Here is a 55,255-nt window from a genome sequence, read left to right as displayed (position 1 = left end):
CGACGGCACCCTGATCAAGGGCCGCACGTCGGAGGGCCTCGCCGCCGAGCTGGCCGACTTCGCGGTCTGACCCGACCCGTCGCCGACTTGAGGGTTCGGGGCGTCGACTTGAGGCTTGTTGGTGCAGCAACCCTCAACTCGGCTGCAGCAACCCTCAAGTCGGCGGAGGGGAGAACGCTCAGGTCCCGGCGGCGAGCCGCTTGAGCGCTTGGCGTACGACGGCGGGGTCGGTGGTGGACCACATCGGCGGCAGTGAGGCGCGCAGGAACGAGCCGTAGCGGGCGGTCGCGATCCGGGGGTCGAGCAGGGCCACGACGCCGCGGTCGGTGGTGGTCCGGATCAGGCGCCCGGCGCCCTGGGCCAGCAGCAGCGCGGCGTGGGTGGCGGCGACCTGCATGAAACCGTTGCCGCCGGCCTGGTCGGCGGCCCGTTGGCGCGCCGACATCAGCGGGTCGTCGGGGCGGGGGAACGGGATCCGGTCGATCAGCACCAGCTGGCATGTCTCACCCGGCACGTCGAGGCCCTGCCACAGCGTCAGCGTGCCGAACAGCACCGTGTGCGGGTCGGCGACGAACTGGGCGGCCAGCTCGGGCAGCTGCGCCTCACCCTGAGCCAGCGTGGTCAGGTGGGGGAGCCGGGAGCGGACGTGCTCGGCGGCCTGCTCGGCGGCGCGCCGGGACGAGAACAGCCCGAGCGTGCGGCCGTCGGCGGCGTCGATCAGCTCGGTGATCTCGTCCAGTTGCTGAGCCGCCAGACCGTCACGGCCGGGCGGAGGCAGGTGCTTGGCGACGTACAGGATGCCCTGACGGCCGTAGTCGAACGGTGAGCCGACGTCGAGGGCCCGCCACGGCATGATGTCCTCGGTCCGCTCCGGGCCGTCCAGCTCGGCCGGCTTCAGTCCGAGGGTCGAGGCGATCCCGGTGAAGTCGCCGCCGAGCTTGAGTGTCGCCGAGGTGAAGACGACCGTTTTCTCGGCGAGCAGCTTGTCGCGCAGCTGCCCCCAGACCTGCAGCGGTGCGACGTGCAGCCTCAAGCCGCCGCGGTCGCCGCCGTCGCTGAGCCACAGCACGTCTGACTGGGCCCCCGACGCCATCCGCTCGGCCACGCCGTAGACGTCGGAGACCATCGCCTTGGCCTGCTGGACGCCCGCATCGGCGGAGTCGTCGTTCTGCTTCGGGAAGGCCGAGATCGCTGCGCGCGCGGCATCGCGGACCTGCGCGAGCGCGTCGAGCAGGTCCGGGCCGAGCGAGTCGATCCGGCCGACCGTCGTCTCCAGCATCGCCAGCTGCAGCGCATCGGCGGCATCACCGAGCGCGTCGACGGCGCGGTCCTCGGTGACGTGGCGACGGGCGCGGCGCGAGGCCCGGTCGACGTCACCGAAGGTGAGCTCGTCGGTCGCGGCCTGGGTGACCCGGGCGACCAGCTCGTGCGCCTCGTCGATCACCACGGCGTCGTACTCGGGGATCATCGGGATGCCCTCGATCGCGTCGATCGAGAGCAGGCTGTGGTTGGTCACCACCAGGTGCGACTTGGCGGCCTTCTCCTTGGCCCGCTCGGCGAAGCACTCCATCCCGAACGGGCACTTGGCCGCACTCAGGCACTCGCGCGCCGAGACCGAGATCTGGCGCCACTCCCGATCGGTGTGCCGGGGCGCGGAGTCGCGCTCACCCGTCGCGCCCTCGCTGACGGCCGCGGCCTGGGACTCGGCCCACTCGCGCAGCTCGAGCACCTTCGCGGCCATCCCGGTGACGGCGATGTCCATGGTCAGGGTGCCGGTGTCGTCCGGCACGCCCTCCCGGATCCGGTGCAGGCACGCGTAGTTCGAGCGGCCCTTCAGGACGGCGTACGACGTGTCGAGCTGCGGCTGGTCGGCGAGCGCCTCCACCAGGCGGGGCAGGTCGCGCTCGATCAGCTGGTGCTGCAGGGCGAGGGTCGCGGTGGCGATCACGACGCGCTGGTCGTGCAGCAGGCTGGGGACGAGGTAGGCCAGTGACTTACCCGTGCCGGTGCCGGCCTGGACCAGCAGGTGGCGTTCATCGACCAGAGCCGTGCCGATCGCCTCGGCCATCTGGATCTGTCCCTCGCGGGTGGCGCCACCGAGGCCCTCGACCGCCTCGGCCAGCAGTGCGCTGACGGGGGACTCACTCACCGCGCCACCCTAGCGGCCGAGGGGTGCCTCGGCCCGATCGGCGGGGCCGTTCCTGTGGAGGACCGGGGTTCAGGAGCGCAGCGTCCAGCGCGACAGCAGGTTGTCGTGCCGCGGGGTGCCACCGCAGGAGTACCCCCAGCGGTCGTTCGAGCACGAGCTGAAGCTCTGGTTGGCGTTGACCAGGGTGAGGTCGACCCAGGCGACCCGGCCCGACGAGAACGGCACCCGGACCTTGCCGTTGCCCTTGCGGGAGAGCTTGATCCAGCGCACCGACGAGTGCCCGTCGCGGAAGCGGACGGTGGCGATCGCCGCGGTTCCCAGGGACCGCTTGGCGAGGTCGACGGTGATGGTTGCCTTGTGGCTGCGCTTCCGGATCGCCTTCGGCCGGAACCGGACGGTGGAGGAGGCGAGGTGGTCGATCCGGGCCGCGCCGGACTTCTTCCGCCCGGCCTTGGCGAAGACGTTGCGGCGTGGGCTGCTCGCCGGGTAGGCGGCGCCACCGCGATAGGTGGCCGCCGGTCGCAGGTTCGCCGCGGAGAAGCTGGCGAAGACCCGCGGCAGCGTCGCTCCTCGGGTCGCCAGCGCCGAGGAGACCGCCTGGATGGAGTACTGGTCGGCGCGGAGCGAGTCGGCGTACTCCCACATCACGCGCACCAGGTTGGGGATCGCGCCGGTGCGGGTCGGGAAGCGTTGGGTGAGGTACTCGAAGAAGATCCAGTCGCCGTACTGCAGGAACCCGCCGTTGCCGTCCCAGGTGTCGATCGACGTGGTCGGGAAGCGCAGCGGGGAGTAGGGCAGGTACTGCCGGTTGTCCGGGATGGCGGGGAAGAGCTGGCGCTCGGCCCAGGTTGCGGTCGCCTCCATGAACCAGGAGTCCTCGAGCGCGTCGTAGGCGAACTGCACGGCGTGGAAGTACTCGTGCGCCGCGGTCACCTTGAGGATGTCCGTCGGGGTCTCGCCGGGGTATCCGCGGAACTGCTTCAGGGAGTAGTCGTTGTCCAGGACGCAGAACGCCGGCACGTCGCCGTGAGCGGTCGGGTAGACCAGCCGACCGCTGTCGTTGAGGTCGTAGGCGCAGTACCCGTAGGCGCCGGTGCCGCCGAGGTCGGCCAGGTAGACGTCGACGTTGCTGTTCGCGCCCCACACCGGGCGGGTGGCGGTCTGGTAACCGCTCGCGGCCCACTCCGGGTTGAGCTTCGGGGTGCCGTTGGGGTTGGTGACGGGGTTGCCCTGGTCGTCGTAGAGGTACCGCTCCACCTGGGCGCCGTCGGTGCCGACCGGGAACAGGTCGGTGCGGGCGGCGTCGGCCTTGGGCCGGCGGTAGCCCGCCTTCGAGTACGCGCTGCTGATCCCGGCCAGGACGGGAAGGACGGTCGAGGTGGCCCAGGTGTCGTCGGTGGCGTCGGTCTTGAGCGAGGTCCGCGACTGGGTCACCGAGGAGCTCGCGGAGCGCCAGTGCAGGCAGACGATGCCGGAGCAGGCATCCTTCACGCCCGGCTCGCCGTCGAAGTAGGGGCGCTGGAACTGGGCGTACGCGGAGTGTCGGTCCAGCCGCGGCAGCGCTGCCAGCTGCAGGGACAGGTCGCGCAGCGGGATCGTCGCGTCGCCGGCCGACTTCGTGCCGCTCGACGCGGGTGCGTCGCCCTGGAGCAGCGCTTCGACGTCATCGAGGGTCTCGGTGGCCGTGTCGCGCTCGGCGGGGGTGATCCCGTCGGTCGCGACGTTCTGGTCGCCCCCGAGGAGGGTGGACGGTGCTGCCGTCGACCCGCTCACGGACGGGTCGACCGGGGTGTCGTCGCCGACGGCCCACGCCGTCTGCGTTCCTGCGACGAGGGCCGTCGCAGTCACGAGGGTGAGGACGAGCCGGCGCATGCCCTCGACTATAGGCAGCGGCCCCAGCAGCGACCCAACCACCGCTGTGCCATCTACCCGATTCCTAGGAACTTCACAGTCGGGCCGATCCGACCCATCCGCCCGCCGGGGCGCGCAGGCCGAAGAAGGCGCCCACGGTCGGTGCCACGTCCAGCGTCGAGGCCAGGTTGCTACGCACCGCGGACTCCTTGACCGCGCCGCCGGCGAGGAAGAACGGGATCGGGCGGGTGGCGGGGTGCCCGTGGTTGCCCGGGATCGGGTTGGAGACCGGGTCCGGGTCGCTGAACCGCCACCCGGATCGGGCGTAGACGACCAGGTCGCCGCACAGCCCGCCGAGCTTGAGCTCGGCCGGGGTCCGCACTTCCAGGACGCCCGGGGTGGCGGTCGCCAGCGCCCGGATCCTGGCCAGGCCCGCTGCCTTCGCCGAGGCGGGACCGGTCCAGTAGACCAGGTCGGCGCCACCGTTGTCGGCGATCTGGAAGTGGCCCTTCACCGCGCTGTCAGCGTTGAGGACCGAGGTCAGCGTGATTGCCTTGTCCGGGGCGGACCAGTCCATCGAGTGGTCGGCGAGCACGATCACCAGGGTGTCGTCCCACGTCCCCCGCGCTTTCAACGTGTCGACGAAGCTCTTCACGACGGCGTCGGTGTTCGCGAGCACGAGCCGCCGAAGAACCGGGAGCGAGCTGCCGCCGGTGAGGAACTCGGTGAGGCCGGCGGTGAGGTCGGCGTGCCCGAACCGGTCGATGTCGCCGAGGTTGATGAACATGAAGTGCGGGTCCTGCTCGGTCACCATGCTGATCGCGGCCGGCATCGTCATCGCATCGACCTCGTGACCGGTGATCGGCAGAGCCAGCGTGGGCTCCCACTGGTACGTCGCCTGCCCGATGAACGTGTCGTAGAGGTAGGTCTTCGACAGCACCGTGCCGGTCGTGTACCCGGCCTGGTTGAGCTGCCGGATCACGGTGCTGCACCGACTCCGCGCCAGCCCGGCGATCAGGTCGCGGTCGTCAGTGTCACGGACCTCCCCGAGGGCCGCGTCGTAGACGCTGTTGGCCGGCACCCCGTTCTGGTCAGGGTGCACTCCCGTCATCATCATGACGTGGTTGGGGATCGTCTCCATGATCGGTTCCGACAGCGCCCGCGGGTAGCGGATCCCTGCGTCGCGGAGACCGGTGATCGTCGGCGTGAGCCCGAGGTCGAGCTCCTCGGGCCGGGTGCCGTCTAGGACGAGGACGTAGCAGCGCTTCGGGCTCCGGACCGCGGCGTCGGCCCGGGAGGACCCGGTGGCTCCGGCGACGGCCGAGACGCCGATCCCGGCCGCACCGACCTTGAGCAGGGTCCGGCGGCCCGTCTCGATCTCGACCAACCCGCGGGCGAAGCCCTCGGCGGGGTCGGTCGCGGACGACGTACCGGTGTGGTGGTGGCTCATGGGGTCGGCCCTCCGGCGAGTGGTGCGTTGACCTGGTGCACCTGACCGGTGCCGGTGCGGGTGGCCCAGGACTGGGCCCAGGAGAGCTCGGCGTTCCTGTCCGCGCGATCGGAGATGAACCACCAATCGGTCTGGACCCGGGCCGGGGTGATGTCGACGACCATGAAGCCGTGGTTGTTCAGGTCGAGGTACTTGATGTGCGGATTGGCTGCCCGCACGGCCGCGGCCGCCACCTGGCCGGCGGCGATCCCCGTCGGGGCACCCGCCTGGGACGGTACGACGTCCTTGATGTTGTTAGACGTGATCGACGGACCCACGAACTCGACGCCGGCGCTACCGCCCAGGAGCGGGTAGAGGTCGGTGTTGGTCGGGGGATAGGGCAGCTCGTTGCACCACGAGGTGTGGATGTCCCCGGTCAGGAAGACCACGTCGCGCACCCCCTGGTCGACGATGTGGTCGAACAGCTCGGTCCGGTCGTGGGTGTAGCCGTCCCACTGGTCGGTGTTGAGCGCCTGGGGGTTGGGCAGCTGGGCACCGGCGCCGAGCCCGTTGAGCAGGTCCTGCACGTTCGCGGGCAGGCTGGCGAGCTGCAGCGGAGCGATCGTGACCGGGTTGCCGACCACGCGCCACTGGGGAGCGGTGGGCGACAGGCCCGCCTTGAGGTACCCCATCTGGGCGGCACCGGTGAGGGTGCGGTCGGGGTCGTTGCTGGCCGCCCCGAGGATCGACGGCTGCTGGTCCCGGTAGCTGCGCAGGTCCAGCATGGTGAGCTCGGCGAGCTGGCCGAACCGGAACCGTCGGTAGACCGTCGGGCCGTCCCCGAGCGTCGCGGTGCCCTGCATCCGGATCGGCATCCACTCGTCGTAGGAGCGCACCGCCGCCGCGGTCCGCGCCGACCAGCTGCCCTCGGTGGCCGGGTCGTGGTTGACCGCGCCGGTGCGCCACGAGTTGTCGGCGCTCTCGTGGTCGTCCCACGTGGTGATGAACGGGTACTTCCGGTGGAGCAGGGCGAGGTCCGGGTCCTGCTTGTACTGGGCGTGCCGCTGCCGGTAGTCGGCCAGGCTCAGCATCTCGTGCGCCGGGTGGTGGGTGCGGACGTCGGTCTGGTCGGGTCCGTAGCCGTACTCGCCGGGACCGTACTCGTAGACGTAGTCACCCAGGTGCACGACGACGTCGAGGTCGTCCCGGTCGGCCAGGTGCCGGTAGGCGCTGAACCAGCCCGCCTGCAGGTTGGCGCAGCTGACCACCCCGAACCGCAGGTTCGCCGGGGTCGCTCCGACGGCGGGGGCGGTCCGGGTGCGGGCCACGGGGGAGGCCTGCGCCGTCCGCCACGGTCCCTGGAAGACGAACCGGTAGTAGTACGTCGTGTCCGGGCGCAGCCCGGTGACGTCGAGCTTGACGGTGTGGTCGCGGCCGGCCCCGGTGGTGAAGGTGCCGGCGTGGACGATCTGCCGGAACGCCGGGTCGGTGGCCACGTGCCACCGCACCCCGGACTCGGGGCCCCGCCCGGAGCCGGGGGCGGCGTCGGCGGTCGGGGTCAGGCGGGTCCACAGCACCACCCGGTCGGGAAGCGGATCTCCGGAGGCGACGCCGTGCTGGAAGAACCGGTGGGTGGCGGCGGGGGCGTTCGGGTTCGGCGGCGGGATGGTGGCCGCCGAGCCGGACCTCGTCATCGGACCGTAGCGGCGGTGCATCCGTGACAGCTCGGTGTGCAGGCGGTCGATCCGACGCCGCAGTCCCCGGCGCTCGCGGGCGGAGCCGCCCTGGCGCAGCCGCCAGCGGTCGTAGGCGAGATGCTCGTGCAGCCATCGGTGCCGTCGGCGGGCGGCCCGCGGCATCCGGGAGTCGGTCAGGTCGGAGTGCCAGGTCGGACCGACCGTGCGCTTCCACCGGGCGAAGGACATCACGACGCTCAAACGACTCCGGCCCCGTCGGGTGACGGGGCCGGAGGTGAACGGTCGGTGACGGCTTCGCCGCCCGAACGGGTCAGAGGCTGCGCAGCACGGCGGTGACCTTGCCGAGGATCGTCGCGTGGGTGCCGTCGATCGGCTCGTACGCGTCATTGTGCGGCATCAGCCAGACCTGGCCGCCCTTGCGCTGGAACGTCTTCACGGTGGCCTCGCCGTCGATCATCGCGGCGACGATCTCACCGTTGTTGGCCACCGATTGCGACCGGACCACGACGTAGTCGCCGTCGCAGATGGCGGCGTCGACCATCGAGTCGCCGCGGACCTCGAGCATGTAGAGCTCGCCGTCGCCGACGATCTCGCGCGGCAGCGGCATCACCGACTCGGTGTGCTGCTCGGCCAGGATCGGGCCACCGGCTGCGATCCGCCCGACGAGCGGGACGTACTGCGCCGGGGGAGCGGCGTCGCCGATGCCCGTCTGGTCGATCGAGCTGTCGTCGGCGCCGGAGATGGACCGGCGGGCCGCCATCACCTCGGGGAGGAAGACCTCCAGCGCCCGCGGCCGGTGGGGGTCGCGGCGGAGGTAGCCCTTCTCCTCCAGCACGCGCAGCTGGTGGGCGACGGAGCTGGTGGAGGTGAGTCCGACAGCCGCTCCGATCTCACGCATGCTCGGCGGGTAGCCGCGCTGCTCGATGGAGTCCTTGAGGGTGGCGAGGATGCGCTGTTGACGCGGGGTCAGGCCCGTGGCGTCGGCCGGCCCGTCGGGCAGCTCGGCGATCTTCTTGCTCATGGAAGCGACTGTAGCCGCATTTGTTCGAAAAAATGTTCGATGACACGCTTGAATCTGTTCGAACACCTGATCTAGTCTCGTACACGTGTTCGATCGAACGTGTGATCGATCGGGCCGCCGGAACCGCCTCGGAGGTCGCCGCACAGGTTTTGTCGGTGGCGATCTCTAGAACTGAGTCAGACAGCAGCACCGCAGATCACGTTCCACTCCACTTCCCCAGGAGATTCCCATGGCCACCATCACCTTGTCGCCGATCGACCTTCGTCCCGTGGCTCCCGCCACCCGGACCGCCCCGCGCTCGACCGTCCGCCTCACCCGGCGTGGGCGAGCCGTCGTCTTCGGTGTCGGCCTGGTGACGGCCCTCGGCCTGGGTCTCGGTCTGGCCGCCAACTCCACCGCCACCGAGCGTTCGGAGACGCTCGCCACCATCACGGTCGAGCCCGGGGAGACCCTGTGGGAGATCGCAGCGGCGGTCGCCGTCGAGGGGCACACCGGCGACATGGTCCAGCAGATCAAGGAGCTCAACCACCTCTCCGGTGGATCTCTCCAGGTCGGGCAGACCCTGCGGGTGCCGGCGTCGCGCTGATCGACAACTGAAAAGAGACGTCCCGCCGTGTGACTCGACCCCACCCGGCGGGATCAGCAAGGCGAGGGGCGTGGCGCGGAAGGGAAGACCGCTGCCACGCCCCTCGAGGCCTTCGAAGGGGTCAGCGCGCTGCGCGCTTGCCGCCCTTGGGGCGCTCGCTCGCCGGCACCCGGGGTGCTCGGGGTGCTCGGGGTGCCCGCTGCTCCCGGGGCGTCGCCGGGGCGATCAAGCCGATCGCTCGGGCCGCCTCGGTCGCGAAGGCGAGGCAGACGAAGAGCGCGGCGATCGCGCCGAGGGTCAGGGCGAGGGTCAGCCACCACGATCCGGACTCGCCGCCGCGGGCACGCGAACCGACCTCGATCGCCGACCAGACCAGGTAACCCCACAGGCCCAGGGCGACGATGCTGCCCGCGACGGGGACCAGTGCGCGACGTGGGAACGACCGCTTCTCGCGTGCCCCTGCACGCTTTCCTCCCGCCATCACATGGGCCATTCTGCCCAATTCCTGGTCAGCTCCCGCGACACGCCGATCCGAGGGCCGCATTCACTTGACGTGCGACGGCACGGAGGGTTTATGGTTACCACTACATCTAGTAGTTACAACGATGTAGTTCTCCACATCTAGTCCACAAGTTATCCACCGGCTCCTCCACAGGATGGGCCGGATCGGGTGCGGTCGGACCACACGAACAGCGAGCCGAGGAAGGAGTCGAGACCGCGATGCACTGCCCTTACTGCCGGCACACGGACACCAAGGTGCTCGACTCCCGCGTCGCCGACGACGGCGGCTCGATCCGCCGCCGCCGGACGTGCGTGAACTGCGAGAAGCGCTTCACGACCGTCGAGCTCATGCAGCTGACGATCGCCAAGCGCAGCGGCGCCTCGGAGCCGTTCAACCGCGACAAGGCGATCGCCGGCGTCCGGAAGGCCTGCAAGGGTCGTCCGGTCACCGAGGACGAGCTGGCCTGCCTCGGCCAGGAGGTCGAGGACGCGCTGCGCACCAGTGGCTCGGCCGAGGTTCCGGCGCACGAGGTCGGGATGGCGATCCTGGGGCCGCTGCGGCGGCTCGACGAGGTCGCCTACCTGCGCTTCGCCAGCGTCTACCGACAGTTCGAGTCCGCCGATGACTTCTCCGAGGAGATCGCGCTGCTTCGCTCCGAGCGCGCCTCGCTCGACGGCGCCGACATCCCGGCCGCCGAACTGCTCAGCCCGGCACCGCCCGGCTGAGCCCCCGGACAGGCCGGGCAGGTTGTGGGGAAGCGACCTGCCCGGCCTCACCAGCGCATCAGCTTCAGCACCACCAGCAACACCGCTCCAACCACCAGCACGACCACGACGTCGTACGACGCCCCCAGCATCACGCGACAGCAACTCATTCACAGACGGGAACCGGGAATGACCGAGGGTTCAATCGACACCGCCAGCGACGCGGGCAACGCGGCCGCAGGGCTGACCATCGACCGGGTGTTCAGCACCGAAGGTGTCCACCCCTACGACGAGATCAACTGGGAGCGTCGCGACGTCGTCCAGAAGAACTGGAAGACCGGCGAGACGGTCTTCGAGCAGATCGGGGTGGAGTTCCCCGACTTCTGGTCGCTGAACGCGTCGACCATCGTGACCACGAAGTACTTCCGTGGCGCGGTCGGCACCGACAAGCGTGAGTGGAGCCTCAAGCAGCTCATCGACCGTGTCGCCGACACCTACACCCTCGCCGGTGTCGAGCACGGCTACTTCGCCAGCGACGCCGACGCCGAACTCTTCGAGCGCGAGCTCAAGTGGCTGCTGGTCAACCAGTACTTCTCGTTCAACAGCCCCGTCTGGTTCAACGTCGGCACCGAGTCCCCGCAGCAGGTCAGCGCCTGCTTCATCCTCTCGGTCGACGACTCGATGGACTCGATCCTCAACTGGTACAAGGAAGAGGGCTTCATCTTCAAGGGCGGCTCCGGTGCCGGTCTGAACCTCTCCCGGATCCGGTCCTCCAAGGAGCTGCTCTCCTCCGGCGGCACGGCGTCCGGTCCCGTCTCCTTCATGCGCGGTGCCGACGCCTCGGCCGGCACGATCAAGTCCGGTGGTGCCACCCGTCGCGCCGCCAAGATGGTCGTGCTCGACGTGGACCACCCCGACATCGAGGAGTTCGTCCAGACCAAGGCGCGCGAGGAGGACAAGATCCGCGCCCTGCGTGACGCCGGCTTCGACATGGACCTCGGCGGTGCCGACATCACGTCCGTGCAGTACCAGAACGCCAACAACTCCGTCCGGGTCACCGACGAGTTCATGCGTGCGGTCGAGTCCGGCTCCTCCTTCGGTCTGCGTTCGCGCAAGACCGGTGAGGTGATCGAGGAGGTCGACGCCCGCGACCTGTTCCGCAAGATCTCCGTCGCCGCGTGGGAGTGCGCCGACCCGGGTCTGCAGTACGACGACACGATCAACGACTGGCACACCAACCCCGAGACCGGCCGCATCACCGCGTCCAACCCGTGCTCGGAGTACATGTCGCTCGACAACTCGTCCTGCAACCTGGCCAGCCTCAACCTGCTCAAGTTCCTCGACGACAACGACTCCTTCGACGTCGTCCGCTTCCAGCAGGCCTGCGAGCTGATCTTCACCGCGATGGACATCTCGATCTCCTTCGCCGACTTCCCGACCGAGGCGATCGGCCGCACCACCCGCGACTACCGCCAGCTCGGTATCGGGTACGCCAACCTCGGCGCCCTGCTGATGGCCCTCGGCCTCGGTTACGACACCGAGGGTGGCCGCGCCCTGGCCGCCGGCATCACCTCGCTGATGACCGGTGCCGGCTACAAGCGCTCCGCCGAGCTCGCTGCCGTCGTCGGCCCCTACGCCGGCTACGCCCGCAACGCCGAGGCCCACCAGCGCGTGATGCGCAAGCACCAGGCCGCCAACGACGCGGTCCGGTCGATCAACCCGGCGATCGACGCCCCGGTGATCAAGGCCGCCGAGCGCGCCTGGGCCGACGTCGTCGCCCTCGGTGCGGTCAACGGCTACCGCAACGCGCAGGCCTCGCTGCTCGCGCCGACCGGCACCATCGGCTTCATGATGGACTGCGACACGACCGGCATCGAGCCGGACTTCTCGCTGGTCAAGTTCAAGAAGCTGGTCGGTGGCAGCTCGCTGCAGATCATCAACCTGACCATCCCGCGGGCGCTCAAGCGCCTCGGCTACCAGCCCGAGCAGGTCGAGGCGATCGAGGCGTACATCCTCGAGCACGGTCACGTGGTGGACGCTCCGAGCCTCAAGCCGGAGCACTACGAGGTCTTCGACACCGCGATGGGCAAGCGCGCCCTGGAGCCGATGGGCCACGTCCGGATGATGGCCGCCACGCAGCCGTTCCTCTCCGGCGCCATCTCCAAGACGGTCAACCTCCCCGAGACGGCCACCGTCGAGGAGATCGAGAACGTCTACATGGAGTCGTGGAAGCTCGGCCTCAAGGCCACCGCGATCTACCGCGACAACTGCAAGGTCGGCCAGCCCCTGTCGGACGCCAAGTCGGACGTCAAGGACAACGCGGCCAACACCACCGCCGCCCCGGCGACCGAGGTCGTCGAGAAGGTCGTGGAGAAGGTCATCTACGCCCCGACCCGCAAGCGTCTGCCGAAGTCGCGTGTCTCGCGCACCACCTCCTTCACCGTGGGTGGCGCCGAGGGGTACATGACCTCCGGTGCGCACGAGGACGGCACGCTCGGTGAGGTCTTCCTCAAGCTCGGCAAGCAGGGCTCGACCCTGGCCGGTGTGATGGACGCGTTCTCGATCGCGGTCTCGATCGGCATGCAGTACGGCGTCCCGCTGGAGACCTACGTCTCGAAGTTCACCAACCTGCGCTTCGAGCCTGCCGGTCTCACCGACGACCCGGACGTGCGGATGTCGCAGTCCCTGATGGACTACGTCTTCCGTCGCCTGGCGCTGGACTACCTGGACTTCGAGCAGCGCTCGGCGCTCGGCATCTACACCGCCGACGAGCGTCAGCGTTACCTCGAGACCGGGTCGTACGACGCGACCGAGGAGACCGGGTCGGCCGCCGAGCTGATGGCCGCCCCCGTGGTCGCCTCGGCTCCGGTCGAGGTGCTGACCGTCGAGGAGCTCGACGCCGTCGAGACGCCCGCCGAGGAGGCCGTCACCGCGATGGCTGCCGAGGCACCCAAGGCGGCTCGGACCACGGCTGAGCTGCTCGAGCTGATCAGCGGCACCGCCGTGGACAGCCCGCTCTGCTTCACCTGCGGCACCAAGATGCGCCCCGCCGGCTCGTGCTACGTGTGCGAAGGCTGCGGCAGCACCTCCGGCTGCAGCTGACGTCGGATCTCATCACGCCGAAGGCCGGTCACCCATGCGGGTGGCCGGCCTTCGGCGTCCGCCTGCCTCTCGTTTATTCGTCAGGGTCATGGGGACCTAAGGTGGGAGGGTGTCGAGCCTGAACCTGATCACCCGAATCCATGTGTTGAGCGCGGTCAAGGCCCACGACCAGATGGGTGCGGAGGCCTTCCTGGCGGAGCAGGGCCTCGACGAGCCGGGGGAGACCCTCCTGGTCGAGCGCGGCAAGAAGTACGACGCCAGCGCCGTCGTTGCCGCGGCGTACTTCAAGGCCAACGGTGCGGTCGTCTCGGCCGAGGACGTCGCGAGCAAGTCCGCCAGCATCCTGCGGAAGCTGGACTTCACCGTCACGACGGCGGCCGAGCTCGCCGCTCCGACCGCAACGAAGCGGGTCCCCGGGACGCGCGCGGCTGCGCCCCGCAAGGTGGCGGCACCGAAGGCGCCGGTCAAGCCGGAGAAGGTCGCCCCGGTCTGCCCGCAGTGCTTCATGCAGCTGCCGGCCACCGGAGTCTGCAACTACTGCGACTGATCCGACCGCACGAGTCCGGCCAACACCGCACGGGCGGCGGCGTCCTGTGCCAGCATGCGCCCATGTCTCGGTGGCTCGCGGTCCTGGTCCTGCTCATCGTGGGGCTGACTCCCGGTGCGGCCGCCCCGGCATCGGCTGACGTCGCGCCGACCGGATGGCTGACGGCGCGCGATGGCGTCCTCTACATCGCTGACCCTTGCGCGGGACAGGTGTGTGAGGCGGGCCCGAAGGTGGCGTACTCCTTCGGGCTTTCAGCACCACTTCCCGAGGGCTGGCTCCTCAACGTCGTCCTCCGCGCACCCGACGGGAGGTTCGTCTCCTCGGAGGTGCCGCCCGGTTCGAGCGGGACGGATCGGACGCTCTTTGTCTCGACTGCTCGGCCCCACCAGGTTGGCGAGTACACCGTGACAGCCACGGTGAGCTGGTACGACGGCGCCCGGTGGCGCGAGCAGGAGATCGCCTCGGACCGGGCGATGATGCGTCGAGCGCACGCGATGCTGGACATGCAGGTCTACGACCGTGCCCATCCGCGCCACGTCGAGCGGACGCCTCATCGCGGCGAGCTGCTCACAGTCGTGATGCGGGCGCGTGGGGTCGGCCCGCACGGCGTCTACCCGATGCTCCTCCAGCCCCTCCTCCTGCAGCGCTGGCGCGACGGGCGGTGGCGTGGCATCCGGAAGGTGGTCAGGGTCTATGACAACAGTGGCCGGGCCGATGTCGGGATCCAGTACAACGGCCGCCGCACAAAGCTGCGGTTCGTGGCCCCGATGGATGGCTACGACCACCAGGTCTCGCCGGTCATCACGCTACGCCCGGGCCGCTGATCGCGTCGGGACCTCATCGACACTCGCCGGCACCCAGGCGCGCGAGTCCGGCCCGGTCACCGGCGGCGAACCGGGTCACGCCGACGTTCTCCTCGTACATCAGCTCGCGCGGGTCGTCGACGTGGTCGAGGCCGAGCACGTGCCCGAGCTCGTGCATCACGATCGCCTGCTGCTGGGCGGTGCGGCCGTCGGCACTCGCCCGGGCGAACCAGGCGGCGTCGAGCGCGACCGAACCGGTCACGTAGTCGGCCGGCTGCCCGTCCGAACCGACCGACAGACTGCCACCCAGGCCGACGGTGGCACCCTTGAGCCCGGGCACCTCCTCGGCGGTGTCGAAGGTGATCAGGACCGGGCGCTGACCGAGCCCACTCTGCCGTGACTCCCACTGCTCGGTGGTGGCGCCGTCATCGATGAAGCGGAGCCCGCTGGCCTCCTGGATCGCGGCGACCGCGGGGTCGAGGAAGCTGCGTGCGTCGGCCGGCCCGTTCTCGGGGTTGACCAGGTAGTGGATCGGCTCGCACGGGTCGTAGGTCACCGGTGTGCCGTCGGGGTGGGTCTGGGAGAAGGCGTACGGCTCGTCGGTCTGCGGTGCCGTGACCGCGGGCAGCACGCGCGATGCCCGGTTGATGCCGGTCAGCGACCGGAACGCCGTCCCGCCGGGGCCCGGCGCGATCGCCAGCAGGCCGATCACGACCGCGGCCAACGCGGTCCCGCCGACCAGCACGACCAGCACCTGCCGCGCCCGACCGGGCCGGCGCGGGGCGCGAGTCGGCGGCATCGTTCCCAGTCCGTAGCGCTCGTCGAGCCGGTCGAGCTCGCGCAAGCGCCGCTCGAGGTCGCGTCGCATCCGCCAACGGGTGAACCTCCCCACCTGCGGCAGCGTAGGGCGCCGGGGACCGACCCCGCACCCGCCAGGGGTTACCCAGCATTGGTGAACCGGCGGTCCGTCCGGTCGTGACGCCCCTCCAGCGGCTGGGTTCAATGAAGCATGGACCAGCGAACCCCGACCGCACTCGCCGCGACGGTGGTGCTGCTCGCCGGTCTCCTCGTCGCCCTCACCGGCAACGGCACGCCCTCCTCGGCGGCCACCTGCACCGCAGGGCTGAAGACCACCAGCCTCACCTCCCGGCCGACGGCCAAGGTCCGGGTCAAGGTCGTCAGGGCCCCCGCGGTCCGGCGCCCGGGCGCGTCCCGGTCAGCGCGCTGGCGCGCCTCGGCGACCGTCGCCGCCTCCTTCGGTACGGCGTCAGCGACCGTGGTCGACACGTTCTGCACGCACGACGTGGTCGGGCGGGCCCTGACCTGGCGCTACTCCGCCACGGCGAACGGCCGGTCCGCCGTCACGCGCTCCGCCACGGGCGCCACCAAGGCCCAGGCGAAGTCGCGGCTGGCCAAGCGGATCCCCGCAGCCAAGCGGTCGGTGGCACGCGCGGCGAAGAAGCACGGGGTCTCGCGGGCACGGACCGCGGCCACCCGGGCGGCTCAAGCGCGTGCCTCCGGAATCAGCCACGTCATCTACCTGACCGGCACCGACGACTCGAAGAGTGCCTCGACCACCCCGCGGGCCACGGCCTTGCGGCTGAGCCAGTCCGGCAGCCTCACCCGCCTGGTGATCCCCTCCGGCTACACCGGGGACCACACCTGCCTCACCCGGGCGCACCGCTGGCCCCGGTCCTTCCTCGTCGACGCCGGTTCGAAGTCGGACGGCGTCAGGTTCCCCGGGACACCGACGCTCACGTTCAGCAACCAGGGGGCGCTCAACGGCGTGGTCGCGGGCGGTGGCGAACCCGACGTGGAGGCGTTCTCGTGGACGCTGAACGGCGGCAAGGTGAGCCCGGTGCTGTCGTCGTGGCGGTGGGGGTGGAGCGCGGGTGCGGGCGGCGTCGCCGTCGGAGAAGGGTCCTTCAACCCGGCGAGCCAGAATCGTGAGCTGGTGTGCTTCAGAGCCACCCAGATGCCCGCGGGGACAGTGGCCATCGCCGGCCTCCGTGTCGGTGCTGGGCTGGCGGAGGACGGGACTCAGGATCCGGTCGTCCGGACGATGCTCGGCGCCCAGCGGGTCGCCATCGGCTGAGTCCGGGTCCCAAATGACACTCAGGGTCCCAAATTGTCGTAATGAATAGGTGGGACGGTCCCTGATCCGCTAAGAACTACCTGTGAATTCGCGTCAGCTCGCCGCCCTCGTCGCGGCCCCCGTCCTGATCTCCGGCATGACCGTCGGCATCACCGCTCTCGGCGCCGCGCCGGCCTCCGCTGCCTGTGCCTCCGGACTGAAGGTCTCCTCCGTCTCGACCAAGGCGAGCGCGAAGCCCCAGGTGAGCGTGGCGCCGACGTCCGTGCGCCGGAAGTCCGCGAAGAAGAAGGCTCCCTACGTCGCCTCCGCCGTGGTCAAGGCCTCCTACGGGACCGCGTCCGCCACCGTCACCGACACGCTCTGCACCGGTGACGACGCCGCGCGCGTGCTGACCTGGAACTACTCCGCGACGGGCGCCGGCACCTTCGCCAAGTCGGTCAGCGCGACCGCCCCGACGAAGGCCGCAGCGAAGAAGAAGCTGGCCAAGAGCGTCGCGTCGGCCAAGAAGTCGATCGCCACGACCGCAATGAAGAACGGCAAGACGGTCGCGGCGAGCAACGCATCGCGGGCCGCCATGGCCAAGGCTGCGGGCCTCAGCCACGTCGTCTACCTCACGGTCTCCGGTGAGGGGGAGTCCGTGAGCACCTCCAAGGTTCGCCCCGCAGGGGCCATGGGCGTCTCCCAGACTCCGGACGGCACCACCAAGCTCGCGATCCCGGCGGACTACTCGGACGAGACGATTCCTTGCCTGACCAAGGCGAGCACGTGGCCGACCGCTTCGTACCTGGTCGACTCCGGCGTCTCCGTTGACGGTGCCACGGTTCCTGGCACCCCTGCCGTGACCTTCAGCGACCAGGCCGCCCTCAATGACGCAGTGGCGTCGGAGCTGGAGCCGGAGGTCGATCTGTTGGCGATCGACCTTGCCGAGGGCGCCGTCGATAGCATGCACCAGGCCGCTTTCATCGGTTGGAGTGACAACGGTGACGGCGTCGCAGTCCGCGGAGGTGACATGGCCCCACCGGTGACCGAGCGGCTGACCTGCTTCCTCGCTTTTGATGTTCCCGAAGGAACCGTCTCCATCCACGGCCTGCGTGTCGCCTCGGCCTACCAGGTCTCGAGCGGCGCAGGTGGTGCCGTCATCAACCTGGTGAAGCCGGTCAAGGTCAAGATCGGCTGACCCAGCTCCACCCCGACGACGGCCGCCTGTGATCCCGCAGGCGGCCGTCGTTACCGTTGAGGCCATGCTCGAAGCGATCGGATACGTCGGCAGCGCCGGGGCGGCGACGATGTGGATGCCTCAGGTGGCGCGCGCCTGGCGCCACCGCCACGACAGTGACGTCCTCGGCGGGATCAGCTTCTCGGCGTACGGCGTCGCGATCGTGTTCAACGCGCTCCTGATCACCTACGGAGCCACCACCGACGCTGCACCGGTCGTCCTGGCCGGCTCCGTGAACCTGGCCTGCGCACTGGCGATCGTCGGGATCGGTCGTCGATGGGCCTGATCCTCGGTTGGCTGGTCGCCGTGCTCGACGTGGTCCAGTTCGTCCCGCAGGCGCGGCACACGCTCGAGCACCGCAACAACGACACCGCGATGCGGGGGATCAGCGTGTGGACGTGGACGATCGCCACCGTCCAGGGCGCTGCCTGGGTGATCTACGGATTGGGCACCCACCACTATTCCGTGGGGGTGCCCAATCTCGTGATCACACCGATCTGCGCGCTCATCCTGGCGCTGCGGATCAGGTCAGGTCGACGCGTTACTCGCTGAACGACTCCGGGGTCGCCACCGGGGTGGTGAGCGGAGCGGCCGGCAGACCGGTGTCGAGCGCCCCGGCCGGCTGGCCGGTCAGGGTGGCCAGCATCTGGCGGACGTTGGCCAGCTGGGCGTTGATCGAGTCGCGGCGCTGGGTCGCGGCGGCGACCTCGCGGTCCGAGTCCGACTTCACCCGAGCAGCGACGGCCTTGGCCTCGCTGACGATGCTGCCCGACTCCATCTCGGCGTTGTCGACGAGACGGCGAGCCTCCTGCTGGGCCTCCTTGCGGAGCGTGTCGGCCTCGGAGCGAGCGTCGTCGACCAGCTTGTTGGCGTGGTCGAGACGAGCGTTGGCCTCGGCGACGCTGGCCGCGAAGTCGGACTCGTGCTGGCGGCGGCGCTCGTTGAGGGTCGACTCGAAGTCGGCGGCGGCCTTGGCCGCGGTCGCCTTCTGCTCCTCGTAGACGGCCTGGGCCTCGTTCATCCGGGCGTCGGCGTCGCGACGGGCGGCGTCGAGGACCTCGTCGGCCTGGCGACGGGCGTCGGCGACGGTGCGCTTGTGCTCGGTGTCGGCGTCCTGCTTGAGGCCGGCGGCGTAGGCCTCGGCCTCGCTGCGGGTCGCGGCGGTGTGGGCCTCGAACTCGATCCGGGCACGCTCGAGCTCGGACGCGGCCTTCGAGCGCAGCTCGTCGGCCTCGTCGCGGGCCAGGCCGAGGATCTGGCCGACCCGGTCACCCAGGTGCTCGAAGGTCGCCGGGACCGGCTCGGCCGGTGCCACGATCGGGGCCGAGGGAGCGACCTTGGGCTGGGAGTTCAGCTGGACGGCGAGCTGGTCGCGCTGGGCGGCAAGCTCCTTGATCGCGCGCGCGAACTCGGCGAATCGCTGGTCAACCTCGGCCGGGTCGTAACCACGACGTACAAAGGTGAACTGCGACGTCTGGTCGGTCATCGCCGGTGTTCCTCTCATCGGGGGGTGCGGAGTTCAGTGTAGGGACGTTTAATCCGCGGGGTGGGCTGTTGTCGGAACCGCTAACGCCTGGATAACGCCCGAGAGCTGACCTAGTTCCGCAGTAATTGCGTCTCGGCGTTCCTGAAGTCGTCGAAGCTCGGCGTGGGTGTCCGCGACGGAGGCGTGAGCCTGGGCGATGATGGCGTCCGCCTCGGTCCGGGCAGCGGTCAGGTACTCCATCGCCTCGGCCCGGGTACGTCGTGCCGCGTCGGTCGCCTCACGCTGTCGGCGAGCGCCGTCCTCGACCGCCGTCTGGCGCAGCAGCGTCGCGCTCGCCTCGGCCTCCTCGATCCGGCGCTGGGCGCGGGCCTCGTGGCCGGCGGCGGCCGTCTCGGCCTCCTCCCGGATCTGGGAGGCGCGGTACTCGGCCGCCTCGACCAGTCCGTCGCTGTCGGCGTGGGCGGTGCGCAGGACCTGGGCCGCCTCCTCGCGCAGCGCCTGGCTCTCGGCATCGCTGGCGAGCCGGTCGGCGGCCAGCGCGGTCCGGGCCTCGAGGTCGGCTGCCTCGGCCTGCTCCCGTGCCTCGGCCAGGAACGCCTCGGCGGCGGCCTCGCCCTCCCGGGTGAGTCGGGCGCGTTCGTCCTCGGCGGTCTCCATCAGGTTCGACACCGCCGAGCGGGTCCACTCCATCTGCTCGGCCGCCTGGTCCATGTCACGACGGGCCTCGGCGTGCGCCTCGGCGAGGATCCGCTCGGACTCGGCGTGAGCCTGGGCGATGATCTCGGCGACGGTCGCCCGTGCCTCCTGCCGCTCGACCTCGGCCGCGGCGCGGATCTCGGCGGCGTTCCGTTCGGCCTCCATCTCGAGGGAGACCGAGTGGGCCTGCGCCTTCGCCATCAGCTCCTGCACGTGCGCGGCGGCCACGGTCGCGGTCTCGCGGGTCTGCTCCCGGGAGGCGTCCTCCTCGGCGATGGCGCGGATCCGGGCCTCGTCGATGATCTGGGCGGCGGCGTACTCGGCGGCCTTCGCGATCGCGGCGGCCTGCCCGCGGGCGGCGGTGACGACCTCCTCGGAGGCGCGGGCCTGGTCGGCGGCCTTGGTCCCGGCCTCGGCGACGATCCCAGCGGCCTGCTCCTCGGCCGCCAGGGTCAGCTGCTGTCCTTGAGCGACCGCATCGGCGATCACCTGACGGGCGTCCTCGGTGGCTCGGGTGAACTGCTCCTCGGCGCGCTCGACGATCCGTTGGGCGCTCTCCCGCTCCTGGTCGGCCAGCCGTCGGATCTGCTCGACCTCGAGCTCGCGGGCCCGCAGCGCCAGGGTGAGCTCGGCGGCCTCGGCCTGGGCAGCGGAGATGAGCTCCTCGGCCACCCGTTGGGCGCGCTGGAGCAGGGTTGCTGCGGTGTCGGGCCCGCGCGTGGGCGCGTCCGACGATTCGAGGGCCTCCTCAGGCACCGCGACACCCTCCTCCTGCATGGTCGGGACCGTGCGAGTCTAGAGGGCGAGAACCGTCCGTAGGTGTCGGAACGGTTTCGCGGACAGGGTGCCTAGGCCATGAAGCCGATCGACTCGGGTGCGAACTGCGGGAAGACCTTGGCCACCGACGCCGAGGTCCGTCGGCGCACCACCTCGGCGAGCACGCTGCGGTAGTCCAGGTTGACCGAGACGTCGGCGTCGAGCTGGTTGAGCAACGGGCTGACCTGGCCGTAGTAGCCGCCCTTCACCCCCGCGCCCAACGCCCACATCACGTTCCCCCAGCCGTGATCGGTGCCGCCGGATCCGTTCTCCTGGACCCTGCGGCCGAACTCGGACAGGACGACCATGGTGACCCGCGAGCGGGCGGCGCCGAGGTCGTTGAAGAACGCGGCCAGGGACTTGGCGAGGTCGCCGGCCATCGAGACCATCGGTCCCTTGCTGACGCTGCCGAGGTTGATGTGCATGTCCCAGTTCTCGTGGTCGACGCTGATCACCTGGGCGCCGACGTTGCCGCGGATCGTGCGGGCGACCGTCGCGAGGGCGTCACCCAGCGAGCTCTTCGGGTACAGGCCGGAGTGGTCGGCGGCACGACGCGCGCCGGCGAGGCCGGCGTTGCCGACCAGGGTGGTGCGCCAGGCCGCTCCCATCGCCCTCGGCTCGGCACCCCACACGGTCTGCAGGGCGCGCAGGCGGGGGTGGGCCGGGTCGCTCGGGTCCTCGCCGGCGATGCCGGTGTCGAGGTCGCTGACGGCCATGTAGGCCTGCGGACCCGCGAACGCCGGCGGTGGGGTCCGGCCGACCGCGATCCCCTGGAGCGGACTGGTCAGGGTGTCGGTGCCCAGCAGCCGGTTGAGCCACCCGACCCGCAACGCACTGCCGGGGGCGGCGTCCTCGAGGACCTCCATCGCGGCGAAGTGGCTGCGGTTGGCGATCGCCATCCCGGTGCCGTGGATCGCCGCGATCTGGCCCGCGTTCCACATCGGGAGCAGCGGAGCGAGCTGCGGGTGCAGTCCGTAGGTGTCGTCGGCGGCGAGCAGCGAGGCGCGTGGGATCGCGATCGTCGGACGTGCTTGGTAGTAGGTGGGGTCCGAGTGCGGCACCACCAGTGAGAGCCCGTCGGCGGCTCCTCGCAGGGAGACCACGACCAGGACGTTGGTGCCGAGCGAGGACGTCGCCGCTGCGGCCGGGGGAGAGAGCGTGACCGCGGTGCCGCCGAACATCAGGGTGGCTCCACCGATCGCCGCCATGCCGCCGAGCACGCCTCGGCGGCTGACCTGCGCGAACTCGGCACAGCCGCACGACTCCTCCTCGGAGCGTCGGGGTGCGGGAACAGCCATCTGGCTCATGGGGCGTCCTTGGTCTGGGTGGTCGGAGGGAGCACGGTCAGCAGCCGGTCAGCAGTAGTAGTGCGCCGGGGAGTCGAGCAGGGTGACGAGCAGGTCGGGGAAGCGCGGGCCGGGCCAGTCCCCGTTGCGCTTGATCACCGTCTTCGGCGTGAGGCCGGTGGTCGCGCAGCACGCCTTCAGCAGGGTCGAGGTGGACGGCCGGCCGAGCAGCGTCCGGGACAGGTGGTCCACCCAGAGCCGGAGGGTCAGCTTCTTGGCCGGCATGAAGCTGCGCGGGTCGCGGTAGGCGATGTCCTGGGCGGGGTACCAGCGGCCGGCGGCGGAGTAGTGCACGTCGGCCGAGACCAGGGCCCGCACCGGGGTCGCCCATGCCGCCGCGGTCTGCGGTGGCCCGTCCGGGGTGGGCCACCAGAACGGGGCGGCGCCGATCTTGTTGAGCTGCCAGAAGACCTGGTTGGCCGCCGCGCCCCAGTTCTGCGGGTGCTTGAACTGCGAGCCGATCGCGCGGTGGGTCGCGACCAGGTCAGCGGCCGGGTCGCGCAGCTTCGTGCCCGCACTGGCGGCGAAGTACGGCGACCGGATCAGGGCCCGCAGCACCGGCACGATCGCGGTGTCGTTGGCCAGGTAGACCGCGGCGAGCTGGTTCACCAGCGCCGCCGGCGGGGTGTCGCTGACGAAGGTGGTGGCCAGCTTCTGTGCGATCCGCTTGGCGGTCGCCGGGTGCCGGGCGAGGTAGTGCGCGAGGTCGGCGAGCACCTGCTCCCCGCCCTCGGTCGAGGCGTTGGCGTGGGTGAAGGGAGCCGGCCAGCCCTGACGTGTGGACATCACCGTCACCGGGCCGACCCAGTGGTTGGCGGGCTGGTAGGTCTGTCCCTTGCCGTTCGGGTTGGTGACGAAACCGGTCAGCACCCGGGCGGCGTTCTTGACGTCGTCCTCGGTGTAGTTGCCGACCCCGACGGTGTGCAGCTCCAGCAGCTCACGGCCGAGGTTCTCGTTCGGGTGCTCGGCGTTCGAGCCGCTGCCGCCCAGGTAGATCTGCATCGCCGGGTGGACCGTCGCGGCCAGCAGCAGGTCGGAGAACTTCCCCAGCGCCTTGCTCCGGATCATCCGGCCGTAGTCGGCGCGATACCGGAACTGGGCCTCGGGCCGGGCCGGGACGTGCAGGTGGCTCTCCCAGAACTCGGTGACCCGTTCCAGCACCTGGCGGGGGGAGACGACGCGGCGCACGATCAGCCAGCTCGGGTAGATCATCGAGAACCCGTCGGGGTCCAGGTTCCCCACGATGCTGCTCGACGGTGCTGCCGAGAGCTCGGGCCACCAGGTGGGCGCGACGTTCTGGCGGCCGTCGTAGGCCGAACGGACCTGGGCCTCGAACCAGGCGAGGCCCCCGCCGGCGGCCGCGACCTCGCGGGTCAGGGCAGGGGTGATGCCGTAGGAGAAGCGAGAGGCGATCGTGTGGTGCACGCCGGTGAGCACCGGGCTGGCCGCGTAGTGGCCCGGAAGGTAGCTGACCTTCTTCTTCTTGCGGGCCTTCTTCTTGTGGCCCTTCTTGCGCACCCGTGCGCGCGCGCTGATCGAATTCGCCATTGGTCTGTCCTTGACCCGCTTGAGGGGTGTCGTCCCTGACACCTGACACCCGGACAGTTCGGCGCCGCTACCACAAAGTTGAGTAAAGGTTCCTCGTTGTGGTGGCGATCGCATCCCAGCTGAAGTCGGCCACGGCACGCGCGCGACCGGCCTCGCCCTGCTGCCGGGCGCGGTCAGGGTCGGCGAGGGTCGCGGTCAGCGCCTCAGCGAAATCGGTGACGTAGCGTTCCGGATCCAACGGCGTCCCTGATCCGTCGTCAGACTGGTCGATCGGCACCAGTGCGCCGGTGACGCCGTCGACCACGACCTCGGGGATGCCGCCGGTCCGGGTCGCGACCACGGCGGTCCCGCAGGCCATCGCCTCGAGGTTGACGATGCCCAACGGTTCGTAGATCGACGGACAGGCGAAGACGGTCGCGTGGGTGAGCAGCGTGACCACGTCGGTGCGCGGCAGCATCGCGTCGATCCAGACCACGCCGTCCCGGGTGCGGGCGAGGTCGGCGACCAGCTCGCTCACCTCGGCGGCGATCTCGGGGGTGTCGGGGGCGCCCGCGCACAGCACCAGCTGCACCTCGGGCGGCAGCGCGGCCGCGGCACGGAGGAAGAGCGGGAGGCCCTTCTGTCGGGTGATCCGGCCGACGAAGATGACGCTGGGTCGGTCCGGGTCCAGGCCCAGCTCTCGGGCTCGGTCGGGGTTCGGTGTGGGCTGCCACAACGTCGCGTCGATCCCGTTGAGGATGGTGTGCACCTTGGCCGGATCCACTGCGGGATAGGCCCGGAGCACGTCGGCTCGCATCGCCTCACTGACGGCGATGATCGCGGAAGCGCCCTCGTAGGCGGTCCGCTCGGCCCAGCCGCTCAACGCGTAGCCGCCGCCGAGCTGCTCGGCCTTCCACGGACGCAGCGGTTCGAGCGAGTGCGCGGTGATGACGTGCGGGATCCCGTGCAGCAGGCCGGCGAGGTGGCCACCGAGGTTGGCGTACCAGGTGTGCGAGTGCACCAGGTCGGCGCCGACGGTGCGCTCGGCCATCAGCAGGTCGACCCCGAAGGACTGCAGGGACGGGTTGGTCCCAGCCAGCTCGGGGATCGGCGGGTACGACGTGGTGTCGGCCTCGGTGCGCGGGGCGCCGAACGCGTGCACGCCGTAGCTGTCGGGGCCGGCCCCGGTCGGGGGCAGCGAGCGCAGGGCGCGGACCAGCTCGGCCACGTGGACGCCGGCGCCACCGTAGATCTCCGGGGGGTACTCGCGAGTGAGGATGTCGGCGCGCACCCCTAGACAGTAGCGTGGGGACATGGTCGCGCCACTGCGCAAGAAAGTGCTCGCCATCGTGCTGGCCGGGGGCGAGGGCAAACGCCTCATGCCCCTGACCGCCGACCGAGCCAAACCCGCGGTGCCGTACGCCGGCATCTACCGCCTGATCGACTTCGCGTTGAGCAACGTGGTCAACTCCGGCTGCCTGCAGGTGGTGGTGCTGACCCAGTACAAGTCGCACTCCCTGGACCGGCACGTCACCCAGACCTGGCGGATGTCGACGATGCTCGGCAACTACGTGGCCTCGGTACCGGCGCAGCAGCGCGTGGGGAAGAACTGGTACCTCGGCTCGGCCGACGCGATCTACCAGAGCCTCAACCTGATCGGCGACGAGATGCCCGACCTGGTGATCGTGGTCGGTGCCGACCACGTCTACCGGATGGACTTCGCCCAGATGGTCGAGCAGCACCTCGAGGTCGGGGCGGCCTGCACCGTCGCTGCGATCCGGCAGCCGATCTCGCTGGCCCCGCAGTTCGGGGTGATCGAGGTCGAGCCGACCGATCCGCGCCGGATCAAGGAGTTCCGGGAGAAGCCGACCGATCCGGTCGGCCTGCCCGACAACCCGGACGAGGTGCTGGCCTCGATGGGCAACTACTGCTTCGACACCGACGCCCTGGTCGACGCCGTCACCCGGGACGCCTTCGACCGTTCCTCGGCGCACGACATGGGCGGCGACATCGTGCCCGCCTTCGTGGCCCGCGGAGAGGCGGCGGTCTACGACTACCGCGACAACGAGGTGCCCGGGGCCACCGAGCGGGACCGCGGCTACTGGCGCGACGTCGGGACGCTGCGCAGCTACTACGACGCCCAGATGGACGTGGTCTCCCCGCTGCCGGTGTTCAACCTCTACAACTACGACTGGCCGATCTTCACCTCGCACGGGCCCTACCCGCCGGCGAAGGTGGTCGAGTCGACCGTCGACGAGGTGCTGCTCTCACCGGGCGTCGTCGTCACCGGCGGATCGGTGGTCCGTTCGGTGCTCTCGCCCGGCGTCTTCGTCTCCGAGGGGGCCGACGTGGTGGGGTCGGTGCTGATGAACGACGTCAAGATCGGTCGCGGTGCGATCGTGCACAACGCGATCCTCGACAAGAACATCGTGATCCCGCCCGGTGCCCGGGTCGGCATCGACCCGGAGGAGGACGAGAAGCACGGGTTCGTGGTCGTCGACGGTCTGACGATCGCCGGCAAGGACCAGCCCTATGACTGAGTCCGGTGCTGTGCTGGGGCGCAGCGTCGCGATCCTGGGTGGCACCGGTCGGCTCGGGCGCTCCCTCGGCGGACGGCTGGCCCTCGCCGGGGTCCGGGTGATCCTCGGCAGCCGCGACCACGGCCGTGCGGCCGCGGCCGCCGGTGCGGTCGAGTCACGGTGGGGTGGTGCGGTGGTCGGCATGCTCAACGCCGACGCGGCCGAGGCCGCCGAGATCACGATCATCGCCGTGCCGTGGTCAGCGCACGCCGAGGTGCTGCGCGAGCTGCACGATGCGCTCAAGGGCAAGGTCGTCGTCGACGCGGTCAACCCGCTGGCCTTCGACCACCACGGCGCCTACCCGGTGCACGTGTGGGAGGGCAGCGCGGCGCAGCAGGCGGCGGCACTGCTGAGCGAGTCCATCGTGACCAGCGCCTTCCACACGGTCGCCGCCGACCTGCTCGACGACCCCGCCGCGGTCCTCGACTCCGACGTGCTCGTGATGAGCGACGATGCCGCCGCGGCGCGCCTCGTGCAGGACCTGGTCGACGTCGTGCCCGGCCTGCGCGGCGTCGCGGGCGGTGGACTGCGCAACAGCCAGCAGGTCGAGGCCCTGGTGGCGAACCTGATCGCGATCAACCGCTCGCACGAGGAGCGCACGGGGGAGTCGGTGCACGCCGGGATCCGGATCACCGGGCTCGACTCGCACTAGTCCAAACTAGAACCTGTTCTCATTTAGTGATCGGCGGTAGGTTGGCGCCGTGAGTCTCAAGATCGGCTACAAGGCCTCCGCAGAACAGTTCGGACCGCGTGACCTGCTCAACTTCGGTGTGCTCGCCGAGGAGGTCGGGCTCGACAGCGTGTGGGTCAGTGACCACTTCCAGCCCTGGCGCCACATCGGCGGCCACGCCCCGGCCGCGCTGCCGTGGATGGGGGCGCTCGCCGAGCGCACCGAGCGGGTCCTGCTGGGCACGTCCGTGCTCACCCCGACCTTCCGGCACAACCCGGCGATGGTCGCCCAGTCCTTCGCCACCCTGGCCCAGCTCGCCCCCGGACGGATCGCCCTCGGCGTCGGTTCGGGTGAGGCGCTCAACGAGGTCGCCGTGCTCGGTGACTTCGAGTGGCCCGAGTTCAAGGAGCGCTACGCCCGCCTGCGCGAGGCCGTCCGGCTGATCAAGCAGCTCTGGGCCGAGGAGCGGGTCACGTTCGAGGGCGAGTACTACCAGACCGTCGACGCGACCATCTACGACCGCCCCGACGTCCCGATCCCGATCTACATCGCCGCGGGCGGCCCGCAGGTCGCCAAGTACGCCGGCCGCGCCGGTGACGGCTTCATCTGCACCTCCGGCAAGGGCATGGAGCTCTACACCGAGAAGCTGCTGCCCGCGCTCGCCGAGGGCCGCGAGCTGTCGGGCCGGACCGGTGATGCCGACCGGATGATCGAGATCAAGCTCTCCTACGCCCCGACCCGCGAGGAGGCGCTGGAGAACTGCCGGTTCTGGGCGCCGCTGTCGCTCTCGGCCGAGGAGAAGCACTCGTTGCAGGACCCGGCCGCGATGGCCGCCGCCGCCGACGCGCTGCCGATCGAGCAGGTCGCCAAGCGCTGGATCGTCGCGACGAACGTCGACGAGGTGCTCGCCGAGGTGGGTCCGTACGTCGACGCCGGACTGACCCACCTGGTCTTCCACGCCCCCGGGGACGACCAGGAGGCGTTCCTGCGCTCCTTCGGCGCCGAGGTGCTGCCCGCGCTGCGCGCGCTCTGACCCGTGGCGACGTACTCAGCGGGGGAGATCCGCGAGGCGTACGCCGCGTTCCACGCCTCGGTCGAGACCTTCGTCGAGACCGGTGACTGGAGCGGGTACGCCGACCTGTTCACTCCCGACGCGCTCTACATCGAGCACGCGATGGGCACGTTCCGTGGCCGGGACGAGATCCGGGCCTGGGCGGTGAGGACGATGACCGCCTACCCCGGTCGGGTGATGACCGGTTTCCCGCTGGCCTGGCAGGTGGTCGATCCCGAGACCTCACGGCTGATCTGCGAGGTGCGCAACCCGATGCCCGACCCCGGTGACGGCACGCTGCTCGAGGAGTCGAACCTGACGATCATGACCTACGCGGGGGACGGGCTGTTCTCCTGCGAGGAGGACGTCTACAACCCGCTGCGGTTCCACGCGATGTCGATGACGTGGGCGAAGATCGCCGCCGCGCACGGGAAGGCCGACGCCGACGCCCTCGCCTACCTGGCGACGTACGGCGGCTGAGGCCCCGAAATGCACTAACTGGTCTTGAACCTCGCCCGGACCTGGTGGATCGGGCTGGTTCAAGACCAGTTAGTCGCAGAACTGCTTACTTCGCGTTGGCCTTGCGGGCCCGCGACGCGGTCTTGGCGCGGTCGTTGGCGTTGAGCACGACCTTGCGGATCCGGACCATGTCGGGGGTGACCTCGACACACTCGTCGTCGCGGCAGAACTCGAGGCACTGCTCGAGCGAGAGCTCGCGCGGCGGGGTCAGCTTCTCGAAGTTGTCCGACGTCGCCGACCGGATGTTCGTCTGCTGCTTCTCCTTGGTGATGTTCACGTCCATGTCGTCCTGGCGCGAGTTCTCACCGATGATCATGCCCTCGTACACCTCGGTGCCCGGCTTGACGAAGATCGTGCCGCGCTCCTGGAGCGAGGTCATCGCGTGCGCGGTGGCGGCACCGGAGCGGTCGGCGACGAGCGAGCCGTTGTTGCGGGCGCGGATCTCGCCGGCCCACGGGGTGTAGCCCTCGGAGATCGAGGACGACATCCCGGTGCCGCGGGTCTCGGTGAGGAAGTCGGTGCGGAAGCCGATCAGGCCACGCGCCGGCACGACGAACTCCATCCGGACCCAGCCGGTGCCGTGGTTCGTCATGTTCTCCATCCGGCCCTTGCGGATGGCGAGGAGCTCGGTGATCGAGCCGAGGTACTCCTCGGGGGCGTCGATCGTCAGGCGCTCGAGCGGCTCGTGCAGCTTGCCGTCGACCTCCTTGGTGACGACCTGCGGCTTGCCGACGGTGAGCTCGTAGCCCTCGCGACGCATCTGCTCGACCAGGATCGCCAGCGCGAGCTCGCCACGGCCCTGGACCTCCCAGGCGTCCGGACGCTCGGTCGGCAGCACGCGGAGCGAGACGTTACCGATCAGCTCGGAGTCGAGCCGGTCCTTGACCATGCGCGCGGTGACCTTGGAGCCCTTGACCTTGCCCACCAGCGGGGAGGTGTTGGTACCGATGGTCATCGAGATGGCCGGGTCGTCGACGTGGATCAGCGGCAGCGCGATCGGGTTCTCCGGGTCGGCCAGCGTCTCGCCGATCATGATGTCCGGGATACCGGCGATGGCGACGATGTCACCGGGGCCGGCGATCTCGCCGGGCTCGCGGTGCAGGCCCTTGGTGATCAGCAGCTCGGTGATCTTGACCAGCTTGGTCTCGCCGGTGCGGGTCATCCAGGCGACCTGCTGGCCCTTCTTCAGGTAACCCTGGAAGATCCGGACGAGCGCCAGACGGCCGAGGAACGGCGAGGCGTCGAGGTTGGTGACGTGGGCCTGCAGCGGGGCGCCCTCGTCGTACTCCGGCGCGGGAATGGTGTCCAGGATGGTCTTGAACAGCGGCTCGAGGTTGTCGCCCTCGGGCAGGGAGCCGTTCTCCGGCTTGACCGACGACGCGATGCCGGCCTTGCCCGAGGCGTAGACCACGGGGAAGTCGAGGGCGTCGTGCGGGTGCGAGTCGTCGAGCAGGTCCATGAAGAGCTCGTAGACCTCGTCGGTGACCTCGTCGATACGAGCGTCGGGACGGTCGACCTTGTTGATCACCAGGACGACGGGCATGTCGGCGTTGAGCGCCTTGCGCAGCACGAAGCGGGTCTGCGGGAGCGGGCCCTCGGAGGCGTCGACGAGCAGCACGATGCCGTCGACCATCGACAGACCACGCTCGACCTCGCCACCGAAGTCGGCGTGACCGGGGGTGTCGATGATGTTGATCGTCATGCCCTCGGGGGCGGAGGCACCGTTGTAGTGGATCGCGGTGTTCTTCGCGAGGATCGTGATGCCCTTCTCGCGCTCCAGGTCACCGGAGTCCATGACGCGGTCGCCGACGGACTCGGCCTCGTGGGCGCTGTAGGCGCCTCCCTGGCGCAGCATCGCGTCGACCAGGGTGGTCTTGCCGTGGTCGACGTGGGCAACGATGGCGACGTTGCGGAGGTTGGCCTTCATGGCTCTCTTTCGATCGGGCTTTCAGACGGCGTCTCGCGCCGCCCCGGGGGGAACGGGAGGGTCAGGCGAGGGCGCGGCTGACCGCGTCCTCGACGTGGACCGTGATGACGTCGAGCACGGGGATCTCGACGTCCTGGGGGCGCACCAGCAGCGACAGCTCGCTGGCGGCGAAGATGATGGCCTCAGCGCCGGCATCGGTGAGCTCGTCGATGATGCCGATGACCCGCTTGCGGGAGCTGGGGTTGATCGTGCGGAAGATCAGCTCGTCGTAGACGATCGACTCGAGCGTGTCGGTGTGCAGCTCGTCGGGCATGTTCACGTTGATCCCGTGGGACCCGATCCGCTCGGCGAAGAAGTGGTCGGTGAGCGTGAACGCCGTGCCCATGAAGCCGACCGTCTCGACCCCGGCGGCCTTGATCCGCTCAGCCATCAGGTCGGCGAGGTGGACGACCGGGACGGAGACCGCGGCCGCGACCTCGTCGTAGACCCGGTGGAAGGTCGTGGTCGCGAGGATCAGGAAGTCGGCGCCGGCACGCTCCGCACGGGTCGCCGCATCGACGAGGATCTCGGCAACCTTCGCCCAGTCCCCGGCACGCTGGAGCTCGGTGAGCTCGGCGAAGTCCAGCGAGATCATCACGACCTGCGCGGAGTGGAGTCCACCCCGCTCCGCCTGGATGCCCTTGTTGAGGCCTTCGTAGTAGGCGGCGCTGCTCTCCCAGCTCATCCCGCCGATGAGTCCGATCGTCTGCACGCTCAAAAGTCTCCCATCGGAGCGTGCGCGGCAAAGAATCCGCGAGCACCCCGCCGAGCGCGTTCGGGGGCGCTCAGACGCGGTGCACCTTGTGCGGCGCCGCCTGCACCCGGGGCTTGATCACCAGCTCGTCGATGTTGACGTGCGCCGGGCGGGTGGCCATCCAGACGATAGCGTCGGCGATGTCGGAGGCGATCAGCGGCTCCGGAACACCGGCGTAGACCGCGTCGGCGCGCTCCTGGTCACCGTCGTAGCGGGTCAGGGAGAACTCCTCGGTGCGGACCATCCCGGGGGCGATCTCCATCACCCGGACGGGCTGCTCGACGATCTCGAGCCGGAGCACCTCGGTCAGGGCCCGCAGCCCGAACTTGGCCGCGTTGTACCCGCCGCCGCCCTCGTAGGCCCGGCGCCCGGCGATCGAGCCGACGTTGATGATCGCGGCCGGCCCACCGGCCTCACCGGCCGCCACCAGCGCGGGCAGCAGTGCTTGGGTCACCTGGAGGACGCCGATCACGTTGACGTCGTACATCCGACGCCAGTCCTCGCTCTCGGACCCTGCGACCGGGCTGACCCCGAACGCGCCACCGGCGTTGTTGACCAGCAGGTCGAGCCGCGGACCGACCGCCTCGGCGAGCCGGGCCACCGAGGCGGGGTCGGTGACGTCGGTGGTCACCGCGACGCCGCCGAGCTCGGCGGCGAGCCCCTCGATCCGGTCGGTGCGGCGGGCCGCGAGCACCACCCGGTACCCGGCGGCGGCGAGCTGGCGGGCCGTCTCGGCACCGATCCCGCTCGATGCTCCGGTGACCACGGCGGTCAGGGCGGGGGACTTCGACGTCGGGTTCGCGACCATGCGTCCTATTCTGGAGCCCATGGCAGAGGCGGAGATCAGGCGGGTCGCGATGATCAGCCTCCACACCTCGCCCCTGGACCAGCCCGGGACGGGCGACGCCGGGGGCATGAACGTGTACGTCCTCGAGCTCGCGCGCCGGCTGGCGGCCCGCGACGTCGAGGTCGACATCTTCACCCGGGCCACCTCGTCGTCGCTGCCGGCCGCGGTCGAGGCGGAGGCCGGGATCGTGGTGCGGCACGTGGCGGCGGGACCGTTCGAGGGACTCTCCAAGCTCGAGCTCCCGGGACAGCTGTGCACCTTCGCCCGCGAGGTGCTGCGTGCCGAGGCGCTGCACCCGCCCGGGTGGTACGACGTGCTGCACTCGCACTACTGGCTGTCGGGCCAGGTCGGCGCGCTCGCACGGGACCGCTGGCAGGTGCCGCTGATCCACACGATGCACACGATGGCGAAGGTCAAGAACCTCTCCCTCGCCGAGGGTGACACCGCCGAACCGGTCGCGCGGGTGATCGGCGAGGAGCAGGTCGTCGAGGCCGCCGACGTCGTGATCGCCAACACCGACCTCGAGGCCGACCAGCTGATCGAGCTCTACGACGCCGACCCGGCCCGGGTCGCGGTGGTCCATCCCGGCGTGGACCTGAGCTGCTTCACCCCGCTCGGCACCCAGCGGGCCCGCGAGCTGGTCGGGCTCCCGCACGACGCCCTGGTCGTGCTGTTCGCCGGTCGGATCCAACCGCTCAAGGCTCCTGACGTGCTGCTGCGCGCCGTCGCGGTGCTCGTGGAGCGGAAGCCGGAGCTGCGCTCGCGTCTCGTCGTCCCGGTCGTCGGAGGCCCCTCGGGAACCGGGCTGGCCCGCCCGGAGGCGCTCTCGGCGTTGGCCGCTCAGCTCGGGATCGCCGACCTGGTCCGGTTCATCCCGCCGATGACCCAGACCGACCTGGCCCAGTGGTACGCCGCGGCCACCGTCGTCGCGGTGCCCTCCTACAGCGAGTCGTTCGGCCTGGTGGCGATCGAGGCGCAGGCGTGCGGGACCCCCGTGGTCGCGGCGGCCGTCGGCGGACTGACCACGGCGGTCGCCCACGAGCGGTCCGGACTGCTGGTGGACTCGCACGACCCCGAACGCTGGGCCGACGCGCTGATGCGGGTCCTGCTCGACGACCGACTGCGTGACCAGCTCGAGGCCGGCGCCCACCGGCACGCCCAGGACTTCTCCTGGGACGCCACCGCCGGTCGCACCCTCGACGTCTACGCCAAGGCGAGCGGGCTGATGCGGGACGGCACCCGATGACCGATCAGCCGGAGCTGCCCGGCCCGCCCGACGTCTTACGTGGCTGGCTGGACGACAACGGGATCGACTTCGACGAGGTGGTCGCCGAGACGGGGGAGCACAGCTTCTCCTTCGCCCTCCCTGGGGAGCAGAAGCTGCAGACCCCGATCCGGCTCGACCTCGGCCGGCACGCGCTCGGCGTGCACGCCTTCGTCTGCCGCCGGCCCGACGAGAACCACGAGGCCGTCTACCGCTGGCTGCTCGAACGCAACATGCGGTTGTACGGCGTCGCGTTCGGCCTCGACCGCGACGGGGACGTCTACCTCGATGCCCGGTTGCCGCTGGCCCTGGTCGATGCCGCCGAGCTCGACCGGCTGCTGGGCAGCGTGCTCAGCTACTCCGACGGGTCGTTCAACACCCTGCTCGAGCTGGGATTCGCCAGCTCGATCCGCAAGGAGTGGGCGTGGCGGCTCGAGCGAGGGGAGTCGACGGCGAACCTCGCCGCGTTCGAGTCCCTCCGCCCGGCGGATTGATTGGCTGAAGGACGTCAGCGCGTGCGGCGCCAAGGCGCCGGAGCGAAGGCGGCCTTGGAGCGAAGCGGCCGTCGAGCGAAGGCAACGCCGGCGACGCTCCGCTGCCGTCCTTCACAGGTCGAGCTTGTAGCCCAGGCCTCGTACGGTGACGAGGTACTTCGGCTCGCCCGGGTCGGGCTCGATCTTGGCACGCAGCCGCTTCACGTGGACGTCGAGGGTCTTGGTGTCGCCGACGTAGTCGGAGCCCCACACCCGGTCGATCAGCTGGCCGCGGGTGAGCACCCGGCCGGGGTTGCGCAGGAACATCTCGAGCAGCTCGAACTCCTTGAGGGGGAGTCGCTGCTCGCCGCCGTTGACGGTCACGACGTGCCGCTCGACGTCCATCCGGACCGGGCCGGCCTCCAGCGTCTGCGGGGAGAGCTCGGGCTCGGTGCCGCGACGCAGCACGGCCCGGATCCGGGCGACCAGCTCGCGCGGAGAGTAGGGCTTGGTGACGTAGTCGTCGGCGCCGAGCTCGAGGCCGACCACCTTGTCGACCTCGTCGTCCTTGGCCGAGACCATGATCACCGGCACCGCGGAGGTGCTGCGGATCTGGCGGCAGACCTCGGTGCCGGGGATCCCGGGCAGCATCAGGTCGAGCAGCACGATGTCGGCCCCGTTGCGGTCGAACTCCTTGAGCGCGTCGTCGCCGTTCTCGGCGATCGCCACTTCGAAGCCCTCCTTGCGGAGCATGTAGGACAGAGCCTCGGAGTAGGACTCTTCGTCCTCGACGACAAGCACGCGGGTCACGCGATTACCTCCTGGTCGGCGGCGGCATCGGCCACCGTGTAGTGCGGAAGAGTGAGGGTGAAGGTGGAGCCCTGTCCTTCAACGGACCAGACCTTCACCTCGCCGCCGTGGGTCGCGGCGACGTGCTTCACGATCGACAGGCCGAGCCCGGTCCCACCGGTGGAGCGGTGGCGGGCCGGGTCGACCCGGTAGAACCGTTCGAAGATCCGGTCCAGCTCCTCGGACGGGATCCCGATGCCCTGGTCGACGACCGCGATCGAGACGGCGTCCCCGCTGAGCTTGGTGGTGATCGAGACCGACGAGCCGGGCTCGGAGTAGTTCACGGCGTTGGCGACGAGGTTCGTCACCGCGGTCATCACCTGCTCCTCGTTGCCGGCGATCAGCAGGTTCTTCGCCCCGCCGGTGTTGACGCCGATGTGGCGTCGCGAGGCGTCGACCCGGACCACGTCGACGGCGTTGGCGATGATCGCGTCGACGTCGACGGCGACCGGCCGCTCCAAGGGCTCGTCGCCCTGGAGGCGGGAGAGCTCGATGATCTGCTGGACCAGCTCGGTCAGCCGGTCGGACTCGATCAGCATCCGGTCGGAGAAGCGCTTCACCGCGACGGGGTCGTCCGCGGCCTCGGCGACCGCGTCGGCCAGCACCCGGATCGCACCGACCGGGGTCTTGAGCTCGTGCGAGACGTTGGCGACGAAGTCGCGCCGGACCGCCTCGACGCGGCGCTCCCGGGTGCGGTCCTCGAGCAGCGCGAGCACCAGCCGGGAGCCGAGGGGGGCGACGCGTGCCAGCACGTGGCGCGCCGGTCCGTTGGGTCGGTCCATCACCAGCTCGGACTCGCGGATCTGGCCGTCGCGGCGCACCTGGCGCACCAGCGTGGACAGCTCGTCGGAGAGCAGCGCGGTGCCGCGGACCAGGCCGAGGGCGTACGTCGGGGCGCTGGCCTTGACCACCACGTCGTCATCGTCGATCACAACGGCGGACGAGCGCAGCACGGCCAGCACGGTGGCGACCTCGGGCGGCACGACGGGCGCCTCAGTCACGGGCAACCGCCGCTGCTGGCGGTCGCTGATGTGCCAGGCCATCACGGCGGCCCCAGCGACGACGGCCCCGAGGAGCGCGGCGAGAAACGCCTGCGTCGTCGGGTTCACATACTCAGCGTAAGGCCCCGGTTCACCTGGACTTCGCCAACTCACGTCCCCAACGCCCAACGTTCACCGGCCGTTCACTGGTCCACCCCATCTGGTCATATCCGATGCGTAACGTGGCGCGTATGCGTAATGCGTTCCACGACGACCTCGAAACCGTCTTCTCCGACCTCGCCAGGGTGTGCGACACCGTCGGCCAGTCGGTCAACCGGTCCACCCGCGCGCTGCTCACCGCCGACGGCCCGCTCGCCGAGGAGGTGATCTCCGCCGACGCGGCGGTCGACACCGCCCGGGACGAGATCGAGGCCGAGTGCTTCCAGCTGCTCAGCCTCCAGGCGCCGGTCGCCGGAGACCTGCGGATCGTGGTCGCCGCACTGCGGATGATCAGCGACCTGGAGCGGATGGGTGACCTGAGCGTCCACGTCGCCAAGATCGCCCGGATGCGGCTTCCCGAGGTCGCCGTCCCGGAGGCCGCCCGCGCCTCCCTGTCCCGGATGGGGGAGATCGCCGAGGAGATGGTTACTCGGACCTCGGCCATCATCCGCGAGCGCGACCTCGACGGGGCGGCCGCACTGGCCGTCGACGACGAGGAGATGGACCAGCTGCGGCGCGGTTCGTTCGCCCAGATGCTCGCCGAGGACTGGCCCTACGGCGTCGAGGCCGCCGTCGACGTGGCCCTCCTGGGCCGCTACTACGAGCGGATCGCCGACCACGCCGTCTCCGTCGCCAACCGGGTCGTCTTCGTCGTGACGGGGGAGAACCCCGCCCTCGCCGACGCCTGAGCGCGGACGCCCAAAACCGGTTCGACCCGGCCGCACCCCGGCCCTAGGGTTCAGGGGTGGAGAAGCCGGCCGTCGGGCCCCTGGTCGCTGTCAGCGTCACTCTGGTCTGCTGGGCCTCGGCGTTCGTCGCCATCCGGTACCTGGCCGACGACTTCCGTCCCGGCGCCCTCGCCCTGGGTCGGATGCTGGTCGGCACCGTCAGTCTGAGCCTGGTCGTGCTCTGGTCACGCGCCCGGGGGATCCGACTGATCCGCCCGAGCCGCCCCCAGTGGTTGCGGATCACCCTCATCGGGGTGCTCTGGTACGCGGTCTACATGATCGCGCTCAACACGGGCGAGCGGCACGTGGACGCCGGGACCGCGTCCCTGGTGCTGCAGCTCTCCCCGGTGGTGATCGCCGTGCTGGCCGCGATCTTCCTCGGCGAGAGCTTCACCAGCCGGCTCGCGATCGGGTTGGCGATGGCCTTCTTCGGTGTGGTCCTGATCGCGTTCGCCTCCGACGGGGGCACCGGCGACCACCCGGTGCTCGGGGTCGCCCTCTGCTTGATCTCGGTGGCGTCGTACTCGGTGTCGGTGATCCTGCAGAAGCCGCTCGCCGGGCGGATCAGCGCGATCCAGCTGACCTGGATGGCCTGCGCGATCGGGACGACGGCGATGCTGCCGTGGATCGGGCAGCTCCTCGACGACCTGGCGGCGGCGCCGACCTCGTCGGTGCTGTGGCTCGCCTACCTGGGGGTCTTCCCGACGGCGATCGCCTTCACCACCTACGGCTACGCGCTCGAGCACCTCACGGCGTCGCAGCTCGGGATCTCGACCTATGCGGTCCCGGTGATCTCGATCGCGCTGGCCGCGGTCTTCCTCGGCGAGGTCCCCGCACCCCTGGCGTACGTCGGCGGAGCGCTCGCGCTCGCGGGCGTGGCGGTCGCCCGCCGCCGCCCGCGGGTGGCCTAGCGGGTTACTGCTTGCCCTGGTTGGCGACCGCGGCGGCAGCAGCGGCGGCGGCCTCGGGGTCGAGGTACTCCCCGCCCGCGACCAGCGGCTTGAAGGCGTCGTCGAGGCGGTAGACCAGCGGCTGGGCGGTCGGGATGTTCAGCGCGGCGATGTCGGTGTCCGAGATGCCGTCGAGGTGCTTGACCAGCGCGCGCAGGCTGTTGCCGTGCGCGGTGACCAGGACGGTGCGGCCGGCCTGCAGGTCCGGGATGATGGCCTCGTCGAAGTAAGGCACGATCCGGGCCACGACGTCCTGGAGGCACTCGGTCTCGGGGACCTCGATGTCGGCGTAGCGCGGGTCGCCGGCCTGGGAGAACTCGGAGTCGGCCTCGATCGGCGGCGGCGGGACGTCGTACGAGCGGCGCCAGAGGTTGAACTGCTCCTCGCCGAACTTCTGCAGCGTCTCGGACTTGTTCTTGCCCTGCAGGGCGCCGTAGTGGCGCTCGTTGAGACGCCAGTCGCGGGTGACCGGGATCCAGTGTCGGTCGGCGGCGTCGAGCGCCAGCGACGCGGTGTTGATCGCGCGACGCAGCAGGCTGGTGTGCACGATGTCGGGGAGGATGCCCGCCCGCTTGATCAGCTCACCGCCGGCGGTCGCCTCGGCGCGACCCTTCTCCGAGAGGGCGACGTCGACCCAGCCGGTCGAGAGGTTCAGCGCGTTCCACTCGCTCTCGCCGTGGCGGAGCAGGATCAGGGTCGAGGTCACGGTCGTTCCGGGCCGGCTCAGTGCTCGGACTCGGCGGCCGGGGCGGCCTCGGCGAAGTCGCAGCTGTACTTCTCGGCGCCGGCGAGCTCCGCCGCGGCGAGGACGAGCTTGCCGCCGGAGACGGCCTCGTACTCGTGGCACTGGGTCACGACGATCGCGTTGACCTTGATGTCGGTGAGCTCGCCACCGGTCTCGAAGGTGACCGTGACGGGGACGACCTGGCCGGCGCGGAAGTCGCCGGTGACCTTGATGCCGCCGTCGAGGAACAGGTTGGCGCGCTGGCCGGACTCGAGGGTGAGCTCCTGGACCCGGCCGGTGGTGACACCGGAGAGGCCGCGCAGCGTGGCCTCCTCGCCGCCCTGGTTGACCGAGACGGTGGAGACGAAGGTGCCGAAGCCGTCGGCGGGAGCGACGATCCGCGCGGCCTGGACGTTGATGTCGCCGGAGGTGCCCGAGCCGCCGTTGACGATCACGTTGGGTCGGTCGGTCGCGTAGTCGAACCCGCTCAGCGAGCAGGAGCTCAGGACCGGGGTGAGCGCCACGGCGGCGGCGACGGCCACCAGCTTGATCGGGCGCGGGCTGCGAACGTTCCTCTTCACGGCCCACATGTTAGCGGTGCCGGATGACATCTAGGCAGCCAGTCCGGACTGTTGGGCCACGACAGCGATCACGGTGCCGAGGATCCCGAGGTAGACGATGGTCCCGACGAGCAGGCCGGTGGCCCCGATCCGGCGGCCCAACCAGAGCGGCAGGTAGGTCCATCCGTCGGCGTCGTCGGCCACCAGACCCCACAGGGCGGTCAGCACGTGGACCCCGATCCCGATCAGCGCCGCCAGCAGGACGAGCACGAGGTTGGGCGGGTTCCCCTCGGTCCGACCGCCCCAGCCGCCGTACGAGAGGAAGGCGGGGAGGAGGCCGAACGCGATCGCCCACGGCAGCCAGCTCAGCGGGCCGCAGCGGACCAGGCGGAGCCGCAGGTTGCCGAGCGCGGCGACCGCGATACCGACCAGGTAGCACGCGCCGGCCATCAGGCCGTTGGTCACCGCCAGCGGGATCAGCAGCAGCACGGCGCAGGCGAGGCTGAAGGCCAGCGTGGACGGCTCGAGGCCGTCGGGGACCGCCTTGACCCGCTGGTGCCGGACGTCGGTGGCGGCGTCGACCAGGTCGTTGTGCCAGCCGAGCACGGTCTGGCCGATCAGGACGGTGACCGCCACGAGCGCCACCTCACGGGCCGAGCGGCCGGAGGCGGCTGCGGCAACGGCCAGCACGAACGCGGTCAGGAGCGCCTGGCGGGGGTGGGCCGCTCGGACGAGGAGTCCCGGGGTGGTCCGTGCGAACCGCCGAAGACGTGGAGTGGGGAGGGTCATTGCGGCCATGTTGAGGACGTTTCCACCACATGAACCCCCTATCTGTCAACCCGCCCGGGTCCTGGATAGGGCCTCTGACCTGCGAAAACGCGAATTTCGTCACCGGGGATCCGTGGTAGACTGAGCGGTCTAGGAAGGGGTTCTACGACTTATGACTTTCACTGTCGGCGAGACCGTTGTGTATCCGAATCATGGCGCGGCCACCATCGAGGACATCGAGATGCGCACCATCAAGGGAGAGGAACGGCAGTACCTCGTCCTGAGGATCATCGCCCAACAGGACCTCGTGGTCCGTGTTCCGGCTGGAAACCTCGACCTGGTCGGCGTCCGTGACGTCGTCGACCGCGACGGACTCGACAAGGTGTTCGAGATCCTGCGTGCTGCGCACGTCGAGGAGCCGACCAACTGGTCGCGCCGCTACAAGGCCAACCTGGAGAAGCTCCACTCCGGTGACGTGAACAAGGTCGCCGAGGTCGTGCGCGACCTGTGGCGTCGCGAGCGTGACCGGGGTCTGTCGGCGGGCGAGAAGCGGATGCTCGCGAAGGCCCGCCAGATCCTCGTCTCCGAGCTCGCGCTGTGCGAGAAGACGAACGAGGACAAGGCCGAGGCCATGCTCGACGAGGTCCTCGCTTCCTGACGTGGATCTTCCTGTTCTTGAGCCGACCCTCGGTCTCGTCGTTGAGACGGACCGGGGGTCGCTCCCTTTCTCGCTGATCCACGGCGAGTCGCTGGTCGCCTGCGCCGCCTGGGCGCTCGGTGAGGCCGGGGTGACGCTGGTCGACTACAACGCCCCCTGGGCTGCGCTGGCCGACGCCGAGGAGCCGGTCGTGCTGCACGACGTGCTGTGCCCGATGACGCCCGCCTCCTTCATCGCCGACGCGGTGCTGGCGGCCGAGTCCGAGCCGGGTGCGGTCGTGGTCGGGGTCCGACCCGTCACCGACACGATCAAGGCGCTCACCGCGACCGGCGAGGTCGGCGAGACTCTCGACCGCTCGGCGCTGCAGCAGGTGGTCTCGCCGATCGTGCTGCCGCCGGCCGCCGTCGCCGCCGTGGCCGAGTCAGGGGGATCGTTGCCCAGCACCGACTTCGCGGTGCTGGTCGGACACCTGGCTCAGGCCGGGTTCCCGGTGGTGCTGATCGAGGCGCCGGCCGAGTCCCGGCGGGTCGCATCGCCCGACGACGTACGGCTGCTGGAAGCGCTCACGAGCGGAGCAGACGCGCCGTCGTGGTGACGTCCTCGGCGAAGGTCACCTTGAGGTTGAGCGGGCTGCTCGGCACCGCGGCGATCCGGGTCGGGGTGTAGGCGGCCAGGGTGCCGGCGGTGTCGGTGGCGTCGAACCCGTCGGCGTGGGCCGCCTCGTAGGCACTCACCAGGGCCGCGGCGCGGAACGCCTGCGGGGTCTGGACCCCGACGACCCCCGGGTGCGGGGTCAGCCTGGCGACGTCGATCAGGCCCGGCACGGCAGCGACCGGGATCGCGCCGCCGACCGTGCGAGCGCCGGTAATCACCGCGTCGAAGAGGTCGGGGCTGGCCAACGGTCGGGCGCCGTCGTGGATCGCGACCACGTCGATCACCCCGGCCGCGATCTCGGACCGCAGCACGGCGAGGGCCTGCCACTCCGAGTCGTGCCGGGTCGCCCCGCCCTCGACCAGCAGCACCTCACGGTCGCCCAGGACCGAGCGGACCGCCTCGGCGACGGCCTCGGCCTCACCCGCCCGATGGACCAGCACCACCCGGAGCACGTCGCGGGCTCCCAGGGCGGCCCGCACGGAGTGACCGAGCACGGTGGTGTCGGTGAGGGGGAGCAGCACCTTGTTGACCCCTGCGCCGACCCGGCTCCCGGAGCCGGCGGCGAGGACGACGACGGCGGCAGACATGGCGACGACCCTATCGGCGCGCCATCCGGGCGCGGCGGCCCGATGGATCGAGCGGGATCGTTTTCACGGCTGTAACAGGGTGTTACCCGGCTAGAACACGGGCTGCCTACCTTCAGGTTCACCAGAAGGAGGCAGCGATGGCGCTACCGCTCGGGACGGCACGGGGGTGTCGCCTGCCGTGAGTCCACGCGCCCTGTCACGCACCGAGGAATGGCGACCCGTCTGCAAGGTCGCCGACCTCGAGCTCGAACGCGGAGCCACCGCCCTCGTCCACGGTCAGGCGATGGCCCTGTTCCGCGTCGTCCACGACGACGTCGAGCAGGTCTTCGCGCTGGGCAACCACGACCCGTTCGCCAAGGCCTCCGGCGTGGCCCGCGGCATCGTCGGCCACCGCGGCGACGTCCCCTTCGTCGGCTCCCCGAGCCACCGGCACGCCTTCGACCTGCGCACCGGCCTCTGCCTGGAGGACTCCCACTTCTCGGTCCCCGCCTATGCGGTCAAGATCGAGGACGGCACGGTCTTCGTCGGGCAGCGCCTCACCTGAGGCAGCCCCACCCGGTGGCTCAGCTCCAGATGAGGGCGGTGGCCAGCGCTGCGACGCCTTCGCCGCGGCCGGTGAGGCCCAGGCCGTCCGTGGTGGTCGCGCTGACCGTGACGGGGGCGCCGGCGGCCAGGGAGAGGGCGGCTTCGGCCTCGGCGCGACGCGAGCCGATCCGGGGGCGGTTGCCGATCACCTGGACGGCGATGTTCCCGATCTCGTAACCGGTGGCGCGGACCCGGCGGGCGGTCTCGGCCAGCAGGGTCGCTCCGGCCGCGCCGGCCCACTCCGGCTCCGCGGTGCCGTAGTTGGAGCCGAGGTCACCCAGCCCGGCGGCCGACAGCAGGGCGTCGCAGCAGGCGTGCGCGGCCGCGTCGCCGTCCGAGTGTCCCTCCAGGCCGACGTCGGAGTCGGGCCAGGCCAGGCCCGCCAGGTGCATCGGGACACCGGGAACGAGGCGGTGGACGTCGGTGCCGAGGCCGATGCGGGGGATCACCTGCCCATCCTGTCATCAGGTGGGCAGGGCAGAATCGAAGCGTGGACACTCCCTGGGCCCCTCGCGCCGTCGCGGGAGCGGTCGACGCCCTCGCCGGGCTGGCGGTCGCCCACCTGGTCGCGCGGCTGGTCAGCACCCAGGACGGGCCGGTCGAGGCCGTCGGCACCTGGATCATCCGGCACACCCCGGGCTCGGTCGTCGAGGCAGGGATCCAGGCGGTCGGCACCAACGACAAGCCGATCCTGATCGTCGGGATCGTGGTCGCGGTGACCGCGATCATCGCCGGCCTCGCCACCCTGAAGGCGCCGATCTGGCCGCTCCTCGGGATGCTGGTGATGGCCGGGATCGGAGCCGCGGCGATCATCGTGCAGCCGGGCAGTGCCGGGATCCGGCTGCTGCCCGTGCTGGCCGGCCTGATCACCTGGCTGCTGCTGCTCAACCCGCTGCTGGAGCCGCTCGAACGACCCGACGCGGCGTCGCGGCGCTCCTTCATCACCCGGGTCGGTCTGGTCGCCGGGCTCAGCGGCGTCGCGACCGTGCTCAGCCCCCTGGTCGGCAGCGGACGTCGACGGGTCGAGGACGCGCGCCGAGCGCTCTCCATCCCCGGGATCGGTCGGCCGCCGGTGCCGGCGGGTGCCGACCAGGGTCTGGCCGGGCAACCGCCCTGGAACACCGCGACCCGCAGCTTCTACCGGATCGACACCGCCCTGCTGCCGCCCGCCGTCGATCCCGCCTCCTGGACGTTGCGCATCCACGGGATGGTCGACCACCCCCTCGAGCTGACCCTCGACGACCTGCTGGCCCGCGAGCTCACCCAGGACTGGATCACCCTCAACTGCGTCTCCAACACCGTCGGCGGCGACCTGATCGGCAACGCCTGGTGGAGCGGGGTGCGGATCGCCCCGCTGCTGGCCGAGGCCGGCGTCCACGCCGACGCCGACGGCGTCCTCCAGACCAGTCACGACGGCTGGACCTGCCTGACCCCGCTGAGCGCGCTGACCGATGAGCGCAACGCGATGCTCGCGGTCGCGATGAACGGGGAACCGCTCACCATCGAGCATGGCTTCCCGGTGCGGATGCTGGTGCCGGGGCTCTACGGCTACGTCAGCGCGACCAAGTGGCTGATCGACCTCAAGGTCACCACGTTCGACCAGGACGAGGGCTACTGGACGCCCCTGGGCTGGAGCGCCGAGGGGCCGGTCAAGCTCGCCTCCCGGATCGACGTCCCGGGCTCCGGCAGCAGCGTCGAGGCCGACGACGACGGGCAGGTCACGATCGCTGGGGTCGCCTGGCACCAGCACACCGGGATCGAGTCGGTGCAGGTCAGTCTCGACGGCGGCGCGTGGACCGACGCCGAGCTCGCGGTCGAGCCGACGATCGACTCCTGGGTGCAGTGGCGGATCAGCCTGCCGGCCGACCGGGGCAGCCACACCGCCCGGGTCCGGGCCGTCGACGCCGCCGGACAGGTGCAGACCGGGGCCAGCGCGGCTCCCGCACCCAACGGCGCGACCGGTTGGCACAAACGGACCTTCGAGGTCTCCTGAGCCGCACCCCCGACGCGCAGGAATCCCGCCCGGCCCCTGCGCTTCCCTAGACTTGCGGAGTGACCCTCAGGCTGCACGACACCCAGACCGGCGAAGTTCGTGACTTCGTCCCTCTCGTCGACGGCAAGGCTTCGCTCTACGTCTGCGGTCTGACGGTGCAGAGCGAGCCGCACGTGGGTCACGTCCGCAGCGGGGTCAACTTCGACGTGCTGCAGCGCTGGCTGCGCTGGCGGGGCTACGAGGTCACGTTCATCCGTAACGTCACCGACATCGACGACAAGATCCTGACCAAGTCCGCCGACCAGGGCCGGCCGTGGTTCAACCTCGCCTACGACATGTACCGCGAGCTCGACCGCGCCTACGCGAACCTCAACGTCGCGCCGCCGACGTACGAGCCGCTCGCGACCGGGCACATCCCCGAGATGGTCGTCCTGATCGAGGAGCTCATCGCCGCCGGCCACGCCTACCCGGCGCCGGACGGCAGCGGCGACGTGTACTTCGACGTGCGGTCGTGGTCGTCGTACGGCGAGCTGACCCACCAGGCGATCGGCGACATGGAAGCGGCCACCGACGCCGACCCGCGTGGCAAGCGCGACCCGCGCGACTTCGCGCTCTGGAAGGGCCGCAAGGCCTCCGAGCCCGAGACCGCGTCCTGGCCGTCCCCGTGGGGTCCGGGTCGTCCCGGCTGGCACATCGAGTGCTCGGCGATGGCCGGCAAGTACCTCGGTCCGGCCTTCGACATCCACGGCGGCGGGCTGGACCTGCGCTTCCCGCACCACGAGAACGAGCTCGCCCAGTCCCGTGCGGCCGGGCGCCCGTTCGCGAGCTTCTGGATGCACAACGCCTGGATCACCACGGCGGGGGAGAAGATGAGCAAGTCGCTCGGCAACTCCCTCACCATCCCGGCCGTGCTCGAGCGCTACCGCGGCGTCGAGCTGCGCTTCTACCTGGTCGCGGCGCACTACCGCTCGCACGTCGAGTTCTCCTTCGAGTCCCTCGACGAGGCCGCGGCCGGCTTCCGACGGATCGAGGGCTTCCTCGACCGGGCGCTGGCCGCGCTCGGCCCCGAGGACGCCGGTCTGGGAGCCGAGCTCCCGGCCGCCTTCACCGCCGCGATGGACGACGACCTGGGTACGCCGGCAGCGGTCGCGGTCCTCTACGACACCGTCCGCGAGGGCAACAAGATGCTCGCCGACGGCAACCTCGACGCCGTGCACGGCCTGACCGGGTCGATCCTGCTGATGCTCGACGTCCTCGGCCTCAACCCGGCAGACGAGGCGTGGGGGACCACCGGCCTGGACGAGACCGGCGAGAAGCTCACCACCGCCGTCGACGTGCTGGTCCGGTCGCTGATCGATCAGCGCGCCGCCGCACGCGGGGCCAAGGACTGGGCGGCCGCCGATGCGGTCCGCGACCAGCTCAAGGCTGCCGGCATCGAGATCACCGACACCCCTGACGGCCCGCGCTGGGGTCTGTCCTCATGACTTCATCTCCGAACTAAGGAACACCACATGGCAGGCAACTCCTCGCGTCGCGGCGCGATCGTCAAGGGCGGGACCAAGAAGGGCCAGCAGACCGGCTCCGGCGGCAACCGACGCAAGGGTCTGGAGGGCAAGGGCCCGACCCCGAAGGCGTCCGACCGTCCGTACCACAAGGCGCACAAGAAGGCCGCCGGCGCCGAGAAGGCCGCGGCCAAGCGGTCGGCCCCGCGCAAGCGGTCCACCTCCGACGCCGAGTGGATCATCGGGCGCAACCCGGTCGTCGAGGCGCTGCGCGAGGGTGTCCCGGTCAACGCGGTCTACGTCGCCGAGGGCGCCGAGCGCGACGGGCGCCTGCGTGAGGCCTTCCAGCTGGCTGCCGAGATGGGCATCTCCCTGCTCGAGGTCTCGAAGACCGAGCTCGACCGACTCACCGGCTTCAACGGGCACCAGGGCCTCGCGGCTCGGGTGCCGGCGTACGAGTACGCCCACGCCGACGACCTGCTCGACACCGCCGAGTCGCGCAACGAGGTGCCGCTGATCGTCGTGATCGACCACGTCACCGACCCGCGCAACCTCGGCGCGATCATCCGCTCCGCCGCCGCCTTCGGCGCCCACGGTGTGGTCATCCCCGACCGTCGCGCCGCCGGCATGACGGCCGCCGCCTGGAAGACCGCGGCCGGTGCCGCGGCACGGATGCAGGTCGCGCAGACGGTCAACGTCACCCGCCAGCTCAAGATCTACCAGGACGCCGGCTGCCAGGTCGTCGGACTCGACATGGACGGTGACTTCGACCTGCCCGCGATCGGCGACTACGCCACCGGCCCGCTGGTGGTCGTCGTCGGCGCCGAGGGCAACGGGATCGGCCGTCTGGTGCGCGAGACCTGCGACCAGATCGTCTCCATCCCGATGGTGAACTCGGTCGAGTCGCTCAACGCCGGGGTCGCCGCCTCGGTCGTGCTCTACGCCGTCGCGCAGGCTCGCGGCTGAGACGCCGCACGGACCTGCCGATCAGGAGTTCATGAAACACCGGATCCTCCGAGCCGCGGCCTGGGTGGCCGTGTGGCTGGTGCTGTCCGGAATCGCGTTCGTCCTGGTGCTGTCGGGCTCCAGCCGGCAGACCACCTTCCTGTCCCACCAGGCCCAGATCGCGCCGACCCTGTCGCTGCGCCATCCGGGCCAGGTGGTGATCCACACCGGTCCGGTCCTGCCCGACGTCCGGATCCCGTCGGGGGCTCCGATCGCGGTCGAGGTGACCCTGGGCAAGACCACGGCCTCCTCGATGGAGGAGCTGGCCGACCGGTACGCCTTCCTGGCCAGCTCCGCCGACGGCGAGCGGGACAAGCTCGCCTCGGTCGTGCGGGACATGATCCTCGACGCCGCCCTGCGGGCCCTGGTGATCGGTGCGCTGCCGCTGCTGGCCTGGCGCCTGATCGGGTCGACCCGGCGCCGTGAGCTCCGCCAGCGGCTCCGGACCCGGCAGGGAGTGATCGCGGCCGGGCTCGTGATCGGGTTCGGGGCAGCCCTGGTCGTGCTGGCCTGGCAGCCCTGGGTGAACCGCTCCGACGTCGTCGAGTCCGACGACTGGATCCCGTTGACCGACTACCTCGGGGCCGGGGTGAGCGTGCCGCCCGAGCTCACCCAGGTCGAGGTGCGGGGCGACGTCTCGGGGGCCGAGGCCCGTCGACTGATCGAGTCGATGATCTCCTCCTACTCGACCTCGCGGGCCTTCTACGCCTCCGCCGCCGACCGGGCCGACGAGCTCGCGGTCCAGCTGCGGCAGCCGACCGAGGGCGACACGGTGGTGCTGGTCGTCACCGACCGGCACGACAACATCGGGATGGACCAGGTGGCGCGCGCGATCGGCGACACCGGCGGCGCCACCGCGGTCTACGACCTGGGGGACGACACCTCGACCGGATCGGCCTGGGAGGCGTTCTCGCTCGACTCGGTGACCGCGGCGTTCAGCGACTGGGACCGCTGGGCGGTGCCGGGCAACCACGACCACGGCGGGTTCGTCGCCCAGACCCTCGACGACGACGGCTGGACGGTCCTCACCGGTGAGGTCGAGGACGGGCCCGCGGACTCAGTGCTGCTCGGCGCTCCGGACCCCCGCTCGTCGGGCCTGGGGGACTGGCGGACCCAGACCGGGCTCACCGTCACCGAGACCGGCGAGAAGCTGGCCGACATCGCGTGCGAGTCCGGCGACGAGGGTCGCCGCGTCACGACCCTGCTGGTGCACGACGCCAACATGGGTGCCGAGTCCCTGGCCCGTGGCTGCGTCGACCTGGTCCTGGCCGGACACGTGCACCTCTTCGAGGGCCCCGACGCGGTCACCGGCAGCAACGGCCAGACCGGCTGGAGCTACACCACCGGGACGACGGGCGGAGCCGCCTACGCCTTCGCGCTGGGATCCAAGCCGCGTCGGGAGGCCGGGGTCTCGCTGGTCACCTACCGGGACGGGCGCCCGATCGGGGTGCAGGGCGTCCGGTTGGAGACCAACGGCGCCTTCCTGGTCGACCCGTGGCAGCCGTTGAACCCGGCGATCACCCCAGCAGACTGATCCGCAGCCGCGGACCGGCGGCGTCGGTCGCCAGCAGCACCTCGCCCGCCAGACCCGCCGGAGGCAGCTCGCCGGCGACCCGCGTCGCCTCGATCAGCAGCGTTCCTTCGGGGTGCTCGCGCAGGAACGCGACCCGGTCGGGGTCGACGTACGCCCAGCGCAGGCTGCCCTCCTGCAACGCCACCTGCTGGCGGCGCAGGCGGGCCAGGGCGGCGTAGGTGTCGAAGGTCGTGGTGTCCCACTGCTCGCGCTGGTCCCACGGCATCGTGCGACGCGAGTCCTCGCCGTTGACGCCCTCGAGTCCGAGCTCGTCGCCGGCGAAGACCATCGGAACGCCGGGCAGGGTGAAGAGCAGCCCGGCCGCGACCCGGTGCACCTGCGGGTCGCGCACGAGCGTGCGGATCCGGGCCGAGTCGTGCGAGGAGAGGATGTTCCAGCTCTGCTGGGCAGCCCGCCAGCCGTACCGGGCGCGCCACTCGCGCAGGCCGTCCAGCATCGAGTCGGCGCCACGGCGCCCGACGGCGACGGGGCGCCCGAAGGGACGGGCCTCGGTCGACTCGGCACGGAGCCAGGACCAGACCGGCCAGGAGAAGCCGGAGTAGTTCATCGTGCCGTGCCAGCCGTCGCCGTCGATGTCGGTCGAGGCGTCGTGGTTGTGCTCCCCGATCAGCCAGCCGTTCGGGTTGAGCTCGGTGATGGTGCGCCGGATGGTCCGGGCGACGTCGTGGTTGACGTCGGTCGCACCGAGCCGGCCGCTCATGTTGGCCACGTCGATCCGCCAGCCGTCGAGGAAGTAAGGCGCCCCCAGCCAGCGGCCGACGGTGGACTCAGGCCCCTCGATCATGGCGGCGCGCATGCCCGGGTCGGTGTGGTCGAGCTTGGGCAGCGTCGGGTAGCCCATCCAGGTCTCGTAACGAGCGTCGTCCCCGGTGGCATCGTCGTGGAAGTAGTACCAGTCCCGGGTGGGGGCCTCGTCGTCCGCACGGGCGCTGGTGAACCACTCGTGGGTGTCGCCGGTGTGGTTGGCGGTCAGGTCACCGATCAGGTGCATGCCGCGGGCGACGAGCGCGTCGGCCAGCCGGGCGTAGGCCTCGTTCCCGCCGAGCAGCGGGTCGACCTCGTCGAAGGTGCTCGCGTTGTAGCGGTGGTTGGACTCACCCGGGAAGACCGGCGTCGTGTAGAGCGTCGTGACGCCCAGGGCCTGGAGGTGGTCGAGGTGCTCGATGATCCCGTCGAGGTCGCCGCCGAAGAAGCCGAGCCAGGTCCGGTCGTCGGTGCCCTCGAAGCTCGGTCTCTCGTCCCACGCCTGGGGCTTCGCCCAGCCGGGGGTGGGGCGCTCGTCGGCCGCTGCGCTGCGGGCGAACCGGTCCGGGAAGACCTGGTAGACCACCGCCGCCCGGGTCCAGGGCGGAGCCGGGGCGTGGGTGGAGAGCTTGAAGTCGAAGGTGTCGCTCGGGTCGTGCGTCGTGATGCCGGCGCCGGTCAGCCAACGCTGCTCGCCGGTGTCGGTGGCCAGCAGCCAGCGGTAGTGGGTGATCGGGTTGTGGCACTCGACCGTGACCTCCCACCAGACGCCGTCCTCGGTGGTCGAGTGACCGCGCAGCGGTTGTATCGAGACCTTCGCCTCGCGGTAGATCGGCTCGGCGTCGTACGTGGTGCGGAGCCAGACCTGGGTCGCCGGGTCGTCGGTGGTGACCCGCATCCGGAGCGTCACGGTCTCGTCGAGGGCGGGGCTCTGCGTCGAGCAGTAGAGCGGGGATCCGTCGTGATGGGGCTCGGCGAGGAGGTCCATGGGGACATTCAATAGGATGTGCCCGCATCTCATGATGCGACGCCTCGTTAGCACAGTGGTCGTGCGGCGGCTTTGTAACCCGTTGACGTCGGTTCGATTCCGGCACGAGGCTCCAGACCTGTCGGTGGCGCGTCCTAGTGTCACGCCATGGCCACCTGTCTCGGATGTGGCGTCGAACTGACGAAGCGCCACCAGCTCCGCTTCTGCAGCAACGCCTGCCAGCGAGCCATGGAGCGGCGCGAGAAGACCCGTCGCTGGTTGGAGACGGGGCAGGCCACGGTCGCCAGCCATCAGGGGCACTACATCCGAGACTTCATCCGACAGGACCAGGACAACGTGTGCGCCATCTGCGGGGCACCGGCCGAGTGGCAGGGACTCCCGCTCTCGTTCGTCCTCGACCACATCGACGGCGACGCCTCCAACAACCGACGCGACAACCTCCGCCTGGTCTGCCCCAACTGCGACAGTCAGCTGCCGACCTTCAAGGCCCGCAACCGCGGCAAGGGCCGGGCATGGCGCAAGCAGCGCTACGCCGACGGCAAGTCGTACTGATCGGGCAGGATCGTCAGCGTGAGCGAGTTCGACGAGACTCATCGACAGTCCGAGGCGCGCGTCCGCTTCGAGTGGGGCCCGACCGGCGCTCGCGCCACCCAGCCGACGGCGGTCGCCGTCGTGGTCGACGTGCTCTCCTTCACGACCTCGGTCAGCGTCGCGGTCGAGCGGGAGGTCGAGATCTATCCGGCCCGGTGGCGCGACGAGCGTGCCGCAACGCTGGCGCACGAGCTGGGTGCCGACCTGGCTCGGACCAGGGCCGACGGGCTGTCGCCGGTCGCGATGGCGGATCGCCCACCCGGCCGACTCGTGCTGCCCTCGCCCAACGGTGCGACCGTGTCGGCGCTGCTCGCCGAGGAGGGCGCGGAGGTAGTCGCCGGTTCGCTGCGCAACGCCACCGCCGTCGCCCGGTGGATCCTCGCCTCGGGCGCCGAGAACGTAGCCGTGATCGCTGCCGGGGAGCGGTGGCCCGATGACACGCTCCGGCCGGCCGTCGAGGATCTCTGGGGCGCCGGCGCCGTGATCAGCGCCCTGATCGAGGGCGGGATGGACGGGGTGAGCCCTGAGGCCCAGGTCGCCGCGGACGCCTTCCGGGCGGTGCGTGCCGATCTCGACGCGAGCCTCGGCGGCAGTGCCAGTGGCCGGGAGCTGGTGGCACGCGGCTTCGCCGGCGACGTACGCATCGCCGGAGAGCTCGACGCCAGCATCGTCGTGCCGGTGCTGCGCGAGGGCCGCTTCATCGGGAGCGGTCTGGCAGGGTGAAGCCGTGGTGACCCTCGGATTCCTGCACACCGCCCAGGTCCACGTCGCGGCGTTCGACGGTCTCGTGGACGACGTCGTCGGAGTGGATGCCGTGGCACTCCACCTGGTCGAGCCCGAGCTGCTCGACCGCGCCCGGACCCACGGCCCGACCCCGGAGCTCGCGGGCGACGTCGCCGCCGCCCTGGCCACCCTGGTCGCCGACGGCGCCGAGATCGTCGTCTGCACCTGTTCGACCCTCGGCCCGATCGCCGAGCAGGTCGACTCCGCCGTACCGGTGCTGCGCGTGGACCGCCCGATGGCGCGGGCCGCCGTCGCGTCCGGCGCCCGGATCGGTGTCGTCGCCGCCCTGGAGTCGACGCTCCTGCCGACGGCCGACCTGCTCGCGGACGAGGCACGTCGTGCGGGGGCGTCGCCGCAGCTCGTCGAGCGTGCCGTGCCGGAGGCGTGGGCCGCGTTCGAGGCGGGAGACGGCGACGGCTACCTCGCCCAGATCGCCACGGCTGCGCGCGAGCTGGCACCGTCGGTGGACGTCGTCGTCCTCGCCCAGGCCAGCATGGCCGGAGCCGTCGCTCTGCTCGACGACCTCGAGGTGCCCGTGCTCGCCTCGCCGCGCCTGGCCGTCCACGCCGCCGCGGGGTGCTGAGATGCCCGGCATCCCGGAGGACTTCATCGAGGACGTGCTCGCCGTCGTCGAGCGCATCCCGGCCGGCCTCGCCGTGACGTACGGCGACATCGCGGCGTTCCTCGAACGCGGTGGACCGCGCGGGGTCGGAGGCGTGATGGCCCTGGAGGGCCACGGCGTGCCGTGGTGGCGGGTGGTGCGGGCGAACGGAACTTTGCCGTCCCATTTGATGATTGATGCCCAGGAGCACTGGCATGTCGAGGGCACGCCGGTCCATCGTGGAAGTGTCAACCTCCGCGAAGCCCGATGGGAGATCTCCGATGGCTGAGATCGTGCTGTTCCACCACGCAGGCGGGCTGATGCCCGGCGTCCTCGAGTTGGCCGACAAGTTGCGGGTGGTGGGTCACACCGTGCACACCCCCGACCTGTTCGAGGGCCACACGTTCGCCGACGTCAACGCTGGCGTCGCCTGGGCGCAGCAGGCCAACAAGGAGGCAGGCGGGGAGCTCTTCTCCGGCCGCGCCAAGGCGTTCGTCGACACGGTGCCCACCGACGAGCTGGTCTACGGCGGCCTGTCGATGGGCTGCGCCCGCGCCGCCGAACAGGTCCTCCTGCGCAAGGGCGCGTTGGCGGCGTTCTTCCTCTACGGAGTCGTCGACCCGGCCTGGTGGGACCGGCAGTGGCCGGCCGCCGTCCCGGCCGAGGCGCACCTGACCGAGTCCGACCCGTGGCGCGAGGAGGAGGCCGAGGAAGGCTTCCGTGCCCGGATCCCGCGGCACGAGCTGTTCACCTACCCGGGGCAGGGCCACCTGTTCATGGAGCCCGGCCACCCCGACTACGACGAGGAGCTCGCCCACATCGTGACGAGCTCGCTGATCGACTTCCTCGACGAGGTCTGATCAGCGCAGGCAGCGCTCAGCGGAGCCGACGGACCTCGAACCGGGTCGGCGGAATCGCGATGTCGTCCTGGGAGGCGACGAGCTCGAGCTCGCGGCGTCCCGACTCCAAGGTCCGCTCCAGGATCGCGAAGAGCGTGTTCGCGGTGTGCCCGAGCGCGGTCGGCGTCGAGCCGGTCGCCAGCAGGTGCGCGAGGTAGACGGCCGCGGTCACGTCCCCGCCCCCGTTCGGCGTGATCGGCAGCAGCGGGGTGGTGACGGCCCAGGCGCCGTCGTCGTCGACCGCGACCAGGTCGAGCTCGCGGTGCTCCGACGTCACCACCGAGGTGACCAGCACGTTCCGCGGCCCCGCGGCGCGGACCGCATCGACCGCGGACAGGACCTCCTCCACCGTGGAGGTGGCCTCGACGCCGGCGAGGAAGTTCAGCTCGAAGTGGTTGGGCGTGATCACGTCCGCGGCCGGCACCACCTCGTCGCGCATGAACTCCGGGATCCCGGGGCGCACGAACATGCCGCGACCGACGTCGCCCATCACCGGGTCGCAGGCGTAGATCGCCCGCGGGTTGGCGGCCTTGACCCGACGTACGGCGTCGAGGACCACGGCCCCGACGGCCGGATCGCCCTGGTAGCCCGACAGCACCGCCGAGACAGTCGCGAGCGCGGCGCGCTCGTCGATGCCGTCGATCACCGCGGCCACGTCCTCGGCGTCGACCACCGGCCCGCGCCAGGCGCCGTACCCGGTGTGGTTGCTGAAGTTGACCGTCAGGACCGGCCAGACCTCGTGGCCCAGTCGCTGCAGTGGAAAGACGGCGGCGGAGTTGCCGACGTACCCGAACGCGACGTGGGACTGGATCGAGAGGATCTGCATGGACCCATCCTCAGACCGGAGGTAGCGACCAGTCCATCTCCGGAGCACCCTGCTCGACCAGCAGCGCGTTCGTCCGGGAGAAGGGCCGCGACCCGAAGAAGCCCCGATGGGCCGACAGCGGTGAGGGGTGCACCGACTCGATGGTGGCCACCCCCGCCAGCTGCGGCCGCAGCGACTGCGCCTGCCGGCCCCACAGGATCGCCACCAACGGCCCGCCGCGGCGGGCCAGCACCTCGACCGCGGCAGCCGTGATCGGCTCCCAGCCCTTCCCGGCGTGCGAGGCTGGGGCGCCGGGGCGCACGGTGAGGGAGCGGTTGAGCAGCATCACCCCGCGGTCGGCCCACGCGGACAGGTCGCCGTGCTCGGGCGGGGTCACCCCGAGGTCGGAGGCGAGCTCGGTGTAGATGTTGCGCAGCGACACCGGGAGCGGGCGGACGTGCGACTCCACCGCGAACGACAGGCCGATCGGGTGCCCGACCGTCGGGTACGGGTCCTGGCCGACGATCAGCACCCGCACCTCGGCCAGCGGCCGCTGGAACGCCCGGAAGACCAGCTCGCTCGCGGGCAGGTAGGGCCGCCCGAGGGCGCTCTCGGCGCGCAGGAAGTCGCCCACCGCCCCGATCTGCTCGTCGACCGGGGCGAGCGCCTCGGCCCAGTCGGGAGCCATCAGTCCGGCCTCGACCAGGGCGGCGATCGTGCTCACGACTCAGCGTCCGTTCGGGCGGCTCAGCTGATCCAGGAACGACCGGACGACCGCCTCGCGGGTGGCCGGCGAGGCGAGGTTGAGCAGGGCGTTGATCGGCGCCATCCGCTCGGGCAGTCCTTCACCCGCACCCATCCCGGCCATCGCCAGGATGCCGTTCCACTCCTCCTCGCTCAGGGTGGCGACGTCGAGGTTCCCCACGAACTCGGCCATCCCCGGGTCGATCTCGAGGGGGCCGGCGGCCCGGGCCGCATCGACCGACTCGCGCAGCGCGCCGAGGAACTCCGGGACGTGCTGCAGGGTCGCGGCCGAGAGCGAGAGGTGCGCGTTGGCGGGGGAGGAGCCGAAGGCGTGCTGCGGCTGGATGTGCCAGCCACGGGCGTTGACCTCGTCGATCAGGGTGAAGACGTCCATCGTGTCGTCGGTGACGAACGCGATCAGCGTCGAGTCGGGCTGGGAGAGCAGGTCGAGACCGTCGATGGCCGCGATCCCCGCCGCCATCTGGTCGGTGGCTGCGAAGACCTGGCGGCCCAGCTCGAGGTAACCCTCGTCGCCGAGCTGCTGCACGACCGCCCAGGCGCCGGCCAACGGGCCGCCGGACTTGGTCGACTGCAGGGTCGTGTTGATCACCGTGTAGCCGGGCCAGGTGGCGGTGGCGAAGAACTGCGACCGGCGCAGCTCGGAGGTGCGGTGCAGCAGGATCGAGGTGCCCTTGGGGGCGTAGCCGTACTTGTGGATGTCCATCGAGATCGAGGTGACACCCGGCACCGCGAAGGTCCACGGCCGCACGTCGCGTCCCAGCCGGCTCGCGAAGGGGAGCACCCAGCCGCCGATGCAGGCGTCGACGTGGCAGCGCACCCCGCGGGCCGCGGCAGCCTCGGCGATCTCGGTCACCGGGTCGATCACGCCGTGCGCGTACGACGGCGCGCTGGCCACCACCAGGACGCAGGTCTCGTCGATCGCGGCGATGGTCGCGTCCACGTCGGCCCGGAAGTCGGCGCCGACCTCGACCACGACCGCCTCGACACCGAAGTAGTGCGCCGCCTTGTGGAACGCGGCGTGGGCGGT

56 protein-coding genes and 1 tRNA gene (2 of these 57 cut by a window edge) are annotated in these 55,255 nt (G+C 70.8%); 31 read left to right on the top strand and 26 right to left on the bottom strand.

What is annotated here, in order from left to right:
• On the top strand, positions 1-70 hold the 3' portion of the coding sequence (gene hflX, locus ACZ5J1_RS14125; RefSeq protein WP_464559851.1) for a GTPase HflX. It extends 1,433 nt beyond the left edge of the window; 70 of the gene's 1,503 nt are visible here — the last part of the coding sequence; its start codon lies beyond the left edge, outside the window; the stop codon is at positions 68-70.
• A 108-nt stretch (positions 71-178) separates the two neighbouring features.
• On the opposite strand, the gene ACZ5J1_RS14120 is transcribed toward hflX, so the two are convergent.
• The 5 genes from ACZ5J1_RS14120 to lexA form a co-directional block, all read right to left on the bottom strand.
• Positions 179-2,149, bottom strand: a complete 1,971-nt coding sequence (locus tag ACZ5J1_RS14120) for an ATP-dependent DNA helicase (RefSeq protein ID WP_464559849.1) — start codon at positions 2,147-2,149, stop codon at positions 179-181.
• Between the two features lie 69 nt (positions 2,150-2,218).
• Positions 2,219-4,021: an MXAN_6640 family putative metalloprotease gene (locus ACZ5J1_RS14115; RefSeq protein WP_464559847.1), complete on the bottom strand. Its 1,803-nt coding sequence runs from the start codon at positions 4,019-4,021 to the stop codon at positions 2,219-2,221.
• 73 nt (positions 4,022-4,094) lie between these two features.
• Complete coding sequence (locus ACZ5J1_RS14110) at positions 4,095-5,450, bottom strand: alkaline phosphatase family protein (RefSeq protein WP_464559845.1); 1,356 nt, start codon at positions 5,448-5,450, stop codon at positions 4,095-4,097.
• Positions 5,447-7,354, bottom strand: coding sequence for an alkaline phosphatase D family protein (locus ACZ5J1_RS14105; RefSeq protein ID WP_464559843.1), 1,908 nt, complete (start codon positions 7,352-7,354; stop codon positions 5,447-5,449). The genes ACZ5J1_RS14110 and ACZ5J1_RS14105 overlap by 4 nt, the downstream gene beginning before the upstream one ends.
• Positions 7,355-7,436: 82 nt before the next feature.
• A complete protein-coding gene (lexA, locus tag ACZ5J1_RS14100; protein ID WP_464559841.1) occupies positions 7,437-8,147 on the bottom strand; it encodes a transcriptional repressor LexA in 711 nt (236 codons plus the stop codon).
• A 229-nt stretch (positions 8,148-8,376) separates the two neighbouring features.
• Here lexA and ACZ5J1_RS14095 point away from each other — a divergent pair, with 229 nt between their 5' ends.
• Positions 8,377-8,733: a LysM peptidoglycan-binding domain-containing protein gene (locus tag ACZ5J1_RS14095; RefSeq protein ID WP_464559839.1), complete on the top strand. Its 357-nt coding sequence runs from the start codon at positions 8,377-8,379 to the stop codon at positions 8,731-8,733.
• Between the two features lie 121 nt (positions 8,734-8,854).
• On the opposite strand, the gene ACZ5J1_RS14090 is transcribed toward ACZ5J1_RS14095, so the two are convergent.
• Entirely contained in the window at positions 8,855-9,214 is a 360-nt protein-coding gene (locus tag ACZ5J1_RS14090) for a hypothetical protein (RefSeq protein ID WP_464559837.1), read from the bottom strand.
• 239 nt (positions 9,215-9,453) lie between these two features.
• Here ACZ5J1_RS14090 and nrdR point away from each other — a divergent pair, with 239 nt between their 5' ends.
• The 4 genes from nrdR to ACZ5J1_RS14070 all read left to right on the top strand — a co-directional run bounded on the left by nrdR (position 9,454) and on the right by ACZ5J1_RS14070 (position 14,412).
• Positions 9,454-9,960: a transcriptional regulator NrdR gene (nrdR, locus tag ACZ5J1_RS14085; RefSeq protein ID WP_464559835.1), complete on the top strand. Its 507-nt coding sequence runs from the start codon at positions 9,454-9,456 to the stop codon at positions 9,958-9,960.
• Positions 9,961-10,128: 168 nt separating this feature from the next.
• Positions 10,129-13,041 carry a vitamin B12-dependent ribonucleotide reductase gene (locus ACZ5J1_RS14080; protein WP_464559833.1) on the top strand — a complete coding sequence of 971 codons (2,913 nt, stop codon included), beginning with the start codon at positions 10,129-10,131 and terminating at the stop codon, positions 13,039-13,041.
• Positions 13,042-13,150: 109 nt separating this feature from the next.
• On the top strand, positions 13,151-13,588 hold the full coding sequence (locus ACZ5J1_RS14075) for a hypothetical protein (protein ID WP_464559831.1): 438 nt from the start codon (positions 13,151-13,153) through the stop codon (positions 13,586-13,588).
• Between the two features lie 62 nt (positions 13,589-13,650).
• Positions 13,651-14,412, top strand: coding sequence for a hypothetical protein (locus ACZ5J1_RS14070; protein WP_464559829.1), 762 nt, complete (start codon positions 13,651-13,653; stop codon positions 14,410-14,412).
• A gap of 13 nt (positions 14,413-14,425) precedes the next feature.
• On the opposite strand, the gene ACZ5J1_RS14065 is transcribed toward ACZ5J1_RS14070, so the two are convergent.
• Positions 14,426-15,283: a matrixin family metalloprotease gene (locus tag ACZ5J1_RS14065; RefSeq protein WP_464559827.1), complete on the bottom strand. Its 858-nt coding sequence runs from the start codon at positions 15,281-15,283 to the stop codon at positions 14,426-14,428.
• A gap of 117 nt (positions 15,284-15,400) precedes the next feature.
• Here ACZ5J1_RS14065 and ACZ5J1_RS14060 point away from each other — a divergent pair, with 117 nt between their 5' ends.
• The 4 genes from ACZ5J1_RS14060 (at position 15,401) to ACZ5J1_RS14045 (ending at position 18,254) form a co-directional block, all read left to right on the top strand.
• Positions 15,401-16,486 carry a hypothetical protein gene (locus ACZ5J1_RS14060; RefSeq protein WP_464559825.1) on the top strand — a complete coding sequence of 362 codons (1,086 nt, stop codon included), beginning with the start codon at positions 15,401-15,403 and terminating at the stop codon, positions 16,484-16,486.
• 82 nt (positions 16,487-16,568) lie between these two features.
• Complete coding sequence (locus ACZ5J1_RS14055) at positions 16,569-17,663, top strand: hypothetical protein (protein ID WP_464559823.1); 1,095 nt, start codon at positions 16,569-16,571, stop codon at positions 17,661-17,663.
• A gap of 64 nt (positions 17,664-17,727) precedes the next feature.
• Positions 17,728-17,988 carry a hypothetical protein gene (locus ACZ5J1_RS14050; RefSeq protein ID WP_464559821.1) on the top strand — a complete coding sequence of 87 codons (261 nt, stop codon included), beginning with the start codon at positions 17,728-17,730 and terminating at the stop codon, positions 17,986-17,988.
• Positions 17,979-18,254, top strand: a complete 276-nt coding sequence (locus tag ACZ5J1_RS14045) for a hypothetical protein (protein ID WP_464559819.1) — start codon at positions 17,979-17,981, stop codon at positions 18,252-18,254. The genes ACZ5J1_RS14050 and ACZ5J1_RS14045 overlap by 10 nt, the downstream gene beginning before the upstream one ends.
• Here ACZ5J1_RS14045 and ACZ5J1_RS14040 read toward each other — a convergent pair.
• The 5 genes from ACZ5J1_RS14040 to glgA all read right to left on the bottom strand — a co-directional run bounded on the left by ACZ5J1_RS14040 (position 18,244) and on the right by glgA (position 24,864).
• Positions 18,244-19,188 carry a DivIVA domain-containing protein gene (locus tag ACZ5J1_RS14040; protein WP_464559817.1) on the bottom strand — a complete coding sequence of 315 codons (945 nt, stop codon included), beginning with the start codon at positions 19,186-19,188 and terminating at the stop codon, positions 18,244-18,246. The genes ACZ5J1_RS14045 and ACZ5J1_RS14040 overlap by 11 nt on opposite strands.
• A gap of 48 nt (positions 19,189-19,236) precedes the next feature.
• Positions 19,237-20,661, bottom strand: coding sequence for a coiled-coil domain-containing protein (locus ACZ5J1_RS14035; RefSeq protein ID WP_464559815.1), 1,425 nt, complete (start codon positions 20,659-20,661; stop codon positions 19,237-19,239).
• Positions 20,662-20,732: 71 nt separating this feature from the next.
• Positions 20,733-22,007: a DUF1501 domain-containing protein gene (locus ACZ5J1_RS14030; protein WP_464559814.1), complete on the bottom strand. Its 1,275-nt coding sequence runs from the start codon at positions 22,005-22,007 to the stop codon at positions 20,733-20,735.
• A 48-nt stretch (positions 22,008-22,055) separates the two neighbouring features.
• On the bottom strand, positions 22,056-23,594 hold the full coding sequence (locus tag ACZ5J1_RS14025; RefSeq protein ID WP_464559812.1) for a DUF1800 domain-containing protein: 1,539 nt from the start codon (positions 23,592-23,594) through the stop codon (positions 22,056-22,058).
• A 67-nt stretch (positions 23,595-23,661) separates the two neighbouring features.
• Positions 23,662-24,864: a glycogen synthase gene (gene glgA / locus ACZ5J1_RS14020; RefSeq protein ID WP_464559810.1), complete on the bottom strand. Its 1,203-nt coding sequence runs from the start codon at positions 24,862-24,864 to the stop codon at positions 23,662-23,664.
• A gap of 22 nt (positions 24,865-24,886) precedes the next feature.
• On the opposite strand from glgA, the gene glgC reads away from it, so the two are divergent.
• Genes glgC through ACZ5J1_RS14000 form a run of 4 tightly spaced genes read left to right on the top strand, consistent with a single transcriptional unit; the run spans position 24,887 to position 28,353 of the window.
• Entirely contained in the window at positions 24,887-26,113 is a 1,227-nt protein-coding gene (gene glgC / locus ACZ5J1_RS14015) for a glucose-1-phosphate adenylyltransferase (protein WP_464559808.1), read from the top strand.
• Complete coding sequence (gene npdG / locus ACZ5J1_RS14010; RefSeq protein ID WP_464559806.1) at positions 26,106-26,804, top strand: NADPH-dependent F420 reductase; 699 nt, start codon at positions 26,106-26,108, stop codon at positions 26,802-26,804. Before glgC ends, npdG begins: the two co-directional genes overlap by 8 nt.
• Positions 26,805-26,853: 49 nt before the next feature.
• Entirely contained in the window at positions 26,854-27,855 is a 1,002-nt protein-coding gene (gene fgd, locus ACZ5J1_RS14005; RefSeq protein ID WP_464559804.1) for a glucose-6-phosphate dehydrogenase (coenzyme-F420), read from the top strand.
• A gap of 3 nt (positions 27,856-27,858) precedes the next feature.
• Entirely contained in the window at positions 27,859-28,353 is a 495-nt protein-coding gene (locus ACZ5J1_RS14000; RefSeq protein WP_464559802.1) for a nuclear transport factor 2 family protein, read from the top strand.
• A gap of 85 nt (positions 28,354-28,438) precedes the next feature.
• Here the strand turns inward: ACZ5J1_RS14000 and typA are convergent, their stop codons facing one another.
• The 3 genes from typA to ACZ5J1_RS13985 form a co-directional block, all read right to left on the bottom strand.
• Positions 28,439-30,319, bottom strand: a complete 1,881-nt coding sequence (gene typA / locus ACZ5J1_RS13995) for a translational GTPase TypA (protein WP_464559801.1) — start codon at positions 30,317-30,319, stop codon at positions 28,439-28,441.
• Positions 30,320-30,380: 61 nt separating this feature from the next.
• A complete protein-coding gene (locus tag ACZ5J1_RS13990) occupies positions 30,381-31,070 on the bottom strand; it encodes an aspartate/glutamate racemase family protein (RefSeq protein ID WP_464559799.1) in 690 nt (229 codons plus the stop codon).
• 73 nt (positions 31,071-31,143) lie between these two features.
• Complete coding sequence (locus ACZ5J1_RS13985; RefSeq protein ID WP_464559797.1) at positions 31,144-31,920, bottom strand: SDR family NAD(P)-dependent oxidoreductase; 777 nt, start codon at positions 31,918-31,920, stop codon at positions 31,144-31,146.
• A 19-nt stretch (positions 31,921-31,939) separates the two neighbouring features.
• Between ACZ5J1_RS13985 and mshA the strand changes: the two genes are divergently transcribed.
• Entirely contained in the window at positions 31,940-33,205 is a 1,266-nt protein-coding gene (mshA, locus tag ACZ5J1_RS13980) for a D-inositol-3-phosphate glycosyltransferase (protein ID WP_464559795.1), read from the top strand.
• Positions 33,202-33,717 (top strand): type III secretion system chaperone family protein, encoded by a 516-nt coding sequence (locus ACZ5J1_RS13975; protein WP_464559793.1) that lies wholly within the window; start codon positions 33,202-33,204, stop codon positions 33,715-33,717. The genes mshA and ACZ5J1_RS13975 overlap by 4 nt, the downstream gene beginning before the upstream one ends.
• 111 nt (positions 33,718-33,828) lie before the next feature.
• On the opposite strand, the gene ACZ5J1_RS13970 is transcribed toward ACZ5J1_RS13975, so the two are convergent.
• On the bottom strand, positions 33,829-34,506 hold the full coding sequence (locus ACZ5J1_RS13970; RefSeq protein WP_464559791.1) for a response regulator: 678 nt from the start codon (positions 34,504-34,506) through the stop codon (positions 33,829-33,831).
• Positions 34,503-35,654, bottom strand: coding sequence for a sensor histidine kinase (locus tag ACZ5J1_RS13965; protein ID WP_464559789.1), 1,152 nt, complete (start codon positions 35,652-35,654; stop codon positions 34,503-34,505). The genes ACZ5J1_RS13970 and ACZ5J1_RS13965 overlap by 4 nt, the downstream gene beginning before the upstream one ends.
• A gap of 122 nt (positions 35,655-35,776) precedes the next feature.
• Here ACZ5J1_RS13965 and phoU point away from each other — a divergent pair, with 122 nt between their 5' ends.
• Together phoU and ACZ5J1_RS13955 are read left to right on the top strand one after the other, a co-directional pair.
• Positions 35,777-36,433 carry a phosphate signaling complex protein PhoU gene (gene phoU, locus ACZ5J1_RS13960; protein ID WP_464559787.1) on the top strand — a complete coding sequence of 219 codons (657 nt, stop codon included), beginning with the start codon at positions 35,777-35,779 and terminating at the stop codon, positions 36,431-36,433.
• Between the two features lie 56 nt (positions 36,434-36,489).
• Positions 36,490-37,383, top strand: coding sequence for a DMT family transporter (locus tag ACZ5J1_RS13955; protein WP_464559785.1), 894 nt, complete (start codon positions 36,490-36,492; stop codon positions 37,381-37,383).
• Positions 37,384-37,387: 4 nt separating this feature from the next.
• Here the strand turns inward: ACZ5J1_RS13955 and ACZ5J1_RS13950 are convergent, their stop codons facing one another.
• The 3 genes from ACZ5J1_RS13950 to ACZ5J1_RS13940 are packed head-to-tail and all read right to left on the bottom strand — an operon-like array spanning position 37,388 to position 39,495.
• Positions 37,388-38,128, bottom strand: coding sequence for a phosphoglyceromutase (locus tag ACZ5J1_RS13950; RefSeq protein WP_464559783.1), 741 nt, complete (start codon positions 38,126-38,128; stop codon positions 37,388-37,390).
• Between the two features lie 17 nt (positions 38,129-38,145).
• Positions 38,146-38,727 (bottom strand): copper chaperone PCu(A)C, encoded by a 582-nt coding sequence (locus tag ACZ5J1_RS13945; protein WP_464559781.1) that lies wholly within the window; start codon positions 38,725-38,727, stop codon positions 38,146-38,148.
• Positions 38,728-38,757: 30 nt separating this feature from the next.
• Positions 38,758-39,495 (bottom strand): hypothetical protein, encoded by a 738-nt coding sequence (locus ACZ5J1_RS13940; protein ID WP_464559779.1) that lies wholly within the window; start codon positions 39,493-39,495, stop codon positions 38,758-38,760.
• 151 nt (positions 39,496-39,646) lie between these two features.
• Here ACZ5J1_RS13940 and ACZ5J1_RS13935 point away from each other — a divergent pair, with 151 nt between their 5' ends.
• Both ACZ5J1_RS13935 and ACZ5J1_RS13930 read left to right on the top strand, forming a co-directional pair.
• On the top strand, positions 39,647-40,132 hold the full coding sequence (locus tag ACZ5J1_RS13935; protein WP_464559777.1) for a CarD family transcriptional regulator: 486 nt from the start codon (positions 39,647-39,649) through the stop codon (positions 40,130-40,132).
• Between the two features lies 1 nt (position 40,133).
• Positions 40,134-40,727: a 2-C-methyl-D-erythritol 4-phosphate cytidylyltransferase gene (locus ACZ5J1_RS13930; protein ID WP_464559775.1), complete on the top strand. Its 594-nt coding sequence runs from the start codon at positions 40,134-40,136 to the stop codon at positions 40,725-40,727.
• Here ACZ5J1_RS13930 and ACZ5J1_RS13925 read toward each other — a convergent pair.
• Positions 40,696-41,373 (bottom strand): IspD/TarI family cytidylyltransferase, encoded by a 678-nt coding sequence (locus ACZ5J1_RS13925; RefSeq protein WP_464559773.1) that lies wholly within the window; start codon positions 41,371-41,373, stop codon positions 40,696-40,698. The genes ACZ5J1_RS13930 and ACZ5J1_RS13925 overlap by 32 nt on opposite strands.
• Before the next feature lie 178 nt (positions 41,374-41,551).
• Here ACZ5J1_RS13925 and nirD point away from each other — a divergent pair, with 178 nt between their 5' ends.
• Positions 41,552-41,917, top strand: coding sequence for a nitrite reductase small subunit NirD (gene nirD / locus ACZ5J1_RS13920; RefSeq protein ID WP_464559771.1), 366 nt, complete (start codon positions 41,552-41,554; stop codon positions 41,915-41,917).
• A gap of 19 nt (positions 41,918-41,936) precedes the next feature.
• Here nirD and ispF read toward each other — a convergent pair whose 3' ends face one another.
• Positions 41,937-42,350 (bottom strand): 2-C-methyl-D-erythritol 2,4-cyclodiphosphate synthase, encoded by a 414-nt coding sequence (gene ispF, locus ACZ5J1_RS13915; protein WP_464564803.1) that lies wholly within the window; start codon positions 42,348-42,350, stop codon positions 41,937-41,939.
• A gap of 98 nt (positions 42,351-42,448) precedes the next feature.
• On the opposite strand from ispF, the gene ACZ5J1_RS13910 reads away from it, so the two are divergent.
• From ACZ5J1_RS13910 to ACZ5J1_RS13895, 4 genes are read left to right on the top strand one after another with little or no spacing between them, the layout of a single operon-like run.
• Positions 42,449-43,951 carry a molybdopterin-dependent oxidoreductase gene (locus ACZ5J1_RS13910; RefSeq protein WP_464559769.1) on the top strand — a complete coding sequence of 501 codons (1,503 nt, stop codon included), beginning with the start codon at positions 42,449-42,451 and terminating at the stop codon, positions 43,949-43,951.
• 59 nt (positions 43,952-44,010) lie between these two features.
• Positions 44,011-45,435 (top strand): cysteine--tRNA ligase, encoded by a 1,425-nt coding sequence (cysS, locus tag ACZ5J1_RS13905; protein ID WP_464559767.1) that lies wholly within the window; start codon positions 44,011-44,013, stop codon positions 45,433-45,435.
• Between the two features lie 27 nt (positions 45,436-45,462).
• Entirely contained in the window at positions 45,463-46,419 is a 957-nt protein-coding gene (gene rlmB / locus ACZ5J1_RS13900; protein WP_464559765.1) for a 23S rRNA (guanosine(2251)-2'-O)-methyltransferase RlmB, read from the top strand.
• Positions 46,420-46,450: 31 nt separating this feature from the next.
• The gene (locus ACZ5J1_RS13895) at positions 46,451-47,992 is read left to right on the top strand and encodes a metallophosphoesterase (RefSeq protein WP_464559763.1); all 1,542 of its coding nucleotides are present in this window, start codon (positions 46,451-46,453) and stop codon (positions 47,990-47,992) included.
• Here the strand turns inward: ACZ5J1_RS13895 and ACZ5J1_RS13890 are convergent.
• Positions 47,976-49,784 (bottom strand): glycoside hydrolase family 13 protein, encoded by a 1,809-nt coding sequence (locus ACZ5J1_RS13890; RefSeq protein ID WP_464559761.1) that lies wholly within the window; start codon positions 49,782-49,784, stop codon positions 47,976-47,978. The two genes, ACZ5J1_RS13895 and ACZ5J1_RS13890, sit on opposite strands and share 17 nt — an antisense overlap.
• 41 nt (positions 49,785-49,825) lie before the next feature.
• Between ACZ5J1_RS13890 and ACZ5J1_RS13885 the strand changes: the two genes are divergently transcribed.
• From ACZ5J1_RS13885 to ACZ5J1_RS13860, 6 genes are all read left to right on the top strand, one after another.
• Positions 49,826-49,899 (top strand) — tRNA-Thr (locus ACZ5J1_RS13885).
• A 32-nt stretch (positions 49,900-49,931) separates the two neighbouring features.
• Positions 49,932-50,336 carry an HNH endonuclease signature motif containing protein gene (locus ACZ5J1_RS13880; RefSeq protein ID WP_464559759.1) on the top strand — a complete coding sequence of 135 codons (405 nt, stop codon included), beginning with the start codon at positions 49,932-49,934 and terminating at the stop codon, positions 50,334-50,336.
• Between the two features lie 18 nt (positions 50,337-50,354).
• Positions 50,355-51,098: a 2-phosphosulfolactate phosphatase gene (locus ACZ5J1_RS13875; RefSeq protein ID WP_464559757.1), complete on the top strand. Its 744-nt coding sequence runs from the start codon at positions 50,355-50,357 to the stop codon at positions 51,096-51,098.
• 4 nt (positions 51,099-51,102) lie between these two features.
• Positions 51,103-51,741: an aspartate/glutamate racemase family protein gene (locus ACZ5J1_RS13870; RefSeq protein WP_464559755.1), complete on the top strand. Its 639-nt coding sequence runs from the start codon at positions 51,103-51,105 to the stop codon at positions 51,739-51,741.
• A gap of 1 nt (position 51,742) precedes the next feature.
• Positions 51,743-52,048: an MGMT family protein gene (locus ACZ5J1_RS13865; RefSeq protein WP_464559753.1), complete on the top strand. Its 306-nt coding sequence runs from the start codon at positions 51,743-51,745 to the stop codon at positions 52,046-52,048.
• The gene (locus tag ACZ5J1_RS13860; RefSeq protein WP_464559751.1) at positions 52,041-52,619 is read left to right on the top strand and encodes a dienelactone hydrolase family protein; all 579 of its coding nucleotides are present in this window, start codon (positions 52,041-52,043) and stop codon (positions 52,617-52,619) included. The genes ACZ5J1_RS13865 and ACZ5J1_RS13860 overlap by 8 nt, the downstream gene beginning before the upstream one ends.
• A 16-nt stretch (positions 52,620-52,635) precedes the next feature.
• Here ACZ5J1_RS13860 and pdxY read toward each other — a convergent pair whose 3' ends face one another.
• The 3 genes in view from pdxY to ACZ5J1_RS13845 are tightly spaced (at most 39 nt apart) and all read right to left on the bottom strand, a layout consistent with a single transcriptional unit that may run on beyond the window.
• Positions 52,636-53,484, bottom strand: coding sequence for a pyridoxal kinase PdxY (pdxY, locus tag ACZ5J1_RS13855; RefSeq protein ID WP_464559749.1), 849 nt, complete (start codon positions 53,482-53,484; stop codon positions 52,636-52,638).
• Between the two features lie 10 nt (positions 53,485-53,494).
• Positions 53,495-54,151, bottom strand: coding sequence for a uracil-DNA glycosylase (locus tag ACZ5J1_RS13850; protein ID WP_464564801.1), 657 nt, complete (start codon positions 54,149-54,151; stop codon positions 53,495-53,497).
• 39 nt (positions 54,152-54,190) lie between these two features.
• A protein-coding gene (locus ACZ5J1_RS13845; protein ID WP_464559747.1) for a pyridoxal phosphate-dependent decarboxylase family protein crosses the window boundary here: on the bottom strand, positions 54,191-55,255 show its 3' portion. Its footprint extends 363 nt past the window's final position; 1,065 of the gene's 1,428 nt are visible here — the last part of the coding sequence; the start codon falls outside the window, past its right edge; it ends in the stop codon at positions 54,191-54,193.

This window comes from Nocardioides sp. JCM 18999 (assembly GCF_055391175.1).
Note: the sequence above shows the minus strand (reverse complement) of the source record. Positions and strands in the feature narration are given on the sequence as shown.

Coding starts and splice junctions, on each gene's coding strand:
- ACZ5J1_RS14110 (WP_464559845.1), bottom strand. CDS start 5,450: ATGAGCCACCACCACACCGGTACGTCGTCCGCGACCGACCCCGCCGAG.
- pdxY (WP_464559749.1), bottom strand. CDS start 53,484: ATGCAGATCCTCTCGATCCAGTCCCACGTCGCGTTCGGGTACGTCGGC.
- ACZ5J1_RS14080 (WP_464559833.1), top strand. CDS start 10,129: ATGACCGAGGGTTCAATCGACACCGCCAGCGACGCGGGCAACGCGGCC.
- ACZ5J1_RS14105 (WP_464559843.1), bottom strand. CDS start 7,354: ATGTCCTTCGCCCGGTGGAAGCGCACGGTCGGTCCGACCTGGCACTCC.
- ACZ5J1_RS14035 (WP_464559815.1), bottom strand. CDS start 20,661: ATGCAGGAGGAGGGTGTCGCGGTGCCTGAGGAGGCCCTCGAATCGTCG.
- ACZ5J1_RS13985 (WP_464559797.1), bottom strand. CDS start 31,920: ATGGTCGCGAACCCGACGTCGAAGTCCCCCGCCCTGACCGCCGTGGTC.
- rlmB (WP_464559765.1), top strand. CDS start 45,463: ATGGCAGGCAACTCCTCGCGTCGCGGCGCGATCGTCAAGGGCGGGACC.
- ACZ5J1_RS14090 (WP_464559837.1), bottom strand. CDS start 9,214: ATGGCGGGAGGAAAGCGTGCAGGGGCACGCGAGAAGCGGTCGTTCCCA.
- ACZ5J1_RS14030 (WP_464559814.1), bottom strand. CDS start 22,007: ATGAGCCAGATGGCTGTTCCCGCACCCCGACGCTCCGAGGAGGAGTCG.
- ACZ5J1_RS14115 (WP_464559847.1), bottom strand. CDS start 4,021: ATGCGCCGGCTCGTCCTCACCCTCGTGACTGCGACGGCCCTCGTCGCA.
- ACZ5J1_RS13925 (WP_464559773.1), bottom strand. CDS start 41,373: ATGTCTGCCGCCGTCGTCGTCCTCGCCGCCGGCTCCGGGAGCCGGGTC.
- ACZ5J1_RS13935 (WP_464559777.1), top strand. CDS start 39,647: ATGACTTTCACTGTCGGCGAGACCGTTGTGTATCCGAATCATGGCGCG.
- ACZ5J1_RS13975 (WP_464559793.1), top strand. CDS start 33,202: ATGACCGATCAGCCGGAGCTGCCCGGCCCGCCCGACGTCTTACGTGGC.
- ACZ5J1_RS14045 (WP_464559819.1), top strand. CDS start 17,979: ATGGGCCTGATCCTCGGTTGGCTGGTCGCCGTGCTCGACGTGGTCCAG.
- ACZ5J1_RS13865 (WP_464559753.1), top strand. CDS start 51,743: ATGCCCGGCATCCCGGAGGACTTCATCGAGGACGTGCTCGCCGTCGTC.
- ACZ5J1_RS13895 (WP_464559763.1), top strand. CDS start 46,451: ATGAAACACCGGATCCTCCGAGCCGCGGCCTGGGTGGCCGTGTGGCTG.
- ACZ5J1_RS13850 (WP_464564801.1), bottom strand. CDS start 54,151: ATGGCTCCCGACTGGGCCGAGGCGCTCGCCCCGGTCGACGAGCAGATC.
- typA (WP_464559801.1), bottom strand. CDS start 30,319: ATGAAGGCCAACCTCCGCAACGTCGCCATCGTTGCCCACGTCGACCAC.
- mshA (WP_464559795.1), top strand. CDS start 31,940: ATGGCAGAGGCGGAGATCAGGCGGGTCGCGATGATCAGCCTCCACACC.
- ACZ5J1_RS14025 (WP_464559812.1), bottom strand. CDS start 23,594: ATGGCGAATTCGATCAGCGCGCGCGCACGGGTGCGCAAGAAGGGCCAC.
- phoU (WP_464559787.1), top strand. CDS start 35,777: ATGCGTAATGCGTTCCACGACGACCTCGAAACCGTCTTCTCCGACCTC.
- ACZ5J1_RS14095 (WP_464559839.1), top strand. CDS start 8,377: ATGGCCACCATCACCTTGTCGCCGATCGACCTTCGTCCCGTGGCTCCC.
- glgC (WP_464559808.1), top strand. CDS start 24,887: ATGGTCGCGCCACTGCGCAAGAAAGTGCTCGCCATCGTGCTGGCCGGG.
- ACZ5J1_RS14070 (WP_464559829.1), top strand. CDS start 13,651: ATGTCTCGGTGGCTCGCGGTCCTGGTCCTGCTCATCGTGGGGCTGACT.
- ACZ5J1_RS14050 (WP_464559821.1), top strand. CDS start 17,728: ATGCTCGAAGCGATCGGATACGTCGGCAGCGCCGGGGCGGCGACGATG.
- ACZ5J1_RS13890 (WP_464559761.1), bottom strand. CDS start 49,784: ATGGACCTCCTCGCCGAGCCCCATCACGACGGATCCCCGCTCTACTGC.
- npdG (WP_464559806.1), top strand. CDS start 26,106: ATGACTGAGTCCGGTGCTGTGCTGGGGCGCAGCGTCGCGATCCTGGGT.
- ACZ5J1_RS13860 (WP_464559751.1), top strand. CDS start 52,041: ATGGCTGAGATCGTGCTGTTCCACCACGCAGGCGGGCTGATGCCCGGC.
- ACZ5J1_RS14040 (WP_464559817.1), bottom strand. CDS start 19,188: ATGACCGACCAGACGTCGCAGTTCACCTTTGTACGTCGTGGTTACGAC.
- ACZ5J1_RS13940 (WP_464559779.1), bottom strand. CDS start 39,495: ATGACCCTCCCCACTCCACGTCTTCGGCGGTTCGCACGGACCACCCCG.
- ACZ5J1_RS14060 (WP_464559825.1), top strand. CDS start 15,401: ATGGACCAGCGAACCCCGACCGCACTCGCCGCGACGGTGGTGCTGCTC.
- ispF (WP_464564803.1), bottom strand. CDS start 42,350: ATGCACCTGGCGGGCCTGGCCTGGCCCGACTCCGACGTCGGCCTGGAG.
- nrdR (WP_464559835.1), top strand. CDS start 9,454: ATGCACTGCCCTTACTGCCGGCACACGGACACCAAGGTGCTCGACTCC.
- lexA (WP_464559841.1), bottom strand. CDS start 8,147: ATGAGCAAGAAGATCGCCGAGCTGCCCGACGGGCCGGCCGACGCCACG.
- ACZ5J1_RS13880 (WP_464559759.1), top strand. CDS start 49,932: ATGGCCACCTGTCTCGGATGTGGCGTCGAACTGACGAAGCGCCACCAG.